The sequence below is a fragment of the Trinickia violacea genome (genome assembly GCF_005280735.1).
GTDB lineage: Bacteria > Pseudomonadota > Gammaproteobacteria > Burkholderiales > Burkholderiaceae > Trinickia_A > Trinickia_A violacea.
Window position 1 is genome coordinate 452,520 of the sequence record NZ_CP040078.1, and the last position, 56,306, is coordinate 508,825.

At 66.3% G+C, this 56,306-nt stretch carries 52 protein-coding genes (2 of these 52 cut by a window edge); 26 read left to right on the forward strand and 26 right to left on the reverse strand.

Annotation, left to right across the window (positions count from 1 at the left end; genetic code table 11):
- Together tdh and FAZ95_RS24065 are read left to right on the forward strand one after the other, a co-directional pair.
- On the forward strand, positions 1–116 hold the 3' end of the coding sequence (gene tdh / locus FAZ95_RS24060) for an L-threonine 3-dehydrogenase (RefSeq protein ID WP_137335032.1). 913 nt of this gene lie to the left of the window's left edge; 116 of the gene's 1,029 nt are visible here — the last part of the coding sequence; its start codon lies off the left edge, out of view; the stop codon is at positions 114–116.
- A 199-nt stretch (positions 117–315) separates the two neighbouring features.
- Positions 316–795 (forward strand): VOC family protein, encoded by a 480-nt coding sequence (locus FAZ95_RS24065; RefSeq protein ID WP_137335033.1) that lies wholly within the window; start codon positions 316–318, stop codon positions 793–795.
- A gap of 140 nt (positions 796–935) precedes the next feature.
- Here the strand turns inward: FAZ95_RS24065 and FAZ95_RS24070 are convergent, their stop codons facing one another.
- A complete protein-coding gene (locus FAZ95_RS24070) occupies positions 936–1,598 on the reverse strand; it encodes a YceI family protein (RefSeq protein ID WP_437437777.1) in 663 nt (220 codons plus the stop codon).
- Between the two features lie 185 nt (positions 1,599–1,783).
- Here FAZ95_RS24070 and FAZ95_RS24075 point away from each other — a divergent pair, with 185 nt between their 5' ends.
- From FAZ95_RS24075 to FAZ95_RS24095, 5 genes are all read left to right on the forward strand, one after another.
- The gene (locus FAZ95_RS24075) at positions 1,784–2,425 is read left to right on the forward strand and encodes a TetR/AcrR family transcriptional regulator (RefSeq protein WP_137335034.1); all 642 of its coding nucleotides are present in this window, start codon (positions 1,784–1,786) and stop codon (positions 2,423–2,425) included.
- 20 nt (positions 2,426–2,445) lie between these two features.
- Complete coding sequence (locus FAZ95_RS24080) at positions 2,446–2,925, forward strand: nuclear transport factor 2 family protein (protein WP_137335035.1); 480 nt, start codon at positions 2,446–2,448, stop codon at positions 2,923–2,925.
- A 169-nt stretch (positions 2,926–3,094) separates the two neighbouring features.
- Positions 3,095–3,610 (forward strand): hypothetical protein, encoded by a 516-nt coding sequence (locus FAZ95_RS24085; protein ID WP_137335036.1) that lies wholly within the window; start codon positions 3,095–3,097, stop codon positions 3,608–3,610.
- A gap of 250 nt (positions 3,611–3,860) precedes the next feature.
- The gene (locus tag FAZ95_RS24090) at positions 3,861–5,450 is read left to right on the forward strand and encodes an aldehyde dehydrogenase (NADP(+)) (protein ID WP_137335037.1); all 1,590 of its coding nucleotides are present in this window, start codon (positions 3,861–3,863) and stop codon (positions 5,448–5,450) included.
- Between the two features lie 28 nt (positions 5,451–5,478).
- Positions 5,479–6,207, forward strand: a complete 729-nt coding sequence (locus FAZ95_RS24095; RefSeq protein ID WP_137335038.1) for a FadR/GntR family transcriptional regulator — start codon at positions 5,479–5,481, stop codon at positions 6,205–6,207.
- Positions 6,208–6,241: 34 nt separating this feature from the next.
- On the opposite strand, the gene FAZ95_RS40540 is transcribed toward FAZ95_RS24095, so the two are convergent.
- Both FAZ95_RS40540 and FAZ95_RS24105 read right to left on the reverse strand, forming a co-directional pair.
- Positions 6,242–7,843 (reverse strand): methyl-accepting chemotaxis protein, encoded by a 1,602-nt coding sequence (locus FAZ95_RS40540; RefSeq protein ID WP_137335039.1) that lies wholly within the window; start codon positions 7,841–7,843, stop codon positions 6,242–6,244.
- A 149-nt stretch (positions 7,844–7,992) separates the two neighbouring features.
- Complete coding sequence (locus tag FAZ95_RS24105) at positions 7,993–9,735, reverse strand: IlvD/Edd family dehydratase (protein ID WP_137335040.1); 1,743 nt, start codon at positions 9,733–9,735, stop codon at positions 7,993–7,995.
- Positions 9,736–10,047: 312 nt separating this feature from the next.
- Between FAZ95_RS24105 and FAZ95_RS24110 the strand changes: the two genes are divergently transcribed.
- The 5 genes from FAZ95_RS24110 to araH all read left to right on the forward strand — a co-directional run bounded on the left by FAZ95_RS24110 (position 10,048) and on the right by araH (position 15,656).
- Positions 10,048–10,974: a dihydrodipicolinate synthase family protein gene (locus FAZ95_RS24110; protein ID WP_254700274.1), complete on the forward strand. Its 927-nt coding sequence runs from the start codon at positions 10,048–10,050 to the stop codon at positions 10,972–10,974.
- Between the two features lie 25 nt (positions 10,975–10,999).
- Complete coding sequence (locus FAZ95_RS24115; RefSeq protein WP_137335042.1) at positions 11,000–11,926, forward strand: Gfo/Idh/MocA family protein; 927 nt, start codon at positions 11,000–11,002, stop codon at positions 11,924–11,926.
- 102 nt (positions 11,927–12,028) lie between these two features.
- Positions 12,029–13,036 (forward strand): arabinose ABC transporter substrate-binding protein, encoded by a 1,008-nt coding sequence (locus tag FAZ95_RS24120; protein ID WP_137335043.1) that lies wholly within the window; start codon positions 12,029–12,031, stop codon positions 13,034–13,036.
- A gap of 6 nt (positions 13,037–13,042) precedes the next feature.
- The gene (gene araG, locus FAZ95_RS24125) at positions 13,043–14,587 is read left to right on the forward strand and encodes an L-arabinose ABC transporter ATP-binding protein AraG (RefSeq protein ID WP_137335044.1); all 1,545 of its coding nucleotides are present in this window, start codon (positions 13,043–13,045) and stop codon (positions 14,585–14,587) included.
- 52 nt (positions 14,588–14,639) lie between these two features.
- A complete protein-coding gene (araH, locus tag FAZ95_RS24130) occupies positions 14,640–15,656 on the forward strand; it encodes an L-arabinose ABC transporter permease AraH (protein ID WP_437437778.1) in 1,017 nt (338 codons plus the stop codon).
- Between the two features lie 458 nt (positions 15,657–16,114).
- Here the strand turns inward: araH and FAZ95_RS40150 are convergent, their stop codons facing one another.
- The 3 genes from FAZ95_RS40150 to FAZ95_RS24145 all read right to left on the reverse strand — a co-directional run bounded on the left by FAZ95_RS40150 (position 16,115) and on the right by FAZ95_RS24145 (position 20,890).
- A complete protein-coding gene (locus FAZ95_RS40150; RefSeq protein WP_137335046.1) occupies positions 16,115–16,387 on the reverse strand; it encodes a hypothetical protein in 273 nt (90 codons plus the stop codon).
- A 523-nt stretch (positions 16,388–16,910) separates the two neighbouring features.
- Positions 16,911–19,199 carry an ATP-dependent DNA helicase gene (locus FAZ95_RS24140; protein ID WP_137335047.1) on the reverse strand — a complete coding sequence of 763 codons (2,289 nt, stop codon included), beginning with the start codon at positions 19,197–19,199 and terminating at the stop codon, positions 16,911–16,913.
- Complete coding sequence (locus FAZ95_RS24145) at positions 19,196–20,890, reverse strand: VRR-NUC domain-containing protein (RefSeq protein WP_137335048.1); 1,695 nt, start codon at positions 20,888–20,890, stop codon at positions 19,196–19,198. The genes FAZ95_RS24140 and FAZ95_RS24145 overlap by 4 nt, the downstream gene beginning before the upstream one ends.
- Before the next feature lie 121 nt (positions 20,891–21,011).
- Between FAZ95_RS24145 and FAZ95_RS24150 the strand changes: the two genes are divergently transcribed.
- Positions 21,012–22,259: an MFS transporter gene (locus FAZ95_RS24150; RefSeq protein ID WP_137335049.1), complete on the forward strand. Its 1,248-nt coding sequence runs from the start codon at positions 21,012–21,014 to the stop codon at positions 22,257–22,259.
- Between the two features lie 787 nt (positions 22,260–23,046).
- Positions 23,047–23,187, forward strand: coding sequence for a hypothetical protein (locus tag FAZ95_RS39455; protein WP_175425737.1), 141 nt, complete (start codon positions 23,047–23,049; stop codon positions 23,185–23,187).
- A gap of 136 nt (positions 23,188–23,323) precedes the next feature.
- On the opposite strand, the gene FAZ95_RS24155 is transcribed toward FAZ95_RS39455, so the two are convergent.
- Positions 23,324–24,193, reverse strand: coding sequence for a DMT family transporter (locus tag FAZ95_RS24155; RefSeq protein ID WP_137335050.1), 870 nt, complete (start codon positions 24,191–24,193; stop codon positions 23,324–23,326).
- Between the two features lie 466 nt (positions 24,194–24,659).
- Between FAZ95_RS24155 and FAZ95_RS24160 the strand changes: the two genes are divergently transcribed.
- Complete coding sequence (locus tag FAZ95_RS24160; RefSeq protein ID WP_137335051.1) at positions 24,660–24,983, forward strand: thioredoxin family protein; 324 nt, start codon at positions 24,660–24,662, stop codon at positions 24,981–24,983.
- A gap of 72 nt (positions 24,984–25,055) precedes the next feature.
- Positions 25,056–25,550, forward strand: a complete 495-nt coding sequence (locus tag FAZ95_RS24165) for a cupin domain-containing protein (RefSeq protein WP_137335052.1) — start codon at positions 25,056–25,058, stop codon at positions 25,548–25,550.
- Positions 25,551–25,647: 97 nt separating this feature from the next.
- Here FAZ95_RS24165 and FAZ95_RS24170 read toward each other — a convergent pair whose 3' ends face one another.
- Positions 25,648–25,920 carry a hypothetical protein gene (locus FAZ95_RS24170; RefSeq protein ID WP_137335053.1) on the reverse strand — a complete coding sequence of 91 codons (273 nt, stop codon included), beginning with the start codon at positions 25,918–25,920 and terminating at the stop codon, positions 25,648–25,650.
- A gap of 251 nt (positions 25,921–26,171) precedes the next feature.
- Between FAZ95_RS24170 and FAZ95_RS24175 the strand changes: the two genes are divergently transcribed.
- Positions 26,172–27,677 carry an outer membrane protein assembly factor BamB family protein gene (locus tag FAZ95_RS24175; protein ID WP_137335054.1) on the forward strand — a complete coding sequence of 502 codons (1,506 nt, stop codon included), beginning with the start codon at positions 26,172–26,174 and terminating at the stop codon, positions 27,675–27,677.
- Positions 27,678–27,759: 82 nt separating this feature from the next.
- Here the strand turns inward: FAZ95_RS24175 and FAZ95_RS24180 are convergent, their stop codons facing one another.
- Entirely contained in the window at positions 27,760–28,179 is a 420-nt protein-coding gene (locus FAZ95_RS24180; protein WP_137335055.1) for a type II toxin-antitoxin system HicB family antitoxin, read from the reverse strand.
- A 54-nt stretch (positions 28,180–28,233) separates the two neighbouring features.
- Positions 28,234–28,416 (reverse strand): type II toxin-antitoxin system HicA family toxin, encoded by a 183-nt coding sequence (locus tag FAZ95_RS24185; RefSeq protein ID WP_137335056.1) that lies wholly within the window; start codon positions 28,414–28,416, stop codon positions 28,234–28,236.
- 430 nt (positions 28,417–28,846) lie between these two features.
- Between FAZ95_RS24185 and FAZ95_RS39460 the strand changes: the two genes are divergently transcribed.
- Positions 28,847–29,020 carry a hypothetical protein gene (locus tag FAZ95_RS39460; RefSeq protein WP_175425738.1) on the forward strand — a complete coding sequence of 58 codons (174 nt, stop codon included), beginning with the start codon at positions 28,847–28,849 and terminating at the stop codon, positions 29,018–29,020.
- 10 nt (positions 29,021–29,030) lie between these two features.
- Here FAZ95_RS39460 and FAZ95_RS24190 read toward each other — a convergent pair whose 3' ends face one another.
- From FAZ95_RS24190 to FAZ95_RS24210, 5 genes are all read right to left on the reverse strand, one after another.
- Positions 29,031–32,291 carry an autotransporter gene (locus tag FAZ95_RS24190; protein WP_137335057.1) on the reverse strand — a complete coding sequence of 1,087 codons (3,261 nt, stop codon included), beginning with the start codon at positions 32,289–32,291 and terminating at the stop codon, positions 29,031–29,033.
- An 80-nt stretch (positions 32,292–32,371) separates the two neighbouring features.
- The gene (locus tag FAZ95_RS24195; RefSeq protein WP_137335058.1) at positions 32,372–35,362 is read right to left on the reverse strand and encodes an ATP-binding protein; all 2,991 of its coding nucleotides are present in this window, start codon (positions 35,360–35,362) and stop codon (positions 32,372–32,374) included.
- Between the two features lie 263 nt (positions 35,363–35,625).
- A complete protein-coding gene (locus tag FAZ95_RS24200; RefSeq protein WP_137335059.1) occupies positions 35,626–36,237 on the reverse strand; it encodes a GNAT family N-acetyltransferase in 612 nt (203 codons plus the stop codon).
- 164 nt (positions 36,238–36,401) lie between these two features.
- Positions 36,402–38,840 (reverse strand): autotransporter outer membrane beta-barrel domain-containing protein, encoded by a 2,439-nt coding sequence (locus FAZ95_RS24205; protein ID WP_175425739.1) that lies wholly within the window; start codon positions 38,838–38,840, stop codon positions 36,402–36,404.
- Positions 38,841–39,377: 537 nt separating this feature from the next.
- Positions 39,378–40,175, reverse strand: a complete 798-nt coding sequence (locus tag FAZ95_RS24210; protein WP_137335061.1) for a substrate-binding domain-containing protein — start codon at positions 40,173–40,175, stop codon at positions 39,378–39,380.
- 200 nt (positions 40,176–40,375) lie between these two features.
- Here FAZ95_RS24210 and FAZ95_RS24215 point away from each other — a divergent pair, with 200 nt between their 5' ends.
- Positions 40,376–40,795: a hypothetical protein gene (locus tag FAZ95_RS24215; protein ID WP_137335062.1), complete on the forward strand. Its 420-nt coding sequence runs from the start codon at positions 40,376–40,378 to the stop codon at positions 40,793–40,795.
- 8 nt (positions 40,796–40,803) lie between these two features.
- Here the strand turns inward: FAZ95_RS24215 and FAZ95_RS24220 are convergent, their stop codons facing one another.
- From FAZ95_RS24220 to sctU, 11 genes are all read right to left on the reverse strand, one after another.
- Positions 40,804–41,259, reverse strand: coding sequence for a CesT family type III secretion system chaperone (locus FAZ95_RS24220; RefSeq protein ID WP_137335063.1), 456 nt, complete (start codon positions 41,257–41,259; stop codon positions 40,804–40,806).
- A 188-nt stretch (positions 41,260–41,447) separates the two neighbouring features.
- The gene (locus FAZ95_RS39465; protein ID WP_175425711.1) at positions 41,448–41,615 is read right to left on the reverse strand and encodes a hypothetical protein; all 168 of its coding nucleotides are present in this window, start codon (positions 41,613–41,615) and stop codon (positions 41,448–41,450) included.
- 153 nt (positions 41,616–41,768) lie between these two features.
- Entirely contained in the window at positions 41,769–42,017 is a 249-nt protein-coding gene (locus FAZ95_RS24225) for a type III secretion protein (RefSeq protein ID WP_175425740.1), read from the reverse strand.
- Between the two features lie 75 nt (positions 42,018–42,092).
- Positions 42,093–43,361 (reverse strand): type III secretion protein, encoded by a 1,269-nt coding sequence (locus FAZ95_RS24230; protein ID WP_137335065.1) that lies wholly within the window; start codon positions 43,359–43,361, stop codon positions 42,093–42,095.
- 159 nt (positions 43,362–43,520) lie between these two features.
- The gene (locus tag FAZ95_RS24235; RefSeq protein ID WP_137335066.1) at positions 43,521–44,513 is read right to left on the reverse strand and encodes a hypothetical protein; all 993 of its coding nucleotides are present in this window, start codon (positions 44,511–44,513) and stop codon (positions 43,521–43,523) included.
- Positions 44,514–44,534: 21 nt separating this feature from the next.
- Positions 44,535–44,798 (reverse strand): type III secretion system export apparatus subunit SctS, encoded by a 264-nt coding sequence (gene sctS / locus FAZ95_RS24240; RefSeq protein ID WP_137335067.1) that lies wholly within the window; start codon positions 44,796–44,798, stop codon positions 44,535–44,537.
- A 15-nt stretch (positions 44,799–44,813) separates the two neighbouring features.
- Complete coding sequence (sctR, locus tag FAZ95_RS24245) at positions 44,814–45,464, reverse strand: type III secretion system export apparatus subunit SctR (RefSeq protein ID WP_137335068.1); 651 nt, start codon at positions 45,462–45,464, stop codon at positions 44,814–44,816.
- Complete coding sequence (gene sctQ / locus FAZ95_RS24250) at positions 45,448–46,821, reverse strand: type III secretion system cytoplasmic ring protein SctQ (RefSeq protein WP_137335069.1); 1,374 nt, start codon at positions 46,819–46,821, stop codon at positions 45,448–45,450. Before sctQ ends, sctR begins: the two co-directional genes overlap by 17 nt.
- A gap of 23 nt (positions 46,822–46,844) precedes the next feature.
- Entirely contained in the window at positions 46,845–47,567 is a 723-nt protein-coding gene (gene sctP / locus FAZ95_RS24255; protein ID WP_137335070.1) for a type III secretion system protein SctP, read from the reverse strand.
- 14 nt (positions 47,568–47,581) lie between these two features.
- Entirely contained in the window at positions 47,582–49,696 is a 2,115-nt protein-coding gene (gene sctV, locus FAZ95_RS24260; protein WP_137335071.1) for a type III secretion system export apparatus subunit SctV, read from the reverse strand.
- Between the two features lie 21 nt (positions 49,697–49,717).
- A complete protein-coding gene (sctU, locus tag FAZ95_RS24265; RefSeq protein ID WP_137335072.1) occupies positions 49,718–50,836 on the reverse strand; it encodes a type III secretion system export apparatus subunit SctU in 1,119 nt (372 codons plus the stop codon).
- A gap of 255 nt (positions 50,837–51,091) precedes the next feature.
- Here sctU and FAZ95_RS24270 point away from each other — a divergent pair, with 255 nt between their 5' ends.
- The 7 genes in view from FAZ95_RS24270 to FAZ95_RS24300 are tightly spaced (at most 51 nt apart) and all read left to right on the forward strand, a layout consistent with a single transcriptional unit that may run on beyond the window.
- Positions 51,092–51,688 (forward strand): HrpB1 family type III secretion system apparatus protein, encoded by a 597-nt coding sequence (locus FAZ95_RS24270; protein WP_137335073.1) that lies wholly within the window; start codon positions 51,092–51,094, stop codon positions 51,686–51,688.
- Between the two features lie 39 nt (positions 51,689–51,727).
- The gene (locus FAZ95_RS24275; protein WP_137335074.1) at positions 51,728–52,126 is read left to right on the forward strand and encodes a type III secretion protein HrpB2; all 399 of its coding nucleotides are present in this window, start codon (positions 51,728–51,730) and stop codon (positions 52,124–52,126) included.
- A gap of 51 nt (positions 52,127–52,177) precedes the next feature.
- Positions 52,178–52,999 carry a type III secretion system inner membrane ring lipoprotein SctJ gene (sctJ, locus tag FAZ95_RS24280; RefSeq protein ID WP_137335075.1) on the forward strand — a complete coding sequence of 274 codons (822 nt, stop codon included), beginning with the start codon at positions 52,178–52,180 and terminating at the stop codon, positions 52,997–52,999.
- A 17-nt stretch (positions 53,000–53,016) separates the two neighbouring features.
- A complete protein-coding gene (locus FAZ95_RS24285) occupies positions 53,017–53,874 on the forward strand; it encodes a type III secretion protein HrpB4 (protein WP_137335076.1) in 858 nt (285 codons plus the stop codon).
- Positions 53,859–54,686 carry a type III secretion system stator protein SctL gene (sctL, locus tag FAZ95_RS24290; protein WP_137335077.1) on the forward strand — a complete coding sequence of 276 codons (828 nt, stop codon included), beginning with the start codon at positions 53,859–53,861 and terminating at the stop codon, positions 54,684–54,686. The genes FAZ95_RS24285 and sctL overlap by 16 nt, the downstream gene beginning before the upstream one ends.
- On the forward strand, positions 54,683–56,032 hold the full coding sequence (sctN, locus tag FAZ95_RS24295; RefSeq protein ID WP_137335078.1) for a type III secretion system ATPase SctN: 1,350 nt from the start codon (positions 54,683–54,685) through the stop codon (positions 56,030–56,032). The genes sctL and sctN overlap by 4 nt, the downstream gene beginning before the upstream one ends.
- Before the next feature lie 14 nt (positions 56,033–56,046).
- Positions 56,047–56,306, forward strand: the 5' portion of a protein-coding gene (locus tag FAZ95_RS24300) for a type III secretion protein HrpB7 (protein WP_175425741.1). The gene runs 256 nt beyond the window's last position; only the first 260 of its 516 coding nucleotides appear in the window; it begins with the start codon at positions 56,047–56,049; its stop codon lies beyond the right edge, outside the window.

The window sequence follows — 56,306 nt, forward strand, 5'->3', positions numbered from 1 at the left end:
GGCTCGACCTGTCGCCGATCCTGACGCACCGTTTCGCGGTCGACGACTACGAAAAGGCGTTTGCGACGATGCTCTCGGGGGAAAGCGGAAAGGTCATTCTAGATTGGACCGTTTAAGCACGGCTTCACCGAAGAGCAAAGCCCCGTCGCCGGACATCGGCGGCGGGGCTTCTGTTTTTGGACGGCGGAAAGTTTCGCAAAAATGTCTCCGAGGATGTCGATCTCGCCTAGGCTTGTTCGTCGTAAGGATGTGACCGTGCTGATCCAGCCCAGGTCGCCGATTCTCGAACGTTTCGTTAGCTAAGGAGCTATCGCCATGTCCGCTTCATCCGCCGTCAAGCCGATTCCCGAAGGCATGCATTCCCTGACCCCGCACCTCGTCTGCGCGGGGGCCGCCGAGGCCATCGCGTTCTACATCAAAGCCTTCAACGCCATCGAAGGAGTGCGCCTGCCCGCGCCGAACGGCAAGATCATGCACGCATCGCTGAAGATCGGCGATTCGACGCTTTTTCTCTTCGACGAAATGCCCGAGCACGGCGCGCTTGGGCCGAAGAGCCTGAAGGGCTCGCCTGTCACCATTCATCTGTATGTCGAAAACGTCGATGCGACGGTCGAGCGCGCCGTGGCCGCCGGCGCCAAGGTCACGATGCCTGTCGCCGACATGTTCTGGGGCGACCGCTATGGTCAGATCGAAGATCCGTTCGGGCACCGGTGGTCGGTCGCGACGCACGTGCGCGACGTCAGCCCCGAGGAGATGCAAAAGGCGATGGCCAACGCCTCTTGCGGGCAGGGTTGACGTGACGCCGAAGCGGTGAGGGAGACGAGCGCGGATGGCGTCACCGTGAAGTCCGCGCTTCGCTTTGCCTCACCGTGAGTCGTCGCCGCACCGGCTCCCGTTAAAGCTCACCTTTCCTGCAAAGCGCTCAACTCGCCGCCTTAACTTCCCGCCTTCGGCTTTGCGAACTCGGCCTGGATGCGGACGTGAACGTCGTCGCCCACGGCCGGATACCACGTCCCCAGACCGAATTGCGAGCGGCTGAAATGCCCCTCGGCCGAGAAACCGAGCTTGTCCTCCTTGGTCAGCGGATCGGGTGCGAAGCCGTTGAACGTCACGTCGAGCGTCACGGGGCGTGTCGTGCCGCGAATCGTCAGGTCTCCTGACAGTGTCCCGGTGGTCTCGCCGGTGCGCTGAAAGTGCGTGCTGACGAAGCGGATCTGCGGATAGCGCTCGACATCGAACATGTCGGGGCCTTTCACGAATTTGTCGAGAAGCGGCACATTGGTATCGACGCTCGCCGCGTCGATCGACGCCGTCACCGCACTCGCATCGAGACCGCCTGCGTTCCAATCGAGCGCGGCATTGACGCGATCGAAGCGCATCACGAAGCGCGAATACTTCAGGTGGTCGACATCGAAGACGACGCTCCAATGGTGCGCGTCGAGTTCGTAGTGCCCAAGCGGCACGCGCGCTTCATTCGCGCTGACCGAATGCGTGACCACCTGCAGCGGCGTGCACCCCGAGAACAGCGCGACGGTGGCCGCTGTTCCCAGCAACATGGCCCAGCGCGTGGCCGTCTTGTGAATTGCGAGTGGCGTCATCGTTTGTCGATTCGAGGGTTCGGGACGGATTCGAGTTGGGGCCGAGTTGGGGCCGAAAGCGACCATGCCGCGCCAAGATAGCGCAGATGCAGGCAACGCGGTAGCCGGCGAAAAAACCTCACCGCGATAACGGCTAATGCCGCCGATGCTTGACATGGGAGAACGATCATTCTACCTTTGAGCCCATGACGACATCGACTGAAACCTCCTCAACACCCAGCGCTCGAGAGCGCTTGCTCGACGCCGCCGAAGCGCTGATCTACGCGGGCGGCATCCACGCGACCGGCGTGGACGCGATCGTTCGCGAATCGGGCACGGCGCGCAAGAGCTTCTACACGCACTTCGAATCGAAGGATGCGCTGGTGGCCGCCGCGCTCGAAAGGCGCGACGAGCGCTGGATGAACTGGTTCATCGAGGGCACGCGAAACAGCGGAGGCACGCCGCGCGCCCAACTGCTGGGCATGTTCGATGTGCTGCGCAAGTGGTTTGCCTCGGAGGATTTCCACGGTTGCGCGTTTCTCAATGCGTCCGGCGAGATTGCGGATGCGGAAGATCCGATCCGCGTCGTCGCGCGCGGGCACAAGGCGCGCCTCTTGAGTTTCATTCGCGAACTGTTCGACGAATTCGCCGCTGCGAGCGGTCATGACAGCCGTCACGCGGCGAAGCTCTCGCGCCAATGGCTGATTCTGATCGACGGCGCGATCGGCGTGGCGCTCGTGAGCGGCGAGCCCGACGCCGCACGCGATGCGCGCGCCGCGGCCGAGCGGCTGATCGGCGACGAACCCGAATCCTCGCGCTCGCCGTCGCGGCGCGCGCCTTCACGTTGACACATCGAAAGGAGAATCCCATGTCCGCTGCTCCCGAATCCCGTCCGCCGCTTCCGCCGTTCACGCGCGAAACTGCGATCCAGAAAGTGCGCGCTGCCGAAGACGGCTGGAATACGCGCGACCCCGAGCGCGTGTCGCTCGCTTACACGCCGCAAAGCGTCTGGCGCAACCGAGCGGAATTCGTCACTGGACGCGCCGAGATCGTCCAGCTCCTGACCCGCAAATGGGCGAAGGAATTGGACTATCGGTTGATCAAGGAGCTATGGGCGTACACCGAGAACCGCATCGCCGTGCGATTCGCTTACGAGTGGCATGACGATTCGGGCAATTGGTTTCGTTCATATGGCAACGAGAATTGGGAATTCGACGAGCATGGACTGATGGCGCGGCGTTTCGCGTGCATCAACGACCTGCCGATCCGCGAAGCCGATCGTCTCTATCACTGGCCGCTCGGACGCCGTCCCGACGACCATCCCAGCTTGTCCGATCTCGGGCTCTGACCCGCACGTCCGCTACCCCGCACGACAGGCCGCGCGCGAATGCCGCGCGAGTCTGTCCATCCGAGCGAACCCTCCATACGTCGCGTCATTTCGTTGAGGTAGAGTGCGCGACGGGCAGCACGATTCAAGACAAATACTGCGTCGGCCGACGGCCGATAACGGAGCGGACATGCGGTTTGGGGTGGGGGCAAAAAAAGCGGTGCCCGCGTGCGCGCTGCTGCTGGCATTGACCGGATTGACGGCGTCGCGAGCGGAGGCTGCGGACTGGTGCGGCGGCGGCGTTTGGGTCGATGCGATGATCGGCTCGCAGCACATCAATCCGAAGCAACACTTTGAAGACTTCAATCCGGGGCTCGGCGTCGAGTGCTGGCTCAACGGCCAGTGGGCGCTGACCGCGGGCGGCTATCGCAATTCGCTGTCGCGGCCGTCGTGGTACGGCGGCGGCGTGTGGGCGCCTGAGTTCCTGCATTTCGGCTTCGTGCGGCTCGCCGCGATGGCCGGCATCATCTCGGGCTACAACTATGGCGACTGGGGCCTCGGCCGCAATCACACGATCGGCCCGGTGGCCGCGCCGATCTTGATGGTCGACTATAAGCGCGTGGGCGTGAACTTCATCCTCATTCCGCCGATTCCGTCGGACAACTTGCCGTTTACGGTCGGGTTTCAGGTGAAGGTCAAGTTTTGAGGCGATGCCGGTTCACCCATAGATAGGTCGCGTTATTTACTCGGCGCCGTGCTTGCCGGATACGGCATCCGTCGATAGGTGAGAACTTTCGGGAGCCATGGAAGCGGCCGATTCCTGGGTGCCATATCCGAGTGCCAATCGGCATAATAGAAATACTAATTCATGGATAACACCTAGAATAGCGTCAAACCAAGGTGTGTTCGGCTAATATAGTCAGTCTATATTTGACTTCCTCGAACGAGACAACACCATGACCCTCTCCGGCGACCTACTCATCGGCGGCGCTGCCGTGCGCGGCCAAGGCTTAGGATTTCACGCATGGAACGCGACGACGGGCGAGCCGCTCGGCCCCGAATTCGCCAGTGCGACAGCCGGACAGCTCGCGCGCGCGTGCGAGCTTGCCGCCGAGGCATTCGAGCGCTACAGCGAAACGACCTCCAGCGAACGCGCTGCGTTTCTCGACGAGATCGCGGACCGCATCGTTGCCATCGGCGACGAACTCATCGAGCGCGCCTGCGCCGAGACCGGCTTGCCGCGTGCGCGCATCGAAGGTGAGCGCACGCGCACGGTCAATCAGTTGAAGATGTTTGCCGACTTGGTTCGCGAAGGCAGTTGGCATGACGTGCGCATCGATCACGCGCTGCCCGAACGCCGTCCGCTGCCGAGGCCCGATCTGCGTCTGCGGCGCGTTGCGCTCGGCCCGGTGGCCGTGTTCGGCGCGAGCAATTTCCCGTTGGCGTTCTCGGTTGCGGGTGGCGATACCGCATCGGCTCTTGCGGCGGGTTGTCCGGTGGTCGTGAAGGCGCATGGCGCGCATCCGGGCACGTCCGAATTGGTCGGACGTGCGGTGCGGGACGCCGTCGATGCGTGCGGGCTGCCGCCCGCCGTGTTCTCGCTGCTGTTCGATGCCGGTTTCGAAGTCGGCACGGCGCTCGTTCGGCACCCGGCGATTCAAGCGGTCGGCTTCACGGGTTCGCGTTCGGGCGGCCTCGCGCTGCGTGCCGTCGCGAATGCACGCGAGATGCCGATCCCGGTCTACGCGGAAATGAGCAGCGTCAATCCGGTATTCGCGCTGCCGGCGGCGCTCGCCGTGCGCGGCGAGCCGATGGCGCAGGCATATGTCGAATCGCTCACGCTCGGCAGCGGGCAGTTCTGCACGAACCCCGGCTTGCTGTTTGCCGTGAAGGGCGCGGCGTTCGATCGCTTTGTCGAGGTGGCGTCGGAGGCGCTCGCGGCGAAGCCGGCCGGCGTGATGCTGACGCAAGGCATCGCAAGCGCGTACGCACAGGGCATCGAACGGCTATGTGGCATGCCGGGCGTGCGCGTGCTGGCGCGCGGCAAGACGGCGGGCAGCGAGCCCGGTTGGCGTGCGCAGGCCGCGCTCTTGTTGGTCGAGGCTTCGGAGCTGATCGCGCGGCCGGCGCTGGCTCACGAAGTGTTTGGCCCGAGTTCGGTGATCGTCGCGTGCGACAGCGTCGAGCAGATGATCGCGCTCGCGCGTTTGCTCGAAGGTCAGTTGACCGCCACGCTGCAGATCGACGCGGCCGACCACGCCGCGGCGCGGCCGTTGTTGACCGCGCTGCAGCGCGTCGCCGGACGCGTGTTGGCGAATGCGTTTCCGACTGGCGTCGAAGTCGCCGATGCGATGGTGCACGGCGGCCCGTTTCCCGCAACCTCGGACGTGCGCTCGACCTCGGTCGGCACGGCGGCGATCGAGCGCTTCCTGCGCCCGGTCTGCTATCAGGGCTTGCCGCAGGATCTGCTGCCGCCCGTGCTGCGCGACGAGAACCCGTCGCGCGCGGCGCGGCGCATCGATGGCCGGCTGCAGTTGCCGGCTTGACGAGCCAGCGCGCCGCCACGCGATCGCCATGGACTATCGACACCTTCAGAACCGCAAGAGCATGCACGGACGCATCGTGCAGGAACTCGGCATCGAAATCGTCAAGGGCACGCTGGCGCCCGGCGAGCGCCTGCCGGCCGAGCCCGTGCTATGCGAGAAATACGGCGTGAGCCGTCCCGTCGTGCGGGAGGCGACGCGCGTGCTGGTCGCCAAGGGGCTCGTGACATCGAAGCCGCGCGTGGGCAGCATCGTGCGTCCGCGCGAGCACTGGCACCTGCTCGATCCCGATGTCCTCTACTGGACGCTCGCCAGCATTCCCGAGAGCGACTTCTTCCACTCGTTGCTGACCGTGCGCCGGATCATCGAACCGGCCGCAGCCGCGCTCGCCGCCACCGAAGCCTCCGACGAGGACCTCGCGCGCATCCGTGTCGCCTACGAGCGCATGGCGGGCGCGGATAGCGCCGACGGGCTGCTCGAGCCCGACCTCGAATTTCATCGCGCGATCACGGCCGCGACGCACAACGACATGCTCGCGTACATCGGCAACATGATGTCGCTCGCGTTGTCGGAGTCGATCAAGCTGACGAGCCGCCATCCGGATACCCACGCACTTTCCCTGCCGCGTCACAAGGCGATTCTCACGGCGATCCAGAATCGCGACCCGCTCGGCGCGCGGCAGGCGAGCCTCGTGCAGCTAGAGAACGCGCTGGTCGACGCCGATTCGATCCTCGAAGTCGGCAGCCGCAGCGTGCGTTGAGCCGCCTCCGGGCCAGGAAGCCGCGAATGCCTCGTCACGCAGGACGCGGAAGCAGCGGCGGGAGCGTTTCGGTCAAAGCGTGACCCGAATCCAGCTTGAACACCGCGACCGCATGGCTTAGCGCCACCGCCTGTTCTTCGAGCGACTTCGCCGCCGCCGTCGCCTCTTCGACGAGCGCCGCGTTTTGCTGCGTGGTCGTGTCCATCTGCATGACGGCGAGATTGACCTCTTCGATGCCCTGACTTTGCTCGCGGACCGCAGCGAAGATTTCCGTCATCAGCTCGCTGACGCTTCTCACGGAGACCACGATGTCGGTCATCGTGTGGCCCGCGCGATCGGCGAGCGCCGAGCCTTCGGCGATTTTGCCGACCGTGTCGTCGATCAACTGCTTGATTTCCTTCGCGGCGTGCGCGCTGCGCTGAGCGAGGCTGCGCACTTCGCTCGCCACGACCGCAAACCCGCGCCCCAGCTCGCCGGCGCGCGCCGCTTCCACGGCGGCGTTCAGCGCCAGGATGTTGGTTTGAAACGCGATGCTGTCGATCAGGCCCACGATTTCGGCGATCTTGCTCGAGTGAATGGAAATGCCCTGCATGGTCCGCACGACGTCGCTCACGACCTGCCCGCCGGCGGCGGCCGTGTCCGATGCGTGCAATGCCTGCTTGCTCGCCTTGTCGGCGTTATCGGCGTTGCGCTTTACGGTCGACGTCAACTGTTCCATGCTCGCCGCCGTGCGTTCGAGCGAGGCCGCCTGCTGCTCGGTGCGGCGCGACAAGTCGGCGCTGCCCGACGCGATCTCCTGGGCGCCGCCGCTGATCGACTCGGTGCTGGTCCGCACGCTGCGCACGGTGTCGACGAGCGCGTCCTGCATCGTCTTCACGTCGGCGAGCAGCGCGCCCAGCTCATTGCGATGCTCGATCCGGACCTCGCCGCACAAATCACCCGATGCGATGCGCCGCAAATGGCTCATGACCTGCGCCACCGGGCGCACGACGACGCCGATCAGCATCGCCCGCGCAAAGATGCCGATCGCGAGCGCCACGAGGGACGTGGCGGCCAGCGCGGCGATCATGGTTTTGAAGCGCGTCTGCGCGTCGGCGTAGCGGGCGCGCTGGCCGTCCATGACGGCGTTCTCGCGCGCCGTCATCGATGCTTGATAGGCTTGGGCAAGGACCTGGGTGTCCTTGCCTTGCAGCGCTTTGAAGTCGCTGAAACTCATGTGCTCGAGTGCGTCCAGGCCGGGCAGCACGGCTTTGTCGAGGACGGCGCGGCGCTGGTCTTTCAGCTGATGGGTCGCGGCCTGCGAGTCGGGGTAGCGCGATTGCAGCGCAACGAAACGCTCGAAGGCGCGGTCGGATTCGGCGATGTTCTGGCGGGCCGCTGTCAGCAAATCCGGCTCGGGGTCGCCGAGGCCGTAGAGGGCCTGGTAGCTGTCGAGCGATACGCGGGCGCGCTGCAGCAGCGCGTCGCTCGTCTTGAGCGCCACCAGCGCGCTCGTATCGCTTTCGTACATCTCGCGCAGGGCGTCGTTGCTGAGCTTCAGCGCGCCGACGCCCGCCGCGCTCACGACGATCAGGATGGCGAAAAACACGGCGATGACGAGCGTCATGCTCGCGCGGATGGTGAGACCTTTGAGCATGCTGTTCCCCCGTCGTGTGGCTCGTGCGGCGACTCACCGGTTCGCGCGGGCGTGCCTGCCCGGCGTGGTTCGGTGAGCCTTGCTTGTCTTTTCGCTCGTCTAGGTGCGAGCGTCCGGTTAGTGGTTCGCGCTGATGAGGCGAAGCGGCGTCAATGCGAATGTGCCGGCACGTCTGACCCGCGGCAGCCGACCAGGAAATCGAAGTCGCAGCCCTCGTCGGCTTGCAGCACGTGCTCGACGTAAAGCTGGCGGTAGCCGCTCGCATCGGCCGGCTGGCGCGTTTGCGCATCCTTCCATGCTTTCAGCCGCGCGGCAATTTCCACCTCGTCGATCTCGACATGTAGGAGGCCCGCTTCGCAATCGAGCTCGATCCAGTCGCCATTGCGCACGATGGCGAGCGGGCCGCCGGCGCGCGCTTCGGGGGCCACGTGCAGCACCACCGTGCCGTACGCCGTGCCGCTCATGCGCGCATCGGAGACGCGCACCATATCGGTCACCCCTTGCGCGAGCAGTTTCGGCGGCAGGCCCATGTTGCCGACCTCGGCCATGCCCGGATAACCCTTCGGCCCGCAGTTCTTCATGACGAGCACGGAAGTCGCATCGACGTCGAGCTCGGGATCGGCGATGCGCTTCTTGTAGTCGTCGAAGTTCTCGAACACCACCGCGCGGCCGCGATGCTTCAGGAGAGATGGCGTTGCGGCCGATGGTTTGAGCACCGCGCCGTTCGGCGCGAGATTGCCTCTTAGCACGCACAGCCCCCCATCCGGCACGAGTGGCTTCTCCAGCGGCCGAATCACCTCGTCGTTGTAGATCGGCGCGGCTTGGCTGTTCTCCCAGAGCGTATGGCCGTTCGCCGTCAGCGCATCCGGATGCGGCAGCAGCCCCGCTTCGCCCAACCGCCGCAGCACCGCAGGCAAGCCCCCGGCGTAATAGAACTCCTCCATCAGATAGCGCCCCGAGGGCTGCAAATCGACGAGCGTCGGCGTGCCGCGTCCGATCGTCGTCCAGTCGTCCAATTGCAGCTCGACGCCGATGCGCCCCGCGATCGCCTTCAAGTGAATCGCCGCGTTGGTCGAGCCGCCGATCGCCGCGTTCACACGAATCGCGTTCTCGAACGCCTCGCGCGTAAGGAGCTTGGAGAGCCGCACATCGTCGAGCGCCATCTCGACAATGCGCATGCCCGACAGATGCGCGAGCACATAACGGCGCGAATCGACCGCCGGAATCGCCGCGTTGTGCGGCAGCGTGACGCCGAGCGCCTCGGCCATGCAGGCCATCGTCGAGGCGGTGCCCATCGTGTTGCAGGTGCCCGCCGAGCGCGACATGCCCGCCTCCGCCGACATGAACTCGTGCAGCGTGATCTTGCCCGCCTTCACCTGCTCGCTCAGTTGCCACACGACCGTGCCCGAACCGATATCGCGCCCTTGATGCTTGCCGTTGAGCATCGGCCCGCCCGACACCACGATCGCGGGCACGTCGCAACTGGCCGCGCCCATCAAGAGCGCCGGCGTGGTCTTGTCGCAACCGACGAGCAGCACGACCGCATCGATCGGATTGCCGCGGATCGACTCCTCGACATCCATGCTCGCGAGGTTGCGCGTGAACATCGCGGTGGGCCGCAGGTTCGATTCGCCGTTCGAGAACACCGGGAATTCGACGGGAAAGCCGCCCGCCTCGAACACCCCGCGCTTCACGTGCTCGGCGAGCTTGCGAAAGTGCGCGTTGCACGGCGTGAGCTCGGACCACGTGTTGCAGATGCCGATGATCGGCCGGCCGTCGAACGCGTGATCGGGGATGCCCTGGTTCTTCATCCAGCTGCGGTACATGAAGCCGTTTTTATCGGCGTTGCCGAACCATTGGGCGGAGCGGAGCTTGCGTTGTTTGTTGGTCATCTTGGAGGTGCTATAAATCTTAAATAGTAAGACTAAATCGACGAACTCAGAATGTGGGCGTCTAGCTAAGAGGTAAACTTAAAAAGCGGCTGCTTAATCGGCTCTGCGCTCAAATATCGGGAAATATCACGAAATCACCGCGCATCCTCGGCAAGGTTGCATAGAAATAGCATTACTATTGAGTGCGGTGATCTGGGGAAAACGCTAATCGATACCGCCAGTCTTGATGAATATAGTATGGCTATTTCGTGCTGCGGGTCATCCGCGACGCGAGCCGGCATACAGATCAACCGACCATCAGGAGCCCGTGCTGTGACCACCTTTGCCCGTCCGTTCTCAGGCGTCTTTCCCGTTGCGCCGACGCCGTTCACCGATTCGGGCGAGCTCGATCTGGACGGTCAGCGTCGCGTGATCGACTGCATGGTCGACCAAGGCGTCGATGGCATCTGCATCCTCGCGAACTACTCCGAGCAGTTCGTCCTGACCGACGCCGAGCGCGACACGCTCGGCGATCTGTGCCTCGAACACACGGCGGGCCGCGTGCCGGTGATGGTCACGTGCAGCCATTTCAGCACTCGCATCGCGAGTGAGCGCGCCAAGCGCGCGGCGGCCGCGGGCGCGAGCCTCGTCATGCTGATGCCGCCGTATCACGGCGCGTTGCTCAAGGTCGACGAGAACGCGATGTTCGATCACTTCGCGCGCGTGGCCGAGGCGGCGGGCGTGCCGGTCATGGTTCAGGACGCGCCGCTTTCCGGCGTGACGCTTCCCGTGCCGTTTCTCGCGCGGCTCGCTCGCGAGTTGCCGCTCGTGCGCTACTTCAAGATCGAAGTGCCGCAAGCCGCAGCGAAATTGCGCGCGTTGATCGCGGCCGGCGGCGACACGATCGAAGGCCCGTTCGACGGCGAAGAGGCGATCACGCTGATGCCCGATCTCGACGCGGGCGCGACGGGCACGATGTCGAGCGCGCTGCTGCCCGACTTGATTCGCCTGGTCTTCGACGCGTATCGCGCCGGCGAACGCGACAAAGCGCGCGAGGGCTACGCGCGCATCCTGCCGCTCATCAACTATGAGAACCGCCAGTGCGGCTTGCGTGCGGCGAAGACGGTCATGAAAGAAGGCGGCGTGATCAAGAGCGATGCCGTGCGTCATCCGCTCGAAGCGCTTGCGCCCGCCACACGCGCGGAACTGCTGGAGTTGGCGCGCGAGGCGAATCCGCTTGCGCTGCGCTGGGGCCACTAAGAGCGGGATCGGGATCGAGATCGACATGAAGAAGATTTCGCTGGGACTCGTCGGCATCGGCAAGATCGCGCGCGATCAGCATCTGCCGGCCATCGCCGTGCACGAGGGCTTCGACCTCGTCGCGTGCGCGAGCCGGAATGCGCAAGTCGAGGGTGCGCGCAACTACTCGACCATCGACGCGATGCTCGCCGCCGAGCCGGAACTCGAAGCCGTTTCGCTCTGCGCTCCGCCGCAAGTCCGCTTCGCGCAGGCGCGCGCGGCGCTGAAGGCGGGCCTGCACGTCATGCTCGAAAAGCCGCCGGGCGCGAGCCTCAACGAAGTCGAAGTCCTGCGCGCGCACGCGCTCGCCGCCGGACGCACGCTCTTTGCGAGCTGGCATTCGCGTCATGCGCCCGCCGTCGAGGTGGCGCGCGCGTGGCTTGCGTCGCGCGAGATCCGCTCGGTCGACGTGCGCTGGAAAGAAGACGTGCGGCGCTGGCACCCGGGCCAAGCCTGGATCTGGGAGCCGGGCGGCCTCGGCGTGTTCGATCCGGGCATCAACGCGCTCTCGATCGCCACGCGCATCCTGCCGCGCGAAATCGTCCTCACCGAAGCCGCGCTTTACACGCCGGCCAACGTTCAGACGCCGATCGCCGCCGACCTCAAGTTCGTCGACGAAGACGGCGTGCCGGTCCGCGCGGGCTTCGACTGGCGGCATGGCCCGCGCGAGGAATGGGAAATCGAAGTGCGCACCGACCGCGGCACGCTCCTCATCGTCGCGGGCGGCAAGCATCTCGAGATCGGCGGCGTGCCGGTCGAGATCGGCCCCGAGCGCGAGTACCCGGCGCTTTACGACCACTTTCGGCAGTTGATCGAACGCGGCGAGAGCGATGTCGATGTGCGGCCGCTGCGGCTCGTCGCCGACGCCTTCATGCTCGGCCGCAAATACGAAGTCGAGCCGTTCGTCGAATGAGCCGAAAAATTCCGAACGCATTGCAAATGCTAAGGATTCCCTTACATAACGCCTTAACCACACGTGGTCGCTAAAGACCCAATCGCATCAAAGGAGACGAGTATGACCAGCAAACTTCGACGCCTGACGCTGTGCGCCGCGATGGCCACGCTGTTCGCGGCGCCCCTGGCGATGACGCAATCGATCGCGCATGCCGACGAGCCGCTCAAGATCGGCTTCCTCGTGAAGATGCCCGAGCAGGCATGGTTCATCAACGAGCAGAAGGCGGCGACGGCGCTCGGCCAGAAGCAAGGCTTCTCGGTCGTCAACATCGGCACGCCCGACGGCGAGAAGGTGCTCGCCGCGATCGACAACCTCGGCGCGCAAGGCGCGAAGGGCTTCGTGATCTGCGCGCCCGACGTGCGGCTCGGACCGGCCATCGAGGCGCGCGCGAAGCGCTACAGCATGAAGTTCGTGACGGTGGACGATCAGCTCGTCGATTCGTCGGGCAAGCCGCTCGGCGACGTGCCGCACCTCGGCATGTCGGCGTTCAAGATCGGCAACCAGGTCGGGCAGGCGATCTCCGACGAGATGAAGCGCCGCGGCTGGAACCCCGATGAAGTGGGCGCCATCCGCATCTCCGACTACGAGCTGCCGACGGCCAAGCTGCGCACGGACGGCGCGACGCAGACGCTGCTCGCGAGCGGCTTCAAGAAGGACAACATCTTCGACGCGCCGCAAAAGACGACCGACGACGAAGGCGGCTTCAACGCGGCCTCGCCGGTGTTCGCCAAGCACCCGAACATCAAGAAGTGGGTGATCTTCGCGCTGAACGAGGAAACGGTGATCGGCGGCGTGCGCGCATCGGAGCAGCTGCACATTCCGTCCGCGGACGTGATCGGCGTCGGCATCAACGGCGCGGGCGAAGCGTTCGCCGAACTGCAGCGCAAGGAACCGACGGGCTTCTACGGCACGATCGCGGTCAGCTCGACGAACCACGGCAAGCAGAGCACCGAGAACCTCGTCGACTGGATCAAGACGGGCAAGCAACCGCCGGCCGATACGCAGACCACGGGCAAGTTGATGACGCGCGACAACTGGAAGCAAGTGCGCGACGAACTCGGGATCTGAACGAGCATGCGTGACGCGAACGAAATCGCCGAAGCCGTGCCGAACGCAACGCGTCACGACGCCGGGCCCCCCTATCTGCAGCTCGACGGCATCACCGTCAGCTTCCCGGGGGTGCTCGCGCTCGACCGCGTGTCGTTCGAGGTGCGCGCGGGCGAAGTGCATGGCCTCATGGGTGAGAACGGCGCGGGCAAGTCGACGCTGCTCAAGGTGCTCTCGGGCGTCAACGATCCGCAGGCGGGCGCGTTGCGCCTCGCCGGCGTCGAGCGGCGCTTCGCGAACACCAAGGCGGCGATCGATGCCGGCATCGCGATCATCTACCAGGAGCTGCACCTGGTGCCCGAGCTGACGGTGGCGGAGAACCTGATGCTCGGGCAGTTGCCGAGCCGCTTCGGCGTGCTTGACGAGCGCTCGCTCGTCGAGCGGGCCATGGCCACGCTCGCGCGTCTCGGCGAGCACATCGATCCGAACGCGCAGGTCAAGGACTTGTCGATCGGCCAGCGCCAGATGATCGAAATCGGCAAGGCGTTGATGCGCGACGCACGCGTGATCGCCTTCGACGAACCGACCAGCTCGCTCTCGTCGCGCGAGACGAAGCAGCTGTTCGAGATCATCAACGCGTTGCGCGCCGAGGGCCGCGCGATCATCTACGTGACGCATCGGATGGACGAGGTTTACGAGCTGTGCGACCGCGTCACGGTGTTTCGCGACGGACGCTCGATCGAGACGTTCGAAACCGTCGACGGACTCGAGCGCGATCGCCTGATCAGCTGCATGGTCGGGCGCTCGATCAGCGACGTGTACAACTATCGCCCGCGCACGAGCGGCGACGTGCGGATCGGGGCGTTGGCGCTGATGGGGCCGGGCTTGTCGGAGCCGGCAACGTTCAGCGCGCGCCGCGGCGAGATTCTCGGCTTCTTCGGGCTCGTCGGCGCGGGGCGTTCCGAGCTGATGAAGCTGATCTGCGGCGCGGTGCGTCCGAGCGCGGGACATGTCGAACTCGACGGACGCCGCGTGGACTTCGGCACGCCGCGCGACGCGGTGCGCGCCGGCATCGCGATGTGCCCGGAAGACCGCAAGCAGGACGGCATCGTCGCGATCGCGTCGGTCGCCGACAACCTCAACATCAGCGCACGCCGCCATTTCAGCGTCGCGCGCTTCCTGCTGAATGGGCGGCGCGAGCGCGAGCTGACCGACGAATACGTCGCGAAGCTGTCGATCAAGACGCGCGACGGCGACACGGCGATCGGCACGCTGTCGGGCGGCAACCAGCAGAAGGTGATCCTCTCGCGCTGGCTCGCGGAAAAGATCGACGTCTTCGTGATGGATGAACCGACGCGCGGCATCGACGTCGGCGCCCGCGCGCAGATCTACGAGCTGCTCTACGGCTTGGCCGAGGCGGGGCGCACGGTGCTGATGGTGTCGAGCGATCTCGCCGAGGTGATCGGCGTCGCCGACCGCGTGCTCGTGATGAAGGAAGGCCGGATCGTCGGCGATCTGCCGAAGGCCGAGGCCACGCCGGATCAGCTGATCAAGCTGGCTTTGCCGCAGTAATCGGACCCAGGCCGCTTTGCATGCCGGCGTACCGCAACGAATGAGAGAAACCATGCAACAACCTCAATCCCTTCCGAAATCCGCGCAGTCCGGGCAGCCCGGCTCCGTCTCCCAGGCGGCGAAGGCGTGGCGGGTCATGAACAAGTCGGGCATCGTCATGGTGTTCGTGATCCTGTTCGCGATCCTGTCGTTCACCGTCCCCGACTTCCTGACGAGCCGCAATTTGCAGGGCCTGCTGCTCTCGGTCACGCTGATCGGCTCGATCGCCGTGACGATGATGTTCGTGCTCGCGCTCGGCGAGGTCGATCTGTCGGTGGCATCGATCGTGGCGCTGTCGGGCGTCGTGGCATCGATGCTGATCACGGCCACGCACAGCGTCTGGCTCGGCGTCGCGGGCGGCATCCTCGCGGGCGGCGCGGTCGGACTCGTCAACGGCGTGCTCGTCGGCCGCTATCGCATCAACTCCTTGATCGTGACGCTCGCGATGATGGAAGTCGTGCGCGGCCTCGCGTTTATCGCTTCGAACGGCGACGCGGTGATGATTACCGAAGAGCGCTTCTTCGATCTCGGCGGCGGCTCGTTCCTCGGCATTTCGTATCCGATCTGGAGCAACATCGTCGGCTTCGTCGTGTTCGGCTTCCTGCTCAGGAAGACCGTGTTCGGCAAGAACGTGCTCGCGGTGGGCGGCAATAGCGACGCGGCACGGCTCGCGGGGCTGCCTGTGACGCGCATCAAGATCGCCGTGTTCGTGCTCCAGGGGCTCGTGACCGGCTTTGCCGGCGTGATGCTCGCGTCGCGGATGAGCTTGGGCGATCCGAAGACGTCGGTCGGCCTCGAACTCGGCGTGATTTCGGCGTGCGTGCTCGGCGGCGTGTCGCTGACGGGCGGCGTGGCGACCATCTCGGGCGTGCTGGTGGGCGTGCTGATCATGGGCTCGGTGCAGGACGCGATGAGCCTCATGAACGTGCCGACCTTCTATCAGTACCTGATTCGCGGCGGCATCCTGCTGCTCGCCGTTCTGTTCGATCACTACCGCCGCACGCGGCGGCGCAGCGCGGCGCGCGTGTAGTCGCGCGAGCGATGCGGGCCCTCCGCTGCGGGAACTGCGCGAAAGGTGAGGTTATTCGGGAGCAGCGTTTTGCAGCGCTCCCGATTGACAGCGGAAATCGAAATACCCCTTGTTTTCAGGCATAAAAAAATGCGCGGCAAATCGATATGCGTCGCTACAAGGAGCGAAAGGTGAGCGTTTTCGGGGGCGTGCTGAGAGAGGTGGCTTTGGCGGCTTTGCGATCCGGCAACGCGATGGCTTGGCGCGAACGCGCACCCGGCGCTGCGCAGGATCGTTATGCAGTTCTCAGCAATGGGATGGATGTGCTGACGCGCACGCCGAACGCAGCACGGTCAGCATGTGATAACCGTGCTGCGTTCGGCGTGCGCCGACAGCATCGTGCAGCCGTGAAATCGCGCAACGGCGCAACGATCTCACTGGCCTGCCTGATAGGGCAAATGCGTGAGCAACTGCGTCGACTACTGCGCCGCCGCGAGCTTCACGCCGGGCCGCAACGCTTGGGAAGTCTCTTGCGTTCCCTTGCGCTGATCGGACACCTGCTCGATGCCTTTCTTCGTGACTTCTTCGAGGAAGGTCAAGCGGGCGCGGTAGTAGTCCGCGTGCATTTGTGCGTCGAGGACGCGCTGCTCGGCCTGAAACAGCTCCATGCGCAGTTCGTTCAACGCTCGTTCCGCTTGCTTCTCGGGAGTTGGCGCGTGATTTGATGCCCAATTTGCAACCCAGCGCAGCATGATGAAGCCCTCCTGTACGCAGATGCTCTTGCTCTGATGTGAAAACGGTTTCTCGCCGTAATCGCTCGGCAACCGGTCTGGAACATCAGCCCGATTAAGGCTATCAAAATCTGGACTTGGCTTGTGTGACTTTCAGCACATGTTGCGAAAGCGACGCACCGCTGTATTTACTGATTGGAATTGTCGCGGCCGTTATGCAAGATCGTGTGGAGTGGGGGTGTGCCTAGTTTTATAGGCGATTGTTGCGTCAACCTATAACCCGATTGACACTAATTGACGAACGCCGATAAACGGCTTTCGATTTTTGAAATTTTGTCGTCCATTGCAATCGCTCTGCGGCAGAAATTGCAAAGATGAATGTGTGCGGATAACCGCATTGTTTATAGGTGCACCGTATCGGCGCAATGCGGTTTTACCTACACGTGCTGAGCACGTGACCAGCTTAAGGTGAGGTTTTTCGGGAGTCCGAGGCATGAGAGCTCATGGTGAGCCGGGTCAGTCAGGCTCACGCACCTCATCCCCCTCAGGGCAACTGCCACCAGCCCGGCAAGAGACGCCGGACTTCGCGACGCCGGTAGCGATCGTCGATCAGATGCACGACGCCGGCATCGTGTTCGGTGCGAATCACGCGCCCCGCTGCCTGCACGACTTTTTGCAGACCGGGGTACAGGTACACGTAATCGTAGCCGTTGCCGAACTTCGCCTCCATCGTGCGGCGCATCTGCTCATTGACCGCGTTCAGCTGCGGCAAGCCGAGCGTGGCGATGAACGCGCCGATCAACTGCTCGCCGACGAGATCGACGCCTTCGGAAAACGCGCCTCCCAGCACAGCGAAGCCGATGCCGCAGCGCGTGTCGCGAAAGCGCGCGAGGAAGGCGTCGCGCGCGGCTTCGTCCATGCCGGGGGCCTGAGTCCAGATCGGCAGCGTGGGATGGCGCTCGCGCAACAACGCCGCGACGCGCTCGAGATAGTCGAAGCTGCTCAGAAAGCCGAGATAGTTGCCGGGCTGCGCGGCGTACTGTTGCGCGATCAGCTCGACGATCGGTGCGAGCGAGCGTTCGCGGTCGCGCCAGCGCGTCGAGACGTGAGCGGCCACGTGCACTTTCAATTGCTGCGCGCGAAACGGCCCGTCGACCTCGAGCCAGTTCGTCGCTTCCGGCAAGCCGAGCGTGTCGCGGTAGAAGTGGAATGGATTCAGCGTCCCGGAAAACATCACCGTCGTGTGCGCGGCGTCGTAGCGAGGCGCGAGGTACGGCGCCGGAATCACGTTGCGCACGCATAGCGTCGAAGCGGATTGGGCGCGCGCGCCGCGTGAGGTTTCATCGCGCGTGACATCGAAGATCGAGTGCTCGCCGAACTGTTCGGCAAGCGCGACGAAGTGCATGGCGTCGAAGAACACGCGCAGCAATGCGTCGTCGATCGATAGCGGCGCTTCGACGAGCTGATCCGTGACCGCGCCGATCAGATTCTGCGCCGCCGACAACAACCGCGCGGGCACTTCCGCATGCACTTGGTACGCGTCGGTTTGAGCGCGATTCAAGGCATTCCATTCGCGGTGCAGTCGTTCGAGCGGCTTCTTCAGCGTTTCCGGCGCGCTCTTGCGCGCGGCGCGAAAGTCGCTTTGTTCGAGCGACGCCGTGTACATCTTGCGCGCGCGTTCGAGCAGGTTGTGCGCCTCGTCGACCAGCACCGCGACGCGCCATTGATTCAACCGCGTGAGCGCGAAGAGCAGTGCGCTGCTGTCGTAGAAGTAGTTGTAGTCGCCGACGACCACGTCGCTCCAGCGCGCGAGTTCTTGCGCGAGGTAGTACGGGCAGACGTCATGTGCGAGGGCGGCGGCGCGCACGGCTTCGCGATCGAGCCGCCGCGAGCCGTCGAGCGCTGCGCTGCGCGCGTCATGAAGACGATCGTAGAAGCCGCGCGCGAGCGGGCACGAATCGCCATGACAGGACTTGTCGGGATGCTCGCAGGCTTTGTCGCGCGCGACGAGCTCGAGCGTGCGCAAGGGCAGCGGCGTGCCGGTGCCTGCGCTTGCGCTCGCGCTCGCGTGCAGCGTATCGATGGCTTCGAGCGCCAACGCGCGGCCAGGGGTCTTTGCGGTCAGAAAGAAGACTCGCTCGACGCGATCCTCACCGCACGCTTTCAGCATCGGAAAGATCGTCGCGAGCGTCTTGCCGATGCCGGTAGGCGCCTGCGCCATCAAGGTCTGGCCGTCGCGCGCGGCCCGATAGACCGCGACTGCCAGTTCACGCTGGCCGCTTCGAAAGCGCTCATGCGGAAACTTGAGCGCACCGAGTGCGGCGTTGCGTGCGTCGCGGTGGGCCGCTTCCTGCGCGGCCCAATCGAGAAAGCGCTCGCATTGTTCGACGAAAAACGATTCCAGCGACGCCGCGTCATGCGATTGCGTCAGCACCGTTTCCTTCTGGCTGCCGATATCGAAGTACACGAGCGCGACGTCGAGCTGCGAGAGCGCGCGCGCCTGACAAAGCAGATGTCCGTAGACGAGCGCCTGCGCCCAATGCAGGGCGCGATGATTGGCCGGCATCGCGTCGAGATCGCCGCGATAGGTTTTCACTTCCTCGAGCCGGTTGAGCGCGGCGTCGTAGCCGTCGGCGCGGCCGCGCACGGTGAGATCGCGATACGTGCCGGCGAGCGTGATCTCTGCCTCGTAACCGCTCGCTCGACGCGCGGCGACGGTTGCGTGACCGGCGATGCCTTCGAGCGCGGTGGGGGCCGGCGTGAAGCGCAGGTCGAGATCGCCGCGTTTGGCCGTGAACTCGCAGAGGGCGCGTACGGCGACGACGTAGGTCATGCCGCCGCCTCGGCCTCTGCTGCGCCGGCGCCGGCGTCGTCCGTCCAGCGCACGTCGAGCACGCGCACCGGCATGCCGTGCTGCACGCAATACTGCAGCCAGCGGATCTGATTGTCTTGCAGACGGTCGCCCGGACCCTTCACTTCGATCAGCTCATAGCGCCGCTCGGCGGGCCAAAAGCGGATCAGGTCGGGCAGCCCCGACCGGTTGCTGCGAATGTCGCCGAGCAGCCGCTCGAACCAGAGCTTCAGATGCGCGGCCGGAAGGCAATCGAGCGCTTGCACAATTAACTCGGGCGTCAGCACGCCCCAGAACACGAACGGCGATTGCACGCCGGCTTTGCTCTCGAGATGGAGCAGGATCGTTTCGCGATAGCTGCCGTTATCGAGTTGGGCCAAACACCGGTTGAAACTCTCGGCGCGGCGCGCGCGGAAGTCGGGCGCGTGCAGATCGGCGGGGCCGCGCTGGAACGGGTGAAAGAACGCGCCCGGAATGGCCGCGAACACCGGCTCCCAGCACAGCAGGCCGAACAGCGAATTGATCAGCGCGTTCTCGACGTAGTGAACGGGCGCGTCGGCGGCGCTCAGCGCGTCGCGCGCGGCGTACTCGACCGGGATCGGCGCTGCAGGCCGAACGAGTTCGAGGGTGCTGCGCGCGATCGGCTGCGCTGTTGCAGCCGCGCGTTTTGCCGGCTGCCCCGTTTGGCGCTGCAAGCGCGGCAGCATCCGCGCGATGCGCTGGCTTTCCTCCTCGCTTTCCGGCGACTCTGCCGATTGCAACGCGAGCGCCAACGCATCGTCGAAGCGGCCGCAGCGCTCCAGCACCCGCATGCGCCGGTGACGCGCACCGGGCCACGTGCAACGCCCGAAGACAGCTTGGGCCGCGTCCCAAGCTTGCCGGCGCTCGGCGTGCTGGCCGATGCGGAACAGCAGCTTCGCGCGACGTGTTTCGAGCCACGCGTTGTCGATATCGACGGCGAGGACGGCGGCGACGAGCGCGTCGAGCGCTTTGTCGTCGTCGAGCGCATCGAGCCCATCGAGCCCTTCGCGGTAAGCGTGCAGCGCGAGATAGGCGTCGATATCTTCACGCCGCTGAAACGCGCGCGACGACTGCGAGAACGACACGCTTTCGTACTTGAACACGCCAAGCTCCGCGAGCACGAACTCCGTCCAATCTTGATGGAGGTTGCCGAAGAACATGAGCCGCCACCGCTCGCAAAGCGGCGCGATCGTGACGCGGAACACCGGGTCGCCGGGCGGCGCGCCCCAGGCGGCGTAGCTGCGCGCGTCGATGTGCGCGGCCCGCAGCGCGTCGAGCAGATCCGCTTTGCGAGCGTGCTTGCCGAGCGCGGTGGAAGGAAACAGCTGCAGCAGCTCGGGCCGCGTCGTCAGCGCGAACACTTCATCGAGCGTGAGCGCCGGTTCGGAATCGAGCCAGCCGAGCTCAACCAACGGCTGCGACGCGGCCAGGGGACACCCGATCTCCTCGTACGACAGACGGCTCGCCCGAAACAGCGTGCCCTTGCGCATCAGCATCCGCACGAGCAGCGCGCGGGAGCTTTGCGGCAACGCCGCGAACGCCTCGAAAAACGCGCGCTCGCCGGTGCTGAACAGGTCGTCGTAACGCTCGGCGATCCACGCCAGCGCGCGCTCGAAGTTCAGCAGGTAATAGGGAGGAGGATCGGTCGGCACGGGCAGCCACGGGACTGTATATTTATACAGGGATGATAGCAAACCGGGCGGCGCGCGGCGTCAGGTGAGCTTTTTCGGGAGCCGACATTTCCCGAAGTTTCCAATCGCGCCGCGCGTTTCTATGATTGGAATCCGGACGCCGACAAGGACCCACGACGTGCAGACCGACTCCATCCAGCGCCCCAACACGCTGAGCCAGATTCCGCGCGGCGTCTGGGTTCTCGGTTTCGTGAGCCTGTTCATGGACATCTCATCGGAAACCATCCACAGCCTCCTGCCGATGTTCCTCGTGACGAGCCTCGGTGCGAGCGCCATGACGGTCGGGCTGATCGAAGGCATCGCGGAGGCGGCTGCGCCGATCGTCAAGATGTTCTCCGGCGCGTTGAGCGACTACCTCGGCAACCGCAAATGGCTGGCGGTGATCGGCTACGGCATGGGCACGCTGAGCAAGCCGCTGTTCGCGCTTGCGCCGACTGCGGGCATCGTCTTGACGGCGCGCGTCGTCGACCGGATCGGCAAGGGCATCCGCGGGGCGCCGCGGGACGCGCTCGTCGCCGACATCACACCCGCGCACTTGCGCGGCGCCGCCTACGGCTTGCGGCAGGCGCTCGACACGGTCGGCGCTTTCATTGGCCCGCTTGTCGCGGTCGCGCTGATGCTGTTGTGGGCGGACCGCTTCCGTTGGGTCTTTTGGGTGGCCGTCATCCCGGGGCTCGTCGCCGTTGCGCTATTGATCTTCGGTATCAGGGAGCCCGCGTGGCAGCCGGGTGCGAAGCGCGTCAATCCGGTCCGGTTCGATAGCTTGAGGAAACTCAGCCGCACGTATTGGTGGGTCGTCGTCGCCGGAGCGGTCATCACGCTTGCGCGCTTCAGCGAGGCGTTCCTCGTGCTGCGCGCGATGCAAGGCGGCGTGCCGATTGCGCTCGTGCCGCTCGTCATGGTCGCGATGAACGTCGTGTATTCGCTGTCGGCTTATCCGTTCGGAAAACTGGCTGATTCGATGAGCCATGCGCGGCTGCTGGCGATGGGCCTGGTCGTGCTGATCGGGTCCGACATCGTGCTCGCGCACGGCAACACCTGGCCGATCGTGTTGCTTGGCGTCGCGCTATGGGGGCTGCATATGGGCCTGACGCAAGGGCTGCTCGCGACGATGGTGGCGCACGCCGCGCCCGCCGAATTGAAGGGGACCGCGTTCGGTTTCTTTAACCTGATGAGCGGACTGGCGACGCTGATTGCAAGCGTCATCGCGGGTGGGTTGTGGGACCGGTTCGGTGCAGCAACGACCTTCTATGCGGGAGCGGGCTTTTGCGTGATCGCGTTGCTCGCGTTGGCTGGGCAAGCTTCGACGCGAAACCGACGCGCCGTCTAAAAGTTGTTCAATTAATCGTTGTCTATATAAAACAAAAATAAAGACGGACGAATGAGATCGTGCGGAGAACGTTGAAAGAAGCGTGGTGGTAAATGCAACCGTTTTGCATTTTGAAGGCCGCATGGCTCTTTCAATCCTGTTTTTTCGTCGTGGTTATGAAAGGCTTGAGCCTTATATGACGGGGGTAGGAGGTGAATCGAACGAAACCTCGAAAATATATTGGCTCTGCTTATCGAATCGTGTTGACTCGCGATTATTCCGGCGCCTAGAATTTAAGTGTCTTCACAAAAGAGGCCTCTGCCTTGGACAGTTGTAGTTGTCGACCTTCAAATAGTTTCGCTGCCTGACCGGCAGGACGTCTGCGCTTTCGTCTCACAGCCACCGTTCTGCCAGCAGGCCGACGGTGCGCGTCGTAGCACCACTCCCGTGCACCCTTGATTCGCGCCAAATAGCGCGGCGTTTTTGCGCGCCTGTTTGGCACCCCGTCGCGATCGCCCAATCGCGGCCTTTGTTCGCGCTCGTGCGATGTGTTCTCACGCGAGCGCGTAGATTGGCATGCGCGCGTAGCGGACGCGTTCTTTACGTCATTAGAAAACGCGCATACCCACACCGTAAAGGAGCCGAAATGCCGGACAGTGACAGTTATCCCATACGCCGCCCAACACAAGTTTTGTCATTCACCGTGAAAAGCGAGTAGACCTCTGCCGCTGCGCGCATGACGCGCGTGGTCTTCCGTGTCTGCTGGCTTTTCGCGCAACGCGTCAAACCAGACGCACGGAGCCACACCATGAACTTCGGCCTTCTTCTGTCGAAACTGCCGCACGTCGACGATTCGCGCGCCCAGTACGACGCGACGCTGTCGCTGCAACCCCGCGAAACGCACCGGCTCGCCGCTTTCTGGCGCAGCCTCAAGGCGCTGTTTTCGTAACCCTGGCGCTCGCGTGAAAAGCCGTTTCTGCGAAGCCGGTAGGGTCGAAGGAATCGGACGCGTTTCGAGGAGGATGTCCGCGCGAAACGGAGGCCGCGCGAACATCCCCGAATCGCCCATCGCCTAGCGATGCCGATCAGCGTGCTCGCTCAGGCCCGGTGCGCAGCGCGAGCGCGAGTCCGAGCAGAATCGCGCACATGCCGGCTATCCCCAACGGCAGCAACCGGTTGCCGAAAAACACGTAGTCCATCAGCGCGGTCACAACGGGCACCAGATAAAAGAGGCTCGTCACGTTGACCAGATTGCCGCTTCGCACGAGCCGATAGAACAGCAGTTGTGCGAAGATCGAGATCACGATGCCCAGCCACAGCAGCGGCACCAGCACGCTCACGCTCGGCTTGAATGCGAGCGGCTCGAAAGGCGCAATCAACATGCACAGCGCGAGGCTTACCGCGTTTTGCAACGGCAGGACGTCGATCGGCGCCTGTTTCAAGCCCTTCTGAAAGATCGCGCCGAGCGTCATGCACGCGAGCGCGGCCAGCGCGAACAGCACGCCGCTCGCCGGCAGCCGCACATCGTCGGCGCCGCGATAAACGACGAGCGCGAGCCCGCCCAATGCCATGCAGAGCCCGGCGACGCGCGTCGCCGAGTAGCGGCGCTCCACGAGCAGCAGCGTGAGAATCGGCTGCACGCCGAGGATCGTGGCGAGCACGCCGGGCGTGAGGCCGCGCGCGAGCGAGAGCAGATAGCAGATCGCGTAGCCGCCGGTAATCAATGCGCCGGTGCCGGCCACTTGCAGCCGGGTGCCGCGAGCGGGCAGCCAGCGCTGCCGCCATACGCCGAAAACCGCCAGCACCGACGATGCAAGCGCGAAGCGCAGCACCAGGAACGCGAACGCGGGCGCGTGCTGCACGCCCAGCTCCGCGAAGACCGCGCCGCTGCTCCAAAGCAAGACGAAGAGTGAGGTCGCGCCATAGGCCGCAAATGCGGCTCGTAAAGAAGCCATGAGAGGTCACCTGTCAGGAAAACGCGGACTCCGGCGAACTCGATGGATGCGCGCACGTTCGCGCGGCTGCGCATCGCGCAGTTGCATTGCTTCGAGTGGCAGGAGACTTTCGGGGCGGCTGAAGACGCTCAGCCGAGAGCCGTCGAACAGGGCGGCGGCGCAGTGCCGGCGCCGACGAGGCTCGGAGGGGACGCGACAGGTGGAGGAGAAGCGGCGAGGCCGCAAGCACGCGCGCCGCCACCGACGTTGTTCACGTGGGGGTTGCCACTGGCAGAGCTAAGGCGCGCAAGGTGTGTCATGTGAGGGGAAGCGAATTCGGCGATGTCGAAAAAGCCTTTGGCGAGGTTACGCGCATCGGGCCCATCGTGCAACCGCGCGCAACGCCCGCTCTTTTTCGAGCCTCTGAAGCGCCGGCGTCTTTGCGTCACAATAATCGAACGCGTGCCGCGACCCACTCGGAGCCAAGATGCAAAACGACACCGCCTATTCAAAGACCGCACCCACGCGTGCGGAAGTCGACGCGCTCGCCGGCGCCACCGTGCTCGAATTCGGCACCGATTGGTGCGGCTACTGCCGAGGTGCGCAGCCCGCCATCGGGCAGGCGCTCGCCAAACTCACTCACGCACGGCATCTGAAGATCGAAGACGGCCCGGGACGGCCGCTTGGGCGCTCGTTCAAGGTCAAGCTGTGGCCCACATTGATCTTCCTGCTCGACGGCGCGGAAGTGGCGCGCGTGGTGCGTCCCGCGGACGTCGCCGCGATTGACGACGGCATCGCTGCGCTCGAATAGCGCTATGTGCCTTCGTCGGACGCACGTGCGCATCCAATGACTAACGAGCAGTCTCAAATCACAGGAGGACGAATGGAGCGACCCGATTTCATCCGGCACTGGACCGAACTCGAGGGTGAAGACAACAAGCACTATCCGGGCGATACGGAGCTACAGGGCATCGGCGCGCCGCTTGCGGCCAAGCTCGGGCTGACGCGCATCGGCATTCACCACGTGCGGCTCTTGCCTGGGCGACGCACGTCGTACCCGCATGCGGAAAGCGCTGAGGAAGAGTTCGCGTTCGTGCTCGAAGGCACGCCGGACGTATGGATCGACGGCCATCTGCATCGCCTCGCGCCCGGCGATTCGGTCGCGTTTCCGGCGGGCACCGGCATTTGCCACACCTTCCTCAACAACACGGATCAAGAGGCCCGGCTGATGGTGATCGGCGAAAGGCCGAAGGACGAAAACCGCATCCGCTATCCGATGAACGAAGCGTATGAGGCGACGCGCGAGGATCGCTGGGTGGATTGGCCGGCGCGTCCGCTTGGGCCGCACGACGGCAAGCCGGCGCGCAAGGGGTCATGACGGCGCGTCGATAAAACGACGCCGGGCGTTCATCGAGAACGCCCGGCGGTACACCACGGTGTTGCCAAGCGCGGCGGGGCCGCGCTTGTTGCGGCAATTAATGCTGGCCGAAGTAGATCGAGTTCGGGCCCGTCGCTTGAGTACGGACGCCCGATTGCGACGACGCATCCTTCACACCGCCGTAGGCGACGTTGGCGCCGTTGTCACGTTGTTCGGCTGCGAGGGTTTGCGCGCTTTGGCCGCGTTGCGAAGACGGTGCGCCGTCTTGCGGCTTGTAGAACGGTGCCGGACCATAGCCGCTCGCGAAAGCGGGGGCAGCGATCGAGGCGGAAACGGCGACGAGCAGAGCGGCGAGCAGTTTGGTCTTCATGAGGGACTCCAATGATCATTAACATTTCAGTTTCGGGAAGACGTTGTTGACCTGGCAAGGAGGTGTCCGCAACGTCGATGGGAGGCAGTGTATACCCACACTATCAAACTATTGTATCGATAGCTGGAAATGACTTTTAGGCAGATTCGAATAATCGTGTGAGCCCCGCCAGACGGGGCTCTCAGGTTCGCCGGACGTCCGTCGGCGGCGCTAAAAACGGGGGCAAATAAGCGTTCTGGACGGAGGTGCCCATGCACATCGGCAGACCGATTTCCCGATTTCTTGCACTGGCCGGCTGGTTGACGTGCGCGCTGTACGGCACCGTATACGCGCAGGGCGCCGACGCCGTTCTCGGCTATCACCGCTCCGATGACCGCAGCGGCCAATACGTCGTGCCCGGCCTGACGTGGGAAAGCGCAGCGCGCCTGCACCGCGACGCGGGTTTCGACGGCAGGGTCGACGGCCATGTCTACGCCCAGCCCCTCTACTGGCACCCGCCCGGCTCCGCGAACGGGCTCTTGATCGTCGCGACGGAGGCGAACGTCGTCTACGCGCTCGACGCCGTGACCGGCCGCCCTCTCTGGCGCACGGCGCTCGGCACGCCGGCGCCGCGTTCCGCCTTGCCGTGCGGGAACATCGATCCGCTCGGCATCACGGGGACGCCGGTCATCGATCCGGCGAGCGGCGCGCTGTATCTCGACGCGCTGGTCGTCCGCCCGAATGGACTCGCGCATCTCGTGTACGGGTTGTCGTTACGGGACGGATCGATGCTGCCGGGCTGGCCGGTCGACGTCGCTGCGGGCCTCCAGGCGCACGGCTCGTCGTTTGCCACTGACGTGCAGAACCAGCGCGGCGCGCTGATGCTCGCCGATGGCCGGCTCTTCGTGCCCTACGGCGGCCATTGGGGCGATTGCGGGGACTATCACGGCTGGGTGGTTGGCCTGCGGCTCGACCAGCCCGGCGTGTTCGGCGCCTGGCGCACGCGCGCGAGCAAGGGCGGCATCTGGGCGCCGGGCGGCATCGCCGCGGCCGATGGTGCGCTCTTCGTCTCGACCGGCAACACCGAGGGCGCCTCGACGTGGGGCGACGGCGAAGCCGTCATCCGGCTCGCACCCGATCTGCACCGGTCCGCAAACCCGCGCGATGCGTTCGCACCGCGCGACTGGTTCGAACTCGACGACCGCGATCTCGACCTCGGCGGCGCGAACCCCATGCCGGTCGAGCTGCACGGCCGACGGTTGATCGTCGCGCTGGGCAAGGACGGCAAGGCGTATCTGCTCGACCGCGACAACCTCGGCGGCATTGGCGGCGCGCTCGATGTCGCCCACGTCGCGAGCCGGCCGATCCGTACCGGGCCGGCGTCCTATCCCGCGCAGGACGGCGTGTTCGTCGTGTTCCAAGGCGAGGGCGCCGCGTGCCCGGGCGGCGCGAGAACGGACGGCCTGGTCGCGCTCAATGTCGGCGCGGCGGCTCGCGGCGGCATGAGCACCGCATGGTGCGCGGAGGTGGATGGCGCCGGCAGCCCGATCACGACGACCAGCGACGGCAGCGCCGACCGCATCGTGTGGATGGCGGGCGCGGAGGGCGACAACCGCCTGCATGGTTTTCGCGCGGACAACGGTCAGCCGGTGTTCGGCGGCGGTGGCGCGGACGAACGCATGCCGGGGCTGCGGCATTTCGTGACCGCGGTGGCGGCGGGGCGACGGCTTTATGTGGCGGGGGACGGGAGGGTTTACGCGTTTAGCGTGGGGCCGTAGATCGATCCCGCCATCGATGGCTCGCCTATAGACGGGCCTTAGACCTGCTTTCCACGTATTTCCGCGCGACGCCTACGGCGAACTACGCGGCCTGTGGCTTCGCGGCGTGGGCCAACGCTTCCAGTGCCGCCCTTGCCAAAAATCCGCTACGCGTTTCGTGACGGCCTTCGACGTAGGCGTCGATCCTGCGCAGAACAAACCGCGGGATGCTGATATTGATGCGCTCGGGCTTTGAATCGAGCTTCGATAAATCGACGTCGACGAGTGCCCAAACTACGCCCGCAAATTCGGGCTTTCCTGCCAATTCCTCGACCGTCGAGCACGTGAACCCGACGTCTTCGCCGAGTTCCAGCAAGGTCGAAACGTGGCCGACTATTGCTTCCTTTGCATTCCTGATTGCATCGTCGAGCGTATCGCCCCACGAATGGCAACCGGGGATATCGGGAACGATGACGCCGTAGACGCTTCCTTCGTCTCGATGGATGGCGATCGGGAAATCCATGACCAGACCTCTGCTCCTTGTTGGTCTCAAATCGCGCATTGCGAATACGGACGATCAGTTGAGACCGGCTGCTTTCAAAATGCTCTTGACGGTGCCGACAGGCAGATCTTTCTTGGGGTGCGGAACCGTCACCAAACCGCGTCTGCCGGCGTGTTTGAAGTGATGATGGCTACCGGTCACCCTCACCCGTTTCCAGCCGTCGTCCTCGAGCATGCGGATGAGTTTCGATGAATTCATCGGGCATCCGCGTGTGTCATGTGTATTTTTACACACTTGTTGCGAGGTATGCAATGGGTGTGTGTATTTTTGTGTGTTCCTCGGAGGTCGGGCATTGTCTTGTGTTGCATCGCGTACTCGCTATTCCTGAAAAGGCACTCGTTCACGAGAGAGCCTAGAGGAGCCTGGCCTAATCGAGCACGTCGTCCCGATGGCATAGGACGGCAGCCTGACATCCAAAGGTGAGTCTTTTCGGGAGCCTCCGTCGGGTCCGCAAACCACGTCGATGTTGGTGTCGCCCGTGAGCTTGCGCCTCTTGCGCCTCCGGTTCGCATCGGAACCGTCTCGGCCTTGCCGAATCGGCAGAATGTCCGGTCGTATGGCGCGCTGCCCGTGAATTGCCGTGTGCCGGCGCGCCATCGAACGAACCCGCCCGGCGAGGAGGAGAGCGATGACGAATAGAGTGTCCCAGCGTCCGCCGGATGCCGCCGCGTTCGATCGTTCCGGCGACAGCGCCGAAACGCCGGAGTCCGCCAAGTCCACCGCGCCCCGCGCGCGTCAGCGCCTGGGGCTCAAGCAGGTGAGCGCACAACGCGAGCTGAGTGCGTTGCCGGCGCGGCAGTGAGCGGACGGCTTCATTGATCGAGACGCTCCGCCAACGCAAACGGCACACTCTCCGCAAACAACTCGCGATCCCCCGTCGCGCTCGTCTGCGCGTTGAGCTGCAGCGCGAAGTTGATGCCGGGGCTGTGCGTGGTCGTCGTGCGTTCCTTGACCTTCAGCTCGACCGGCATCCACGAGCCCGCGTCGTTCAGAATGCGGTCGATCCTGCCGTCGATCTGCGCGCGCTCGGCGCTCGCGCCCTGCGCGGGCAGCTGCGCCGCCATCGCCGAGAGCGCGTCGATCTGCTTGGCCGCGCTCTTCTTCATGCGGTAGCGATGGAAGTACGTCTGGTTCGGCCGCCGGTTCGCCTTCACGTCGCCGAGGTGCTTGTCGAGCCGCTCCGCCGCGAGCAGGCGCGCATCCTTCTGCAGCGGCCACGGCTGGTTGCTGAGCGTCGCCTGCTGACGCTCGGCGCGCTGCTCGTCGAGCACCTGCTGCGAGAAGAGGTCGATCCATTGCTCGCGGCTCGCATCGACCGCGTGCGTGTACGTTTCGGCGCTCGTGTACTCGGTATCGAACAAGCACGCTCGATGGGCGAGCGTGTTGCCTTCGCGGATGAGCGTCACTTTCGCGAGGCGGCTGTCGTCCTTGAACGTCGCCGTCACGGAAGGCGCATCGAGCGACGTCACGCCGACGCCCACCGACGAATCATGCGACCCGACCGATTCCGTGAAGCTGGCCGTGCCGCTCGCACGTCCGAGCAGACGCGAGCCTGCGCCCACGCGATGCTGCTCGACGCGCAGCCGGCCGCTCTTGTCGTCGGAATCGAGCGTTTGCTTCGCGGTCTTCTCGTAGCCGATGCCGATGTTGAAGCCCGCGCGAACCGGCGAGCTGGCCGTCGGCACGAGCGCCGAGACGCCCGCGTCGGCCGATACGCCGCGCTTCACCGTGCGCTGGACGCTGTCGGTCCAGCTGATCGACACGTCGGGGTCGTCGAAGTAGCGATCGGCGAGGCGGTTCCAGGTGTCGCGCGAGGTGCCGGTGTGCGCCTGCGTGGACTCGTCGAAGACGTGGTCGATGATGCCTTCGAGCTTGGTGCGCATCGCGGCGTCGTCGTAGCCGGTGCCGTTCTGGTTCACGCGGCGCGCGACGCGCAGCGACACGCCGCTCGGCTCCGAGCGCTCCTGCGAATGCAGCACGGCCTGCGTCGTGACGCCGGCGCGCAGCTTGGTCAAGCCGACGTCGAAGTCGTAGCCGACCAGCACGCCGGCGCCCGCGTGGAGCACATGGGTCTTCGCGGTACCGACGAACATCTCTACGCCGTGCGTGCCGCGGCTCAGTTCGACGACGGCCTCACGAGTCTTCGACGCGCGCACGTCGATGCGGGGCGCGATCGGCACGGCGCCCATGTGCAGCACCTTCGACAGATTCGCCGACAAACCGCGCGTGCTGAAGCCGACGCGCGTGCCGTCGGCGAGCCGCAGCCGCGAGCTCGATTGCAAGTCGTGCGCGACCTCCTTCAACGACTGGCGCACGGTGTCGACATCGTTGGCCTGCCCCTTGACGGGCTCGGGCCGCGCCCGTTGCTTCAGCGCATTGACCTGCGTCCAGAACGGCGAATCCGCGGGCACCTTGGCGACCTTGCCCCACGACGCGAGCCGCTCGAGATCGAACGACTGCTTGGCGATCGATTTGAACGGCTTGCTCTTGGCGAGCGTGTGCGGATCGGTCTGCGCCCAGCGCGCGGTCTGCTCGCGCATCCGCTGCAGCGTGGCCGGCGAGCCGACGTCGCGCGCCTCCGTCTGATCGCAGAGCTGCTGTGCGCGCTGCGCGATGGCCTGCAGGTGCTCGGGCTCGAGCTTGCCGTTCGGGAAGCCGCCGGTCTCCAGCCACACGTGCATCGCCGCGAGTTCCGCCACGGACTGCTCGGGACGCGCATGCGACAGCGCTGCCGCCGGCCGCATCTCGGGACGTTCGAGGAGCGGCGGCAGTGCGTCGCGCATCGCCTGCTCGAGCGCGGCTTTCTCGCTGCCGATCGTCTTGCGCGGCACGCCTTGCGTGCCGTAGCGCAGCGCCGAGAGCGGCGAGCGCTCTTTGCCGAACAGGCGCGGCAGGAACGATTTCCAGCGGCTCTCGCCGACGCGGTTGATCGTCTTCGCCGAGAACTTGTTCAAACGCTCGCGGGCGAGCGAGAGTTCGGTGCCGCGTCCGTCTTCGCGGAAGTTCTGGCGCCACGCGAAGAACGCGCCTCGCTGGTCGGGCGTCAGCGCGTTGCGGCCGTGCGTCGTGAGCGTCGCGGCGGCGTGGTACGCCTGCCAGGCGAGCGGCGCTTGGGTCAAGGACGTGCCGGGCGGCGGATCATGGCGCGCGGCGACCGCGGCCGGCGACGGATCGGGACGCGCACCGTGACCAACCGGCGCGGGATCGAGCGCGTCGGCGGTTTGCAGCATCATCTGCCGCGACAGCCGCACCGACGCGCTCTCGTTCGACGGCTGCCCGTGGTTGCGCAGATGCTCGAGCGCGTCGTAGCCGGCGTCGGTGCGGGCAAGCGTGCGGGCGACGAGCCACGCGTGCACGTCGACGGGCGAGTTCGAGCGTGCCGTGTCCATATGCGCGAAGTCGAGGTGTTCGAGCGCGTCGAGCACCTGGGTCGCTTCGTGCGCGTTGCCGACGTTCGCCGCATGCAACGCCTGCCCGATCAGTGCGCCGCGCGTGGTCGGCGGCGAGCCGGCTTGTGCGCCGAGCGCGGCGAGGCGTTGCGAGAGCGCAGCGGCGGCGGCCGCAGTGTTGGGCGTGTCGGGGAACCGATGGGCGACGTAGTCGGCGAGCGCCGTGTCGCCGCTCATCGCGTCGAGCGGGACGTGGGGCGTGACTTGGGTCGCCGTCGGCGCGGCGGTCTTGTCCGCTTCGGTGCTCGTGCGCGCGGTCTTCGAGAGCGCCGCGCGCGCCTCCTTCTCGGTCTTCCTGAGCGGCGTCGCGGCAACCGTCGATGTCTCGACGGGCTTCGCTTCATAGCGCTCGCCGCCCGCTTTGAAATCGGCCGGCGCGAACGGCTTGCCGTGCAGGCTCGATTGCGACACCGCCGTGCTCACGTCGAACTTGCGAGTGCGCAAGCGCTCGCCGGTGCGGGACATCGCATTCGACAAGCGTCCGAGCGCCGTCTGTTCGACGAGCGGTCCGGTAGGCTGCGGGGCCGCCGGCTGGGGCGTCGTGTTGTGCGTCGCGGGGTGCTGCGGGTCGGGTTGCGTCGTGGGAACGATCCCGTGATTCGGTACGGCGTGGATATCCGACATGGCGTGGGGATTCAACGAGCGGCAGTTGAGTCCACGGTAAAAACCGAATGTGACACCTCAACGCGTCGGGCGAAGCGAAGTCAGCGAGCGCGAAGCAGGCCCGCGCGCGGCGGCGCGGTCGTCGTGTCGAGCGCTTCGGGACCATTCAGGCTATCGAGATCGGCAAGCACGCGCACTTCCAGCCGCCGCGCGCCTTGCTCGCGCGCCAACTGCATCGCACTGGCGAGCGTCGCGCGCACGGTCTCGACATCCTCCCGACCCGCCCACTCGAGCATCGCGATGAGGCGCAGCAGCGGGGCGACGGGCCAGCGCTCGCCGATCCGCTCCGCGCGGCTCGAGGCGTCGCGCAGTGTCGTGCCGAGCGACGCCGTGAACTCCGGCTTGTCGGTCAAATCGATGCGCGGCAAGAGCGTCGTCAAGAACGCGATATCGAGCAGATAGACGCGCTCGCGCGCAATGCGCTTCGCCGCGCTGCCGACGAGCCTTCGCGCCGCTTCATCGTCGCCGCGCCGCGCGTCGAGCCAGAGCTGGACGTCGAGCCCGTAGCGCAGCCAGCGCCGCAGACCCGCGACGCGCGCGCGGCTGACGAGCGCTGCCGCGCACGATTCGGCGAGTGCGACGTCGTCGTCGATGGCCGCGAGCGCGCAGGCGAAGCTGAGCGACACGCAGTAGGCGAGCGGTTCGCTGTCGTTGGCGGGCTCGCGCCGCATGGCGGGCAGCGGCGCGGCCAGCGGCTCGCCCGCGAACCAGCGCGAGGCGTCCAGCATCGCGCGCGCGACGACATGCAGCGAGAGGCCGTAGCTCGTCGCCATCGCATTGGCTTCGCGCGCGGCGTCCTTGTCGACATTGCTCGCCGCGTCCTGGACGAGCCCCGAGACCGGCGACAGCAGGCGGATCGCATGGTCGAAGCGGCCTTCGTAGGCGGTGACGATGCCGTCGATCCGCCGCGCGTTGACTTGCAGCGCGGGCCACTGGGATGCCGACGCGATCTCGCTGAAGGCGTCGCTCAATTGCCGGCAGCGGCGGATCTCGCCTGCATCGAGCGCACAGGTGACGAGACAGAAGAGGGCGCGCACGCGATAGGGCATGTCGGCGCAGATGTTCGCGAGTTCATAGGTGCGCTGCCAGCTTTCGACGATTTCCGCCGACGCGCCCTGCTCGAACGTCAGCGCTCGCGCGAGCACGGCGGTGAGGCGCATTTCGTCGCGGATGTGCCGGACGGCCGCGGGGATTGCGCCGCCCCCCGCCACGCAGGCGAGCGCCGCGCGCGCCCAGCGCACGTATTCGTCGACGAGCGACAGCGCGACCCACACCGTCGCCGAGTGATCGAGCAGCTCGGCGGCGAGCTCGGCCTTGTCGGCCGCGAGCGTCCATTCGAGCGCGGCGCGCAAGGCGTCGATGTCGTGGCGGGTGTGCGAGGTCGCGGCCGCGAGGCCCGCGCCGAAGCGGCGCTCCATGTCGCGCGCGACGAATTGCGCATGGTGCGCCGCGGCTGCGGCGCTTTCGCGGTGGCGGTCGAGTGCGTCGAGCGCGAAGCGCCGTACGCTCTCGGGCAGCCGCAGACGCAGCTCGCCGTCGCAATCGACCTCGTTGACGAGACCGGCATCGATCAGCATGCGCAGCCGGCCATTGAACGACGCATTGAGCGCGTGCGGCGCCGAGGGTTTGATCGGAGCGTAGAGGTGGCCACCGAGCTCGGCGTCGTCGTTGTCGAGCGCGCCCAGCACGTCTTGCGCCGCTTCGCGCGTGAATGCGCCCGTGAAGACGCCGAGCCGGCGCAGCGTGGTGCGCGTCGCATCGTCGAGTGCGTCGTAGCGCAGATCGAGCATCGCCGCGACCATCGCGGCGCGTGGCAGCACGATTCGGCGCGCGCCGGTGCGGCGCGTCAGCATCGCGTCGAGATCGTGCGCGAACGACGTGATCGCGCTCTCCGCCGCCACGCCCTGCCGCACGCGCGAGACGATCGCCGCCGCGGCGAGTTCGATCGCGAACGGCACGCCGTCGAGACGCCGGCAGACGAGCGCGGCGGCCGCGATCGTCGTCTCCGCGAGCCCGGGCACGTAGAGCCGCGCATCGTTGAATCCGGCGCGCGTGAGCAGTGGGTCGAGCCGCGCAAGGAGGAGACGCAGCGCGTCGCAATCGAGCGTCGCGGCGGTGTCGCCGCCGCGCTCGGGCGGCACGGGCAACGGCGCGAGCGGCACGCACGCTTCGCCCGGGATGAACAGCGGCGTCTCGCACGTGACGATCACGTGCACGCCACGCGTGGCGGCGAGCAGCGCGTCCAGCGTTCGCGCCGCGGCTTCGCCCAGCTGGTCGCAATGGTCGGCGATCAACAGGATGCGGCGCTCGCCGATCTGCGCGGCGAGGCTTGCCAGCTCGGCGAGCCGGGCGTTCGGCTCCAGGCCGACCGCCGCCGCGATCGCGCGCGCCACGCGGTCCGGATGCGCGAGCGAGCCCAACGCCGCGCACACGCAGCCGTCGGGGAACTGCGCGGCGAGCCTGGCGGCGGCCTCGATCGCGAGCCGGGTCTTGCCGATGCCCGTGGCGCCCGTCAGCGTGACGAGACGGCGCGTCGGCACGAGTGCGAGCAGCTCGGACAGCTCGGCATGACGGCCGGTGAACGGCGACGGATCGATCGCGTGCGCGCGCAGCGAGGCGGCGGCGCCGGTCGGCGCGAGCGTGGCGGCCGTCGTTGGCGGCGTGTTGCCCGCCGTCGCGGTGGGCGCGAGCGCGGTCTCCGGCGTCTCGACGAGACGGATCTCGCCCGCGAACCGGTAGCCGCGGCCGGGGACGGTGACGATCAGGTCGCGGTCGGCGTCGAGCGCGCGTCGAATCGCCGAGATCTGCGCCTGCACGGTGTTCGCATCGACCGTCGAACCGGGCCAGACGATCTCGCGCAGCTCGGCCGTCGATACGACGCGGCCGTTCGCGTCGAGCAGCGCCGCGAGCATCGCGAACGCGCGCGCGCCGAGCTCGATCACGGCGCCGTCGGCGATCAGCAGGCCGACTTCGCGGGCGAGCCAGAAGCGCGAAAACGCGATCATGCGTCCCGTGAGCCGCGGTAACGACATGGAGGGGATCTCCGGCGATAAGAAGGGCTTCGGATGGATTGTGGTCAGCCGGCGAAGGTGGGTGCCGCATGAGCACAACGGATGGCTGTCGTCCGGTATTCGTCAGACATATTCATTATCGCCCGAGAGCAAGACAGAAGTTTGGAGGAATGGATCAGGGCCGTCGTAGGCGCGGTTGTGTTAGGCGAGGACCGCTTTCGGCAGGAACGCTTCGCGGCGTGGCGCCGCTAGTGCGGCCGCAAGCCCGGCCGCGCTCGGGATCGCTATTGCCACGCGAGCGTCGAGTGGAGCCACGCGACGCCGTCGTTTTGCGGCACCGGCATTTGCGGCGCGATGCGCGTTTTCGAAAACAGATAGCTGTCGCCGGCGGGGAGCCCGCGATTGGGGCGCGGCTCGTAGCTTTTGACGAGGCCCTCGCAGACGAAACCGAGGCGCTTCATGCTGCTGTGCGACGCGCCGTCGACCGCGCAATAGGCGAAGACGCGAAACACGCCCGGCTGCTCGATCAGCCAGTCGACGAGATCCTGCAGCGCGAACACGCCCGCGCGCCGCCGCCGCATGCCGCCGCGCCGGCTGATGATGACGCCGATCTCGATGCGCGGCAGCGCGGGCTTCAATTCGATCGTGCCGGTGAGCTGGCCCGTCTTGCGGCATTCGAGCGCGTAGCGGATCAGCGTGCCGTCGCGCCAGCCGCGTTCGGCGTCTTCGATGTAGGCGGCGGTCTGGTCGAGGGTCATGTGGCGCTCGAACGGCAGGTCGTGCATGGTCTCGGGATCGTTGAGCATCTGCTCGAAAAGCGCCGGGGCGTCGGCCGCGGTGAACGGACGCAGCAGTAGGTCCGGCGTTTCCATCGTGTCGAGGGGTTTGAAGAGCATGGCGGGGCGGGAGTGGCGGTGAATACGGCTAGCGTGCCTTGCCGCGGCGCAAGTAGTGCGATGGGGTGCGAATCGGCGAGTGCGCGAGCGAAGCGGGCCGGCGGAAATGAAAAAGCCGCCTCGATGGGCGGCTTGGGTTGACGTGCTTTTCGGTTCCAGCCGTGTCAGAACTGGTAGCCGACTTTCAGGCTGGCCGTCTGCTCCGACGCATGGGTCGTGTTGATCAACGCGTCATAGCCGAGCGATACCTTCAGCGCTTTCGTCGGCTGCATGCTCACGCTGACTCCGGTGGTCAGGTACCCGCGTGGAAGGCTCGTGCCCGGTGCGGCGAACACCGTACCGTCCTGCGCCGTGACGGTGACGCTACGGTTCGTATCCAGGAGTTCATGCGCGTAACCCAATCGCAGTTGTACGTCGACAGGGTTCAACGCGTTGCCGAATGCCTTGTCCAGCGTCACTTCGGCATACGGCTGCAGGCTGTGGACGTTGTCGGTGCCAACGCCCAGGTCCTGCCCGCCCGCGCCGCTTTCGCCAAACCCGTTCGCGTGGAAATACGCATAGCGCAGCCCGACGCGTGGCGTGACGACAAAGCTGCCAAGCGTCAGTGGCAAACTGGCCTGCCCGCCCAACGTGAACTCGTGTCCGACGTGGTCGCCTTCCGCGGTGCCGGTCGCGCCGAACGGCCGCTTTTGCGACAAGAAGTCGAGGCCGTAGCCTGCAGTCGCCGACAAACCGACTCCGCCAAGCCAGCGGCTGCCATATGCGGCGAGCCGAAGCGTGTCGATCGATGCAGAGTCACCTGTCTGTTGTTCGTCGATGTCAGCGTGCGTGTAGCCTCCTGCAACGCCGACGGTATATTGGCCAACCTTCTTTTCGAGCCCCGTGAGAAAGCCATACCGATTTGCCTGGAAGCCCGGCTCGCCATTGGTGCCGCCGACATTGGCGTGGCTGCCGGTCGCGTCGATCCAGCCTGCGGGCGTAGCAGCCGTGGCAGTCGAGGCACGGCTCATCCGGCCGAGCAGTGTCATGCTCGCGGTCTGTGCACCCATCGACGCGGTCGAACCTAGCGCCGTGTAGATGCTCGTGTCGATCGGCGCCACGACGACGGGCGGAGTCACGGCGTCGCTCAACACCAGCGCAACCTGATTCGTACCGTAGGCCAAAGCAGTTTGCAGCGAGCCTAGATTCGCGCCGGCTGAGACCGTGCTGCTGACGGACGTGAACCGTCCGCTCACGCCGTTAGCCGCCGAAACGATCGCGTATTGCTTCGCTGTGTAGGTGCCCGGATCAAAGGTAATCGCGAGCACGCCATTCAGAGTGGCCGAACCGGCTACGTTCAGCACCGACGCCGCCGTCGGGCTGACTTCGATGGCCAGCGCCGCATTGCTTGCCTGGCTGTAGTTGCCGCTGACGCTCAACGTCCCGATCGAACCGCCGGGCGCGACCGTGCCGCTGTTGACGACATTGCCCCCGACCGTGCCGTGCCCGCGCAGCGTGCCGCTCGCATTGACCTGCACGTTGCCCGCCACGCTTGCGCCGGAGTGGTCGATGTCGCCGACTTCCAGCAGCCCGCCGTTCACCACGGTGCCGCCGCTATACGTGTTGGCGCCGTTCAGGATCAGCGAGCCTTGCTGCATCGTCAGGCTGCCGCCCGTTCCGCCGCCGATGCCGCCGTCCTTGATGACGCCGTTGAAGGTGCCGGACGCGCCAGTCAGCTTTAGGTTCTGCGCGCCCAGCGCGATGACGCCGCTTCCCGCGATCGTCGTCAGTGACGTGCCGGCAGTCTGGGAGATGTCCAATGTGCCGTTGGTCGTCACCTGCGACGAACTGGCGATGCTGCCGCTTCCCGCCAAGGCGAGCGTGGCGCCGGATTGGACCGTCGTGGTCCCCGTGTAGGTATTGGTGCCCGTGAGGGTCACCGATCCGCCGCTGCCGCTGTTGGCGACGACGAGATTGCCTCCGCTCGTGGCATCGGAAAACGCGCCGGAGAACGTCACGGCGTGTCCGCTCTGGTCGATCGTGTTGGTGGCCGAGTTGTCGAGCGTGAACGACTGGCCATAGGTCTGGCTGCTCGTGTCGACCTGCAGGGTCCCGCCCGTGAAGACCGGGTTGACCGTCGACCCCAGGCCGCTGGCGGACTGGGTACTGCCCGTGCCGATGCTGCAGCTGTTGACGGACTGAAACGCCGCGCAGCCGGGCCCGCTCATCGTAAAAGTAAACCTGTCGGCCGCCTGCGTTCCGCCCGTGTTGTAGGCGATCAAAAGGCTATAGGTCGTGCCTGCGGTGAGACTGAGGAACGGAAACGTCGCCGAGTGGGGAGTACCAGTCGCGAGTTCGCTCGCGAAGAAGTGGCCGATCGGTGTCGAGGGCGACGTCGTGCTGGGAGAGTAAGTGCCGGTCAGGAAATAGGTCGTGTTGATGACCGGCGAGGTCGTGGCGGTCGCCGAATAGGTACCGCTCTGCGTTACGGTGAAACTGTAGAGCGAGTAGTTCCAAGCAAAACCTCCGTAGCTTGAAAAGCTCGTGTTCACCGTATTGGCGGGAAACGGGATCGAAGGCGTCAGCGAGCTGGTGGCCGAGGACCAGCCTCCGCTGAAGCTCACCGTGTCCGCCAGCACGACTCTTGGCGCTAGGCCGAGACCGAGGATCAGCGGTGCGATGATGCCCGCCGTAATCTTTCCTGACGTGCCTGGCCGGCGACTTTGACTGGATACACTGCGACGCGCTGCGTCCTTCAGTGCACGAGGTGATGGCTTGATCCGACGACGGCCCCGCGGCATACAATCTCCCAAATATTAAAAGTCCTCAACTTCTGTCGTTTCGTGCGCTGTCGCGTGTCGGCTCGGCCAGCATCGGTGGCGCCTATCCGGACCGTTCGCTTCAGAGAAGCTCACTCACGCAATAACGGCAAGATTTAGGAAGAGTTGACAATTCTCGGTAAGAATTTGCGCGCGCTAGGGGAGTGTCCGCCGTGACCTGATGAGCCTGATTCAGCTCAGCGGCGGGAGCAAAACGTTTGCGTGGTTGAGGCAATCGTTTGCGTCTTGCGATGACGGTGGATCAATGCGATTCGGCCGTTCATTGCGAGCCGGTCAACGACCGTAGTTGGCCAATGCTTGTCGGCACCCCTGATGTTTCGCTTAGTTCGCAGGCGCCGCCGTAAGCGGTTCTAGCCCGGTCCTCGCAATCGCCGGCGCCGCGTCCGGCGACGACAGAAACCGGATCAGCGCCTCTGCGCCGGCTGGATTCTTCGCAGTACTGGCGATGCCCCCGGAGAACACCGTGTAGCTTTGTACTTCCGCGGGCAAACTGCCGACCACCGTCACCCCCTTCACCGGCAACAGCTCCACGACCTGCTGAAGCCCGAGCTCCGCTTCGCCGTTCGCGACGACAATGGCGACTCGCTCGTCCGCAACCATGCGGCTCTTGCTTTTTACGAGCTCCTCAATGCCAAGACGCGCAAACAGTTCGCTGCCGATATAGACGCCACTCGCGCTGTCCGGATAGACGATTGACTTCGCTGCGAGCAGCGTGCGGCGCAATGCGTCGGCAGAGCTGATGTCCGGTTTCGGCGCCCCCTCGCGAACCACCATGCCGATTGGCGAGCGTGCGAGGTCCACCTTGCTGCCAGGCACCACCGTGCCGGCGTTGATCTGATCGTCGAGCGCATAGCTGACCACAATCAGCACGTCGGCCCACTCGCCACGCGCAAGCCGCACGGGGATGGCATTCAAGGCCGTGCCCACCGCGGGCCCCCAGATGGTGACCAGCGTGTCGCCGGTCGCTTCCTCGAATTGCGGGCCCAGTTCGCGATACGCCGGCGCATACCAGCCCGAAATCATGACCTTGACTTCGCCTGCCAATGCCGCGCTTTGGCTCAGTAACGCGAGCGTCACGCAGAACGCGAGTGCGCGAACCCTCAACTTGTGGATAGTCACGGCTCCGCCTCATCTCAATCGGCTGACCTGGCCCTGAAATGCATCTAGTCCGGATGCCAGTTATCACTTTAACCGGCCGTGCGGCCTTGCAGTAGTCGTCCGCACGTTTCGGTTTGCGCAACCTGCTTTCGCATAGCCGGCCGACTCAATCGACGGTGCGCGGTAACGTCGGACGGAATGCCATTCCAGGAGTCCGCATCATGACCGGTCCCTCGTCGATCAGCCGTCCCACCACTTCTCCGGTGACGAACACGACTTCGACATCGTCGACGAGCGCGGACACGAAAACGTCTTCTACGGCCGCTGCGCACGCCGGGCCCAAAGCCGATGCGGCGCTCGATGGACTGGCCTCGAAGAGTGAGGGCGGCGGCGCGAAGCGCGCTTCGTTTGCGGCGTCGAAATCGGCGGACAACACATCGAGCGCATCGCCGTCGAAGCCCAGCCCGCTCGGCAAGCTGGGTCAGATCGCATCCGAAGCGTTCAAGGACACGACCGGATTGGCGCAGGCCGCCGAGAACGCGTTCAGCGGTCTGATGCAGCTCGAACAGGCGCGCACCAATGCGTTGGCCGAGCTGATGAAGAACGGTGCGAAGAATATCGAAGAAGCATCGAAGGGTTGAGCGTCAGCTCACGCCCGCAGCCACCTATATTCCCCCGACGCGATCCCGTCGAACATCTCGTCGTTCGATTCGACGATGTTCTGCCGCCAGTAACGGCCATGCTCGGCGTAGTGCGCGAGCAAATCGGCGAGCGACTCGCCGGAGAGGTCGCTGTCGAACGGCAGTCGCAGCACCAGCACGATGCCGCCGGTATCGGTGTCGATGCCCAGTTGCGCCTGGTCCTGCGCGTAGATCAGCAAGTTCGCTTCGAGCATCAGGCGGAACACGACCAGCGTGCGGCCCGCCGTCACCGTGCCGAAGTGGAAGTTCGCGTACATCGCGTCGAGGTCGCGCTCGAAGTAGTCGAGGCGCACGTCGAAGCCCTCGACTTCGATCGAACGCGTGCTCAGCACGTGCTCGACGTCGGCGAGTCCGACAGTCGCGCAAAGCTCCGTGATCAGATGGGTATAGCGCTCGCTGCTCATGCTCGGGCTTTTGTTGACGCAAGAACGTTGGCTTAGGCGCATGCGGTGAATCCGCGCCGACGCGAACACACGCGCGCATGCTGCATGCCGAAGAAAATGCGACCGGCCCCGGCCTCTTCTTGCATTGAAGCCGGTGCCGGCCGCGCCGCTTGCCGTTGCCGCCGGCGAGCGGCAGGTGCTTTGCGCGCTTAGCTGCCGCGCGAAGCGTCCTTCACGTTGCTCGCGCCGCTCTTCGCGATGTTCGCAACCGACGCGTACATGCTTTGCTCGACTTGCATCTGCGCGCTCGCTTGCGTCATCTGGTCCATCTCGTTCGTGAGACCCGCCATCTTCGCCATTGCTGCACCTGAAGTCATATCGATCTCCAATCGGGGGTTGATGAAATTTGGCCTCTTGCGAGACCTGCCGCTTCGCCGGCCGTCAGGGTGAAATAGCCGCCAAAAGAGCCTCGTGGTCCGGCGGCGGCGCGCGGTTGTCTCGCGTACCGCACACCGAGTGCCGCCCGCGCGTTACACGCGCGACGCAGCCTGTTGTTCCTGAAGGCGGACGATCACGCGCGACGCCGCGAGAAAACCGCGATACAGCTTCGCCAGATCGTTGCGGGCGGTTTCGTTCGCGCCTTGCGTTTCGCTGATCTTCTGCGCGGTGGCATCGAGCGCCGCGCGGATCGCGTCGACGCGCGCGGCGCCGTGCGGATCGGCGAGCGTCTTTTGCAGATCGTTGAAATCCTTCGCGTAGGGTTCGAGTTGCTCGTACATGGTCATCTCCTCTTCGTATGGCGGGTAGGGGATTGCTCGGTTCGGGGTGCGTCAGGTGGCTTAACCTTTCGCGGACTAGCCGCCGGCGCGCGCGCCGGGCGGCAGCGTCGCCGGGTTGGGGAGCGGCACGCCGTCGTCGATGCCGGCGCTGCGGCTGACCGTGGCGCGGTCGGTGCTCGCGGCGTTGGCGGCGGCTGCGGTCGTTTTCGAGGCGGCGCTCGTATTCGCGTTTGCGCTGGACGTGCCGGATGTGCCTGATGTGCCCGACGCACCGCTCGCATCCGCCGCCCCGCTCGCAGCGGCATCGGACGCAGCCGCCGGCGGGTCGACCACGTAGATGTGTTTGACGCCATCGGGCGTCTGCGCATAGCGCACGTCGTCCGACGAGATCATTTCCGAGTAGGTCGACGCGGCGCCCCCGGGCGGCGTATCCGCGCTCGACGTCGCTTCCGTCGCCTGCACGGCGATGGTCTTGACGTTCGCGTCGAGGTCGGCGCGCACGCGTGCGAGCGCGCTGTCGAGATCGGCGCGGCTCGACACTTTGCCCGTCACGGCGAACGCCCCGCCGCCGAGATAGCTGACGTGCGCGCCCGCGACGCCGAGCGAATCTTCGATGCTGCGCGCGTCGTCCTGCGCGATGTCGTAGTTGCGCGTGATGCCGGTCGGCGAGATGCGGTCGAGCAGCGTGCGCACGGCCTGGTCTTCGGCGCGGCTCGGGAGCATGCCCGTCACGACGACGGTGCCGCCCAGCGCCTGCGCGTGCAAGCCGCTCACGTGCGCGGCGGCGAGCGCCTCGGTCACGCGTTGCGCGCGGTCGTCGGCATTGCGCGGGAGCGCGGCGCGGCTCATTTGCATCGTCGTCAGAAGCGAGCCGGCGACGATCAGCGCGCCGACGGCGAAGCAGACCGCCACCGCGCCCACGTAGCGTTTGCGCTTCTTGCGCTCCTCGGCGACGCGCGCTTCGGCGGGCCGCGTGAGCAAGGTCGACAGCAGGTCGAGGTCGGACGGCCAGGTGGCGTCGGCGGGGCCGACGCACAGGATCGTCTCGTCGAACTGCATCGGCACGAAGTCGACGAGCAGCACCACTTCGTCGCCTTCGTGCTGCGCACTCGGTGCGTCCGTCTCCCCTTCCGCCGCGGCCGGCACCGTTTCCGGCGTTGCGGGCGCGGCTGCGCGCTGCGCGCTCACGACGCCGCTCGCATCGACGTGCAAGCGCGCATCCGTGCCGCGCCAGTCGGTGAGGCGGATGTCGGCGTCGTCGTCGGCGCCGATGCGATGCGTGCCGGGCGCAAGTTGCAATTGCGCTCCCGCATGCACGCCCGTCAGTATGCGCAGCAGTTTCATCGTGCTCGTCGAAAGTGGAAGGGAAGGCTCGCCGGCGAGCGGTGCTTCTCGTGCGGCTTTACCAGTTTGCTTACTGTAGGCGTTCGATCGATGGCGTTTCTGTGAGGATGCGAAGGCGGCGCGTGGCATGCGAAGCCTTGGGCCTCGCCGATAGCGGCCCTAGCGGCGCGGGCTGCCGGAGAACGCGCTGCGCGGCGCGAGCGCGGATTGCGGCGCGCCGGCGTGGCCGGAAACGTCCGATGAGGTCGACTCGCCGCTGGACGTCACGCCCGAACCGGCGCCCGCCGCCGCGGCCGCTGCGCGGCCGAGCACGCCGCCGCGCAGCGTGAAGAGCGTATCGATCGCGCGCGTGCGTTGCGGCGCCGTCGACGGCCGATCGCCCTGCAGCCATAGCAGCGGAAACAGCAGATTGAAGCGCTGCACGCGCTCGGGCGGCGGCAGACGGGCCACGCCGCCGCTTTGGCCCTCCGTGCGCCGCTCGCGCAGCGACGCGAGCCCGGCCGCGGGCAACGGGCCGATGCGCTGCTGCACCGAGAGCAAATCGATCGACTGTTCGAACACTTGCGTATCGAGCGGCATCTGCGGATTTGCCGCGAGCTTGTCGAGCAGCGCGAGCATGTCGCCGCACCATGCGTCGCGCACCGCCGCGCCGCGCGCGCCTTCCTGCCCCGGCTCCGAATACTGCGCGGCGACGGCGTCGAGACGCCCCACCGGCGGGGGGACGACCGCGCCGCTCGCGCGCGCCTTGACGGACGGCACGGCGGCGGCCGCATGGTCGTCCGAATGATCGTCGTGCGATTGCCCGCCGCCGCGTCCGCCGCCGTCGCGCGTGACGCGCTGATGCTCGGCGTGCTGCGTGTCGGCTTCGTCGGGGCCGTCGTCCTGCATCGATGCGCCGTTCCTGCGCTGCTTCTTCGCGGCCTGACGCTTGCGCGCGAGCTGGTCGGCCATCCGCTTCGCGCGGATCGAACCAACCGACGGCCCGCTTTGCCCGCTGTTGCCATACGTGAAGTTGGTGGTGCCGCGATAGAGCGCCGCGAACTGCGCGCCGTTGCGCGCGCCTTGCGCGTTTGCGCTCTTTTGCTGGGCCTGGGCGGTCCGTTGCGCGTTGGCGGCGGCGGTATCGCCTGCGGTGTGCGAGATGCGGCTCATGTCAGTGCTCGCCGGTCGGCCTCAGAGCGGCACGGCCGCCTGCATGATTTCGTTCGCGAAGTGCAGGACGGCCGCGCACGAGAACGGCGCGGCGATCACGAGCGCGACTGTCACCGCGATCAGCTTGACCGCATGCGAGAGCGTCTGATCCTGCATCGACGTGATCGCCTGCAGGAACGACACGCCGAGCCCGACCACCGCCGCGACGATCACGATCGGCAGCGATACGGTCAGGCACAGCAGCATGCCTTGCGTGGTGAAGCGAACCAGCGTATCGACATCCATCGCAACGTTCCCCCGTTATTTGTAGGTCATCACGAGGCCGTGGATCAGCGTCGACCAGCCGTCCATCACGACGAACAGCAGCAGCTTGAACGGAATCGCGACGTTGGTCGGCGTGACCTGGTTGAGGCCCATCGCGAGCAGCACGTTCGCGATGATCAGGTCGACGACGATGAACGCGACGTAGAGCAGAAAGCCGATCTTGAACGCGTCGGTGAGCTCGGTCAGCGTGAAGGCGGGCGCGAGCACGATCAGGTCGTCTTCCTTCAGTTCGCTCGCTTGCTCCTTCGGCCACACGACCGACGCCGAGCGCAGGAAGAAGCGCTTCTCGCGCTCCTGCGTGTGCTTCACCAGGAACGCACGGAACGGCTCGCGCGCCGCGCCGAACGCCTGGATCAGCGCCTGCGACGGCTGCGAGGCGAGCTGCTGGCCTTCGAGCGTCTTGCCGGCCTGCATGCCGATCGGCGCCATCACGTAGATCGAGACGAGCACCGCGATGCCGTTGAGCACCATGTTCGGCGGCACCTGCTGCACGCCGAGCGCGTTGCGCAGCAGCCCGAGCACCACGACGATCTTCGCGTACGACGTCACCACCATCGCGACGAACGGCAACAGGCTGATCGCGACGACGACGAGCAGCAGCCCGGTAATGTCATTGAACTGGACCATGCCTGTGCGCCATGCGGATGATGCGGATGCCGAGGTGTTCGCCGACCGTGACGAGTTCGCCATAGCCGATGGTCTGTCCGTGCGCGACGAGCTTGAGCTGCGCTTCGGCGACGGGTACGGGCAATTCGACGACGTAGCCCGGGCCGAGCGCCGAGAGCTGCGCGAGCGGCAGCGCGACGGTGTCGATCTCGAACTGCACCGGGAGTTCGAGTTCGCCGACGTGGATGGGGTACCCGTCGCCGGCCGCGCCATCGGACGCTCCGCCGGGGTCTCCGGATTGATCGGTGGCGAGCCCGGTGTCGGCGCTCACCGGGTCCAGCTCTTCGGACATGTTCGGCTCCTTGACGATGACGAGCGAGTGCCCGTCGATTTCCACCGCGGCGTAAAGACGTGTGAGACCGGGCGTCCCCCACGCGGCGACGGCGTGCGGCCGCGCTTCCGAGGCAGCCCCGGCGCTCGACAGCAGCGTGGCGTCGAATGACGAAAAGACGCCGCGCAGCAGCACGTCGCCGGGTTCGAGTGCGGCGAGCGTGTCGACCGCGATCGCCTTCGTGCCGACGATCAGGCGGCCGGGCACGAGCAGTGCGGGCTGCCAGGCTTGCCATGCGCTGCGCGTGGCCGCGGCGGCAGCGGCAGCGGCAGCGGCAGGGCCGGCGCGCAGCAGGGCGTCGAGCGCGTCGTAGCACGGCGGCTCGGCGAGCAGCGTGAAGGCGTGGCGGCGCGCTCGATGCGTGAAAGACAGCGCGACGAATGGCGCAACCGACGGCTCTGCGTGCTTGGCGCGTTGCAGGTCGCGCTGGGGTTCGGCGAGGGCGAGGCGCCGGCGCTGTACTGAGACGACGCGCGGGTCCTTGAAGCCGAAGCGGGCGAGGTGTTCGAGCAACGGTTCGAGCAGCACGCCGGCCACGGCATTGCGCAAGGCGATATCGGCGGACGTCATGCTCGCGGCCGGCTGCGGCACATATCCGTTGCCCGCGGACGCCGCAGGCGCGTTCCTTTCGGGCCACGCGGCAATCGCGAGCGACGGATACGCGTCCAAGTCGAGCGCGAGATGAAACGTGCTGCGGCTCGTGCCCGTGGGCATGGCGATCGACAGTTCGACCACGCCTGGGTCCGCTGCGTCGGGCGTCGACAGTTGGCCCCCGCGCGCTTCGATGAGATCGGCGCGCAGGTCTTCGATGCCGAGCGTGGCGTGCGCGAGCGCCGCAAGCCGCGTATCGCCGATCGTTCGCGCGACACGTGCCGCAGTGCGGTCGACGGCGCGAGGACGCAACGGCACGACCAAACGCGCCAGCTGCGCGAGCGGCTCGGTGCGTGCTTCGTCTGCGGTCGTCGGTTCGGCGATCGGATAGATCATGCGTCAGGGTCTGCTTGCGTTGCTCACCAGACGGTGAGTTCGATATCGCGCGCTTCGCCCCACGCTCGCAGCATGGTGTCGAGTTCCCGCTCGAGCAAAGCACTATGTTCCAAGAGTAATTGCTTGGTCGCGATATCCGGCGTGTCGAACCGAAGCTGGAGACTGAAACGCGAAAGCGTCAGATAAAGCGTCGTGTGCGGCAGCAGCTTCGGATCGAGCGGCAACTGCACTTCCCAATTGCCCGCTTCGGCAATCGACGGGTCGCCGCAGAAGCCGCCGATCTCGCGTGCGAGCGAGCCGAGCAATTGCAGAAAGCGTTGCTGTTGCTGATAGACGGCCGAGACGACCGGCGCTGCCGCGTGGGTGACGCGGGCGCGCAGTGCTTGACGCTCGGGCGACGAAGCGGCTGCGGCTTCGCTCGTGGCGTCGGTTTGCGCGCTGGATTCCGGCTCGCTGTCCCAGATCGCGATGCCGTTCGAAGCGGCATTGTCCGCGCCGGGCGACGCAGCGCCGGCGGACCCATCGTCCTCGTCGTGCGAAGCGTCCGCGGCGTGCGGGTTCGGGCCGCCGCCGCTTTGCGCGTCGGCGTCGCTCGTCAGGCGGTGTGGCGCACGGCGGCGTCCGAGCAGCGACGCGTAGTCGAATTTGCGTCCGCGTGAACGCGCGTTCGAGGCGGCGTCGGCTTGCGCGTCGGCGTCGCTCTCGTTCGGGATGATGCGCAGATGGCGCGAAACGATGTGCGTCATGGCGTCGACGAGCCTCAGATCGACACGCGGCCAAGCGGCCGCAGTTCGACGTGCTCGCCCAGCTCCTGATACGAATAGACGGCGAGCCAGCCGAGCCGCGCTTCGATCATCCGCCGCACGTAGCGGCGAATATCCATCGACGTGACGAGCGCGACGCCCTCGCGCGGCGACGCGCCGACGAACGACTGGATCTTGTCGATCAGGAGCGTCGACTCGTCGGGCGGCAGCGCGAGGAAGTTGCCGGTGGGCGTCTGCTTGATCGCCTGCCGGATGTGCTGCTCGACGGGCATGTCGAACAGCACCGCCGAGAGCGTGCGCTCGCCGCGCGCGGCCCGATGCGCGAGAAAGCGCGAGAGGTCGCCGCGCACGTACTCCGTGAGCATGAGCATGTCCTTCTCTTTCGGGCCCCAGGTGATGAGGCTTTCCATGATCGTGCGGACGTTGCGGATCGAGATCTGCTCTTCGAGCAAACGGCGCAGCACGTCGGCGATCCGCTGCGGCGGCAGCACCTTCTGCACTTCGGCGACGAGGCCCGGGTAGTCGCTCGCCAATTGATCGAGAATCCACTGCACTTCCTGAATGCCGAGAAAGAGCGGGGCGTGCTGGCGCATCAGCGAGACCGACGCGTGTGCGATCACCTGTTCGGCGCGCCATACGGGCGTTTTGGCGGGCACGGCGCGCTCTTCGAGCCAGTGCGTCGGGGCGCCGCTTGCGTCGATCGATGCCCCCGCTTCGCTTTGCGCGATGAGCGCGGCCAGCGCGTCGGCTTCTTCGCTCGATGGCGCCGCGCCGTTCGCGCCCGCAAGGGTGGCGCGAGAGGCCGCCGTCAAGGGCACCATCGCCTTCCCCACCGGCAATTCGAACGACCGCTGCGGCACGTCATGCACGAGGATCTCGCAGGTCGCCGGCGGCAGCGCGCCGTGCGTCCACATCGTGATGCCCGGAAACGGCAAGCCGAGTTCTTCCTGCAGGCGCGCGCGCTCGGCTTCGAACGACTTGTCGAGCGCGGGCATCGTGAGCCGTGCGACGAGGTCCGGCGCGATGCGCACGCCGAGCGGGCACGCGAACTGCGGCGCGCGCGTGAGAATGGCCGGTACTTCGACCTTCGCGCCCGAGCGCTGCATCGCGTGCAGCGATTCGCGCTCGTGGCTTTGCTGCTGCGGCTTGTTGACGTTCAAGCGATACGCGGCGAAGGCGAGCGCGGCGGAGAGCAGCACGAACAGCGCGGCCGGAAAGCCGGGCACCGCGGCGAAGCCGAGCAGCAGCACCGCCGCGAAGTAAAGCGCGCGCGAGCTCGAGCCGAGCTGGCGGCCGATCTCGTCGCCGAGCGAACCCTGCTTGGCCTGCCGTTCATCGGAAACGCGCGTGATCATCACGCCGGCCGCGACCGAGAGCAGCAGCGACGGAATCTGCGACACCATCGCATCGCCGATCGACAGAATCGAAAAGCGGTTCGCGGCGTCGCCCGCGCTCATGCCGTGATACGCGACGCCCACCGCGATACCGGCGACGATGTTGATCGCCGTGATGATGAGGCCCGCGATCGCATCGCCTTTGACGAACTTCATCGCGCCGTCCATGCTGCCGTGCAGCTGGCTTTCGACCGCGAGCGTCGCGCGCTTCTTCTTGGCTTCTTCGGCGGTGAGCAGATTCGCGCGCAAGTCGGCGTCGATGCTCATCTGCTTGCCGGGCAGCGCATCGAGCGTGAAGCGCGCGCCGACTTCGGCCACGCGCTCCGAGCCCTTCGCGATCACGATGAACTGCACCGTCGTGATGATCACGAACACCACGAGCCCGACGACGAGATTGCCGCCCACCACGAGCTTGCCGAAGCTCTCGATGATGTTGCCGGCCTCGGCGTGCAGCAGGATCGATTTGGTCGAGGCGATGTTCAGCGACAGCCGGTACAACGTGGTGAACAACAGCAGCGAGGGAAACGCCGACAGCGACACCGCGTTGGGCACATACATCGTCACCATCAGGAGCGTCACGCTGATGGTGATGTTGATGCTGAGCAGGATATCGATGAGCCAGGGCGGCAGCGGCAGGATCATCAGCGAGATGATCGCGACGATCAGCGCGGCGATCCCGAATTCGCCGCCGGCGGGCAGTTTCAGCGTCTTGAGCATGGGGGTCCTGGGCAGCGGATGTCAGTGAAGCGTCGGAGGCGCGGCGCTGTCGTTGCCGCTGCCGTGCTCGAGCTGTGGTTGTGGCGAGGCAGCATCGCGCCGCGCGCCGATCGCATCGACCCAGCGCAGGATCGCGGCCACCGTCTCGAACAGCTCCTCGGGAATCGGCTGATCGACGCCGACTTTGTAGAGCGCGCGCGCCACGGGCGGATTGCCGATGATCGGCACGCCCGCGTCGCGCGCGGCGCGCCGCAGTTGCGCCGCGCTTTCGTCCATGCCTTTCGCGATCACGCGCGGCAGCGGGTGCTCGTCGGGCGCGTAGCGCACCGCGACCGCGTAGTGCGTCGGGTTCACCACCATCATGTTCGCGAGCCCGACCTTCGCGGGCGGCGGCGCGGTGGCGAGCTCGCGCGCGAGACGCTTGCGCTCGCCCTTGATGTGCGGGTCGCCTTCCTGGTTCTTGTGCTCGCGCTTCACTTCGTCCTTCGACATCTTCATCTTCTTCAGGAACATGAAGCTCTGCAGCTTGACGTCGGCGGCGCCCGCGAGGACGAACACGGCGGCGGCCACCATGAAAAGCTTGAGCAGCATTTCCCAGAACATCTTCGCGAGCTCAGGCAGCGGCTGATAGAGCGAGCCGACGATCAGCGGAAACAGCCACTTGATCGTCACCCACATCACGCTGAACACGATCACCGCTTTGACGATCATCTTCGCCATGTCGATCAGCGTCTTGATCGAGAAGATGCGCTTCAAGCCGGCCATCGGGCTCACGGCTTTCGGGTCCGGCGTGACCGGTTTGGTTGCGATCTGAAAGCCGACTTGGCCGATCGACGCCGCAATCGCCGCGAGCGCGGCGGCGCACACGCACGGCACGACCACCGACAGTGCGACGCCGCCGAGCTTGTAGAGCTGCGTGTTCATGTTCGTCAACGAATGGTCGCCGTCGACGAAGCCCGTGGCGATGTTCACCACCTCGCGCATGGCATCGCTGAATTGGCTCGCGCCGCCGATCAACAGCAGCATCACCGCCGACATCGAGATCGCGTCGACGAGATCGCTGCTCCTCGACACCTGGCCTTCCTTGCGGGCGTCGCGCAGCTTTTTGTCTGTTGGCTCTTCGGTCTTGTCGTCGCTCATGCGTCGGCTCGGTGGTATCGGGTGGTATCGCTCGCCTGACGATAGCGCTCGCGCGCAGCGCTTGCGCCCGATGAGGCGAAGCCGCCGCGCGCGGCGCGAAGCGCTCGGCCGCTTCGCATCCGTTGCGCTCGCTTCGCATCGCGCGGCTCGCGCCCTCATGCCGGTTGCTATGGTTCAGCCATCTCATCGTGGCCCGCCGCGTGCTCAACCGTGCGGCGCGGCCGCGTCCACCGTCTCATCGAGGAGCCCATCGAGATGACCGCCAGCACGCCGGAATACCTGAATTGCAGCCCCGATCTCGTCGGCGGCTTGATCGAAACCGTGTCGACTGCCTTGCTCGGCACGTTCCCGAAGGTGCAAGCCGATCCATACGACATCGAGCTCGTGCTCGACGCGCTGCGCGTGCTGCGCCCGCGCGTCGCCGAGATCGACACGCTCGACGGCATCCTGCACATGGTGCGCGGCCACTGGGACGACGCGATCCACGTGCTGCGCCAGGTCGGCGAGAACGTGCCGCGCTTCGGCTACGCGAAGGCGCTGCTCGCGTTCTGCCTCTCGGCGAAGGGCGACCCGGACTGGAAGCAGTGCGCGGCCGAAGCGATGGAGATCAATCCGAACCGCGACACGAAGCAGCTCGTGGCTGCGCTCGAAGCGCGCGAAGACCTGCTCAACGCGATGCGCGCGGCGCGCAGCAGCGGCAAGTTCGTGACGCCGCCGTCGTGCGACAAGCTCGCGGAATTCGACGTGCCGGCGGACGAGGCCGAAGAGGCCGCGCCGGTTCCGGCTGCCGCGGCTCCGTCGCCCGCGGCGGCGGCCGCGCCAATGCCGATGGGCACGTTCCTGCGCGCGTAACGCGCCGCTCTCGCCGTCTCGAAGCTCAAGGAGCCGCTCATGACCGATCCCGTCAGCACATCCGCATCCGCCCTGCAGTCCTCGCTCGAACAGCTCTCGCAGGGCGCGGCGAACCCGGCGGAAACACCGGCGCAGCTCGCCGACAAGTTCCAGTCCCTGATGCAGAAAGCGCCGATGGCCGCGCCCGCGGCGCCGCCCGACGACGGCACGGCGGTCGCGTCGAAGCTCGTCGCCTCGCAGGACGCCGAGCTGCAGCACACGGTCAACGACGCGCTCGATCTCGCCCAGCAAGCGCCCACGCTGACGATGAACGAGATGACCGCGCAGACCATCCACATGACGCTCGAACTCGCGAGTACGCAGCTCGATCTCGAAGCGAAGATGGGCGTGGTGGATTCGTCGAAGTCCGCCATCGAAACGCTGATGAAGAATCAATGACGCACGTTGCCGTGCTGCGCGCCGTGCCGCGATACCGCATGAGGCTTACCGATGCTTGACCGACGCCTGTCGATCCGCCGCGGCCGCGGCCCCTTGCTGTGCGCGCTCGTGCTTTGCGTGCTGCTCGCCGGCTGCAAGAAGGAGCTGTACGGCAACCTGTCCGAGCAGGACGTCAACGAGATGCTCGTCGCGCTTCTGGAGCGCGGCGTAGACGCGTCGAAGGATTCGCCCGACGGCGGCAAGACCTGGTCGCTCGACGTCGACGACGGCCAAATGGTGCGCGCGATGCAGGTGCTGCGCGCGCGGGGCCTGCCGCACAACAAGTTCGACGATCTCGGCGACCTCTTCAAGAAGGACGGCCTCGTCTCCACGCCCACGGAAGAGCGCGTGCGCTTCGTCTACGGGATGCAGCAGGAGCTGTCGTCGACGCTCTCGAAGATCGACGGCGTGCTCGTCGCGCGCGTGCAGATCGTGCTGCCCAACAACGATCCGCTCGCGCAGACGATCAAGCCTTCGTCGGCGGCGGTGTTCATCAAGTACCGGCCCGATTCCGACATCGGCGCGCTCGTGCCGCAGATCAAGACGCTCGTCATGCACAGCGTCGAAGGGCTCACCTACGACCAGGTCAGCGTGACGGCGGTCCCGGCCGATCCCCTCGAACTGACGCAACTGGCGCCTGCGCGCGGCATTCCGGCCTGGCTTTATGGCGTGTTTGCGGGCGTGGCGCTGCTGGTCGGCACGGCGCTCTATGTGCTGGCGCGGCGCGGCATGCTGGCTGTTCATCTGAAGCCTTCGGCAGGCGGCGACGAGGCGCCCGGCGGCAAGCTCGGCGCGCTGCTCGCGCGCTTGCGGCGCGTGCGCACCGCGGGCTGATCACCGGTGCTAGAACGATGAACGCGCCTGCCGATCTGCCGTTCATGCGCGCGGCCGCGGCGCTCAACGCGTATGGACGCAACGTGGCGCAGGCGGTGCGCTGGGTCGACCCGTCGTGGTGCGCGGCGCTGCTCGGCGCCGACGCCGCGCAGCTGGCGCATTGGCGGGCTGCGGTTTCGCGCGCGGGAGAGTCCGTGCTCGAAGCGTGCTCGCAGGCGCTGGTGCGCGCGGCCGGCGTGCAGCCGCCCGCGCTCGATGTGCTCATGCAACCGGCGCTGCGTCCGGCCGCCGGCGCTTTTCAGAACGTTGCGCAGAACGTCTCGGCAAGGCCGAACGCCGCGCTGCTCGACGTGCTGCCCGCCGCCACCGGCTTGCAAGTGCTGCGCATGCGCGCGCTGTCGTTCCGCCGAGCGGAAGTGCGGCGCTTGATCGATAAGCGCACACGCTCGCAGCTTTCCGAATGGACGGGCGTCGGAGTCGATCAGCTGACGCAGGACGCTCATAGTGCCGATGCGCCCGATATCGCGTTGCTTGCGGCGCGCGCCGCGATGCCGCCGCTGACGGCGCTCGATGCCAATGTGCTCGCCGTGGAGGGTTGCGCGCTGCTGCTGCGCGATCTCGGCGCGGCGCAGGAGGCATTCGCTGCGCCAGTCGCGCAAGCGGCGAACACGGCGGTGAACACGGCGGTGAACACGGCGGTGAACACGGCGGCGACCCGCTTGCCGTTCCCGCTGTTGCGCCTCGCACTGCCGCGCGTGCTGCCGACGCCCGTATGGCTTGCCGCCGTGCCCGACACGACCGACGCGCTCGGCACTGCCCGGCTCTTTGCGCGCTTGTCCGAATTGCTACCGGAGTCCGCATGGTTATTTGGTTGAGAGGCGCGCGCTCGGCCACGGGCGAAAACTACGCAAGCGACGCGGGCGATGCGAGCGCCGCGATTGCGCGCATCGGCGCGGCCAACGACGTGATTCCGCGCGAGACCTTCGGCGCGATGATGTCGATCGATCAGGCGTACGCGGCGCTGGCCGAGGAACGCGACGCGATCCTCGCCGCCGCGCGCGAAGAAGCCGAGCGCATCGCCGAAGCGGGCCGCGAGCAAGCGGCGCAGATCGTCGAAGCGGCGCAGCAGGAATACGACGCGGCCCGCGAGAGCGGCTATCGCGACGGCTGCGATCGCGCGCTCTCCGACTGGATGGAGCGCCTCGCCGACATCGCCAACGCGCAGAACCAATTGCAGGTCCGCATGCGCGAGCGGCTCGCGGGCATCGTGTCGTCGGCGGTCGAGCAGATCGTGCGCGTCGAGCGCCCCGAGGCGCTGTTCGAGCGCGCGCTCGCGACCGTCGACCGGATCGTCGACGGCGCGACCTATCTGCGCGTGGCGGTCCATCCCGGCGACTACGACGAAGCGAAGGCCGCCTTCGACCGCCTCGCCGTACGCTGGCGCGAGCTGGGCCAACGCATTCCGCTTTCCGTCGTCGCCGACAAGCGGCTCGACCCAGGCAGCTGCTTCTGCGAGTCGGACTTCGGCACCATCGACGCGGGCCTCGACACGCAATTGCGCGCCATGAAGAACGCGGTATCGCGCGCGCTGAAGCGCTCGGTCGAAGAGGCGCAGACGCCGGACGCCAACGCGGACCTCAGCCCCGACCCCAGCCCCGACCCCAGCACCACCGAGGCCCCCATATGAGCGCTCCCTGGCTCGCCCAAACCGCCGACTTCGACCGCCTCACCGACGAGATCGAACGCGAGCTGCTCGCGGTGCCGAACGTCGCGCGAGCGGGGAAGGTGCTCGAAGTGATCGGCACGCTGATCAAGGTCGCCGGCCTCGACGTGTCGCTCGGCGAGCTGTGCGAGTTGCGCGGGCCGAACGGCGCGCTCCTGCAGCACGCGGAGGTGATCGGGTTCACGCGTGACGTGGCGCTGCTTTCGCCGTTTTCGCGTTTGGAGAATGTCTCGCGCTCGACGCAAGTGATCGGGCTCGGACGACCGCTTTCCGTGAAAGTCGGCGACATGCTGCTCGGCCGCGTGATCGACAGCCTCGGCGAGCCCGTCGACGGCGGCCCGCCGATCGAATCCGACACGCTGCGCCCGATCTTCGCCGCGCCGCCCGACCCGATGAGCCGCCGCATGATCGACGCGCCGCTGCCGACGGGCGTGCGCGTGGTCGACGCGATGATGACGCTCGCCGAAGGGCAGCGCATGGGCATCTTCGCGCCGGCGGGCGTCGGCAAGAGCACGCTGCTCGGCATGTTCGCGCGCGGCGCGTCGTGCGACGTCAACGTGATCGCGCTGATCGGCGAGCGCGGACGCGAAGTGCGCGAGTTCGTCGAATTGATCCTCGGGCCGGAGGGGATGGCGCGCTCGGTGGTGGTGTGCGCGACCTCCGACCGCTCGTCGATGGAGCGCGCGAAGGCCGCCTACGTGGCGACCGCGATCGCCGAATACTTCCGCGACCGCGGCCAGCGCGTGCTGCTCATGATGGATTCGCTGACGCGCTTCGCGCGCGCCGGCCGCGAGATCGGACTCGCCGCCGGCGAGCCGCCGGCGCGGCGTGGCTTTCCGCCGTCGATTTTCGCGGAGCTGCCGCGCCTGCTCGAACGCGCGGGCATGGGCGCGACCGGCTCGATCACCGCGCTCTACACGGTGCTCGCCGAAGACGATAGCGGCAGCGATCCGATCGCCGAGGAGGTGCGCGGGATTCTCGACGGGCACATGATCCTGTCGCGCGACATCGCGGCGAAGAATCAGTACCCGGCCATCGACGTGCTCGCGAGCCTCTCGCGCGTGATGTCGCAAGTGGTGCCCGATACCTACGTGCAGGCGTCGGCGCGCATCCGCGAATTGATGGCGAAGCATCGCGAAGTGGAGATGCTGCTGCAGATCGGCGAGTATCAGGCGGGCGCGAATGCGGTCGCCGACGAAGCGATTGCGAAGGCCGATGCGATCAAGGCGTTTCTCTCGCAGCGCACGAGCGAATACGCCGCGCCGGGCGACACGGAAGCGCAGTTGTACGCACTGAGCGGGCTTGGCTGATGGCGTCGGGCGGCATGAACGCAACGGCGAAGCGCCGCATCATCGCGCTCGAACGCTCGACGGCGCGGCGGCGGCGCCTCGACGAGTCGCTGCGCGCGGCGCTCGCCGCACAGCGCGACGAGCACACGGCGCTCGAAGCGGCGCGCGACGCGAAGGCGCGGCAGGTCGAGCACGAAGCGGGCGTCTTGCAGCACTACGAGGACCGCATCGACGCGCTGATGACCGGCACCGAAGCGTTTTCGCTGAACGACCTCAACGGCTGCCGCACGTACGC

Coding starts and splice junctions, on each gene's coding strand:
- FAZ95_RS24065 (WP_137335033.1), top strand. CDS start 316: ATGTCCGCTTCATCCGCCGTCAAGCCGATTCCCGAAGGCATGCATTCC.
- FAZ95_RS24070 (WP_437437777.1), bottom strand. CDS start 1,598: ATGACGCCACTCGCAATTCACAAGACGGCCACGCGCTGGGCCATGTTG.
- FAZ95_RS24075 (WP_137335034.1), top strand. CDS start 1,784: ATGACGACATCGACTGAAACCTCCTCAACACCCAGCGCTCGAGAGCGC.
- FAZ95_RS24080 (WP_137335035.1), top strand. CDS start 2,446: ATGTCCGCTGCTCCCGAATCCCGTCCGCCGCTTCCGCCGTTCACGCGC.
- FAZ95_RS24085 (WP_137335036.1), top strand. CDS start 3,095: ATGCGGTTTGGGGTGGGGGCAAAAAAAGCGGTGCCCGCGTGCGCGCTG.
- FAZ95_RS24090 (WP_137335037.1), top strand. CDS start 3,861: ATGACCCTCTCCGGCGACCTACTCATCGGCGGCGCTGCCGTGCGCGGC.
- FAZ95_RS24095 (WP_137335038.1), top strand. CDS start 5,479: ATGGACTATCGACACCTTCAGAACCGCAAGAGCATGCACGGACGCATC.
- FAZ95_RS40540 (WP_137335039.1), bottom strand. CDS start 7,843: ATGCTCAAAGGTCTCACCATCCGCGCGAGCATGACGCTCGTCATCGCC.
- FAZ95_RS24105 (WP_137335040.1), bottom strand. CDS start 9,735: ATGACCAACAAACAACGCAAGCTCCGCTCCGCCCAATGGTTCGGCAAC.
- FAZ95_RS24115 (WP_137335042.1), top strand. CDS start 11,000: ATGAAGAAGATTTCGCTGGGACTCGTCGGCATCGGCAAGATCGCGCGC.
- FAZ95_RS24120 (WP_137335043.1), top strand. CDS start 12,029: ATGACCAGCAAACTTCGACGCCTGACGCTGTGCGCCGCGATGGCCACG.
- araG (WP_137335044.1), top strand. CDS start 13,043: ATGCGTGACGCGAACGAAATCGCCGAAGCCGTGCCGAACGCAACGCGT.
- araH (WP_437437778.1), top strand. CDS start 14,640: ATGCAACAACCTCAATCCCTTCCGAAATCCGCGCAGTCCGGGCAGCCC.
- FAZ95_RS40150 (WP_137335046.1), bottom strand. CDS start 16,387: ATGCTGCGCTGGGTTGCAAATTGGGCATCAAATCACGCGCCAACTCCC.
- FAZ95_RS24140 (WP_137335047.1), bottom strand. CDS start 19,199: ATGACCTACGTCGTCGCCGTACGCGCCCTCTGCGAGTTCACGGCCAAA.
- FAZ95_RS24150 (WP_137335049.1), top strand. CDS start 21,012: ATGATTGGAATCCGGACGCCGACAAGGACCCACGACGTGCAGACCGAC.
- FAZ95_RS39455 (WP_175425737.1), top strand. CDS start 23,047: ATGAACTTCGGCCTTCTTCTGTCGAAACTGCCGCACGTCGACGATTCG.
- FAZ95_RS24155 (WP_137335050.1), bottom strand. CDS start 24,193: ATGGCTTCTTTACGAGCCGCATTTGCGGCCTATGGCGCGACCTCACTC.
- FAZ95_RS24160 (WP_137335051.1), top strand. CDS start 24,660: ATGCAAAACGACACCGCCTATTCAAAGACCGCACCCACGCGTGCGGAA.
- FAZ95_RS24165 (WP_137335052.1), top strand. CDS start 25,056: ATGGAGCGACCCGATTTCATCCGGCACTGGACCGAACTCGAGGGTGAA.
- FAZ95_RS24170 (WP_137335053.1), bottom strand. CDS start 25,920: ATGAAGACCAAACTGCTCGCCGCTCTGCTCGTCGCCGTTTCCGCCTCG.
- FAZ95_RS24175 (WP_137335054.1), top strand. CDS start 26,172: ATGCACATCGGCAGACCGATTTCCCGATTTCTTGCACTGGCCGGCTGG.
- FAZ95_RS24180 (WP_137335055.1), bottom strand. CDS start 28,179: ATGGATTTCCCGATCGCCATCCATCGAGACGAAGGAAGCGTCTACGGC.
- FAZ95_RS24185 (WP_137335056.1), bottom strand. CDS start 28,416: ATGAATTCATCGAAACTCATCCGCATGCTCGAGGACGACGGCTGGAAA.
- FAZ95_RS39460 (WP_175425738.1), top strand. CDS start 28,847: ATGACGAATAGAGTGTCCCAGCGTCCGCCGGATGCCGCCGCGTTCGAT.
- FAZ95_RS24190 (WP_137335057.1), bottom strand. CDS start 32,291: ATGTCGGATATCCACGCCGTACCGAATCACGGGATCGTTCCCACGACG.
- FAZ95_RS24195 (WP_137335058.1), bottom strand. CDS start 35,362: ATGTCGTTACCGCGGCTCACGGGACGCATGATCGCGTTTTCGCGCTTC.
- FAZ95_RS24200 (WP_137335059.1), bottom strand. CDS start 36,237: ATGCTCTTCAAACCCCTCGACACGATGGAAACGCCGGACCTACTGCTG.
- FAZ95_RS24215 (WP_137335062.1), top strand. CDS start 40,376: ATGACCGGTCCCTCGTCGATCAGCCGTCCCACCACTTCTCCGGTGACG.
- FAZ95_RS24220 (WP_137335063.1), bottom strand. CDS start 41,259: ATGAGCAGCGAGCGCTATACCCATCTGATCACGGAGCTTTGCGCGACT.
- FAZ95_RS39465 (WP_175425711.1), bottom strand. CDS start 41,615: ATGACTTCAGGTGCAGCAATGGCGAAGATGGCGGGTCTCACGAACGAG.
- FAZ95_RS24225 (WP_175425740.1), bottom strand. CDS start 42,017: ATGTACGAGCAACTCGAACCCTACGCGAAGGATTTCAACGATCTGCAA.
- FAZ95_RS24230 (WP_137335065.1), bottom strand. CDS start 43,361: ATGAAACTGCTGCGCATACTGACGGGCGTGCATGCGGGAGCGCAATTG.
- FAZ95_RS24235 (WP_137335066.1), bottom strand. CDS start 44,513: ATGAGCCGCATCTCGCACACCGCAGGCGATACCGCCGCCGCCAACGCG.
- sctS (WP_137335067.1), bottom strand. CDS start 44,798: ATGGATGTCGATACGCTGGTTCGCTTCACCACGCAAGGCATGCTGCTG.
- sctR (WP_137335068.1), bottom strand. CDS start 45,464: ATGGTCCAGTTCAATGACATTACCGGGCTGCTGCTCGTCGTCGTCGCG.
- sctQ (WP_137335069.1), bottom strand. CDS start 46,821: ATGATCTATCCGATCGCCGAACCGACGACCGCAGACGAAGCACGCACC.
- sctP (WP_137335070.1), bottom strand. CDS start 47,567: ATGACGCACATCGTTTCGCGCCATCTGCGCATCATCCCGAACGAGAGC.
- sctV (WP_137335071.1), bottom strand. CDS start 49,696: ATGCTCAAGACGCTGAAACTGCCCGCCGGCGGCGAATTCGGGATCGCC.
- sctU (WP_137335072.1), bottom strand. CDS start 50,836: ATGAGCGACGACAAGACCGAAGAGCCAACAGACAAAAAGCTGCGCGAC.
- FAZ95_RS24270 (WP_137335073.1), top strand. CDS start 51,092: ATGACCGCCAGCACGCCGGAATACCTGAATTGCAGCCCCGATCTCGTC.
- FAZ95_RS24275 (WP_137335074.1), top strand. CDS start 51,728: ATGACCGATCCCGTCAGCACATCCGCATCCGCCCTGCAGTCCTCGCTC.
- sctJ (WP_137335075.1), top strand. CDS start 52,178: ATGCTTGACCGACGCCTGTCGATCCGCCGCGGCCGCGGCCCCTTGCTG.
- FAZ95_RS24285 (WP_137335076.1), top strand. CDS start 53,017: ATGAACGCGCCTGCCGATCTGCCGTTCATGCGCGCGGCCGCGGCGCTC.
- sctL (WP_137335077.1), top strand. CDS start 53,859: ATGGTTATTTGGTTGAGAGGCGCGCGCTCGGCCACGGGCGAAAACTAC.
- sctN (WP_137335078.1), top strand. CDS start 54,683: ATGAGCGCTCCCTGGCTCGCCCAAACCGCCGACTTCGACCGCCTCACC.